We start from the raw sequence: 57,671 nt of genomic DNA, 5'->3' as shown, positions 1-57,671 counted from the left end.
TGCGTTCACACAACATCATTGGTCAATGTGCATTGATACAGCGTGATGCGTTTATTGCGGTAGGTGGATTGCGTTTTTATCCACACGCTGGGCTATATGATCTGTGTTTAAAACTAATTGATAAACACGGGGTAAATTGTATTGGTCATATTCCACACGTTATTTATCATCGTCACGACCGCCATCTATTATCATCACCGACAGCAATTGAGACTGGGACGATGAAAAAAGCGCTCGCCGCGCATTTAGACCGTCAACAACTCTCTGGCACCATTCATCAAACCGACGTTGCGGGTATTTTTTGGATTGATTATGCGCGGCCGCGGCGCATCGCATTTACTTTAATTATTTTAACCAATGGTGATGGCACCCAAGTCGCTGAAACGATTGATAATGTGCGTTCTATTGCTAATCATTTTACCGTTACCGTGCTTGATTTTCGACAACGCGCTGGCTCAATTTGGTCAGCATTACAACAGCGCAAACGCGATGTGTCAATTCAATTGGTGCGGGTGCAAGCTGGAAATCCTGTTGCTGCTGCATTAAATCAAGCAATTAACCACGCGACCACAGAATTCATTTGTATTACCCACGATGGCATTAGATTTCATACCCACCATGCGTTAAACATTCTGTGGGGATTATTAACGCGGACAGATGTTGCACTAGCAGCCCCCTGCATTCTTGATTCCAATAACACGATTGTACATGGCTATCCAATTGCGGGTTTTTGGCCGTTTGGTGCTATAGGTCAATTACACGCCGGCGAAACATTAGGGCAAGCGGGTTATTTACAGCGCAATTTATGTGTGCAAAATTGTGTCACCGTGACTGACCGTTTTTTTGTTTTGCGGCGCAGTGCATTTCATACAATTAAAGGATTTAATGAACAGCAATTTCCGAATGCGTGGTATTTACTCGATGCGGGATTGCGTCTCACGCAGGCGGGTTATAGAAATGTTTGGACTCCTCATGCAACCATCGTAGAAATCCATGAAGGGAGCTTTTATCAACAGCGCCGTACCACATTAAATGAAACCGAAGTTGCCAATGAAGTGGCACACTTATATGACCATTGGTTGAATGAACTGGCGCATGATCCTGGGTATAATCCGCAATTAACATTGCGTGAATTTTCTTGTACACCCGCATTACATTTGGTGCATCAGTGTGATCCAGTGATTTATAAAAATCGCCCGCGTGTATTAGGATTTCCTGGTGATTATGCTGGCAGTGGTCATTATCGGGTGATTGATCCATTGCAATTGCTGCATACGCATGGGCTGGTGTGCGCTACGCTTACCCCTGAACCTCGGGCGGCGCGTACACCAAATGTGGTTGAATTGGCACGTCTCGAACCCACCACAATCCTGTTACATAATGCACTCTATGACCAGCACCTCCATGCGCTTTCGTTGTATTCACGCTACAGTGAGGCATTACGGATACTGTCACTGGATGACCTCATCACCGACCTGCCCGCGTGGAATCCGTTTCGCCAGACCAATTATCCAGACATGGAACGCCGTTTGCATGAAGCACTGGTACACTGTGATCGGTTGCTGGTTAGCACCGAGGCGCTCGCTACTGCCTATGCTGCGTATCATGCTGATATTCTTATTATTCCAAATCGGCTACGGCGCTCGCGCTGGTGTCTTGACGGGAAATTAGTACATGATCCAGCGCTGTCAGCAAGTGAACGCAAGCCACGCATCGGTTGGGCGGGTGCGATGCAGCATGAGGCGGATTTAGCGTGGTTAGCGCCCGTCGTTGCCGAGCTAAGTGCCGATGTGGAATGGCATTTTTTGGGATTTTGCCCATCAGCCTTGCAGCCTTACGCAACCTCGGTGACGCCGATGGTTGACTTTGCTCAGTATCCGCATACACTGGCAGCATTGGCGCTGGATGTTGCAATTGCGCCACTGGTGTTGCATGATTTTAACCGTTGTAAAAGCGCACTACGCCTCCTCGAATTTGGGATTTTAGGCGTCCCCGTTGTGTGTACGGATATTGAACCATATCGCCACGCACCAGTTGAACGGTTGCCGAATGATCCGGCGCAGTGGTTGGCGGCATTGCGGGCGCGTATTTTTGATTTAACTACTACTCGTGCTGACGGTGCGCAATTAAAACGCTGGGTCGAAACCCATTGGTTATTAGATGATGATCTCGATATATGGATGACTAGTTTGACCAAATAACTGGTCTTATTTTAATGAAATATGAGGAATAAAATGTAATGAAAACGGGTCAAAAAACGGCGGCGAGTGCTATTTTAGGGCTTGCTTTTGGCGGGGTATCAACGCTCGCGTTGGCAAATGACGGGAATGCGGTAGTGCGTAATACGTTCGATGCGGTGAGTAATTTGGTCAATACCAATCCAACAGAGCGCATTGCAGTCGCACAAGATGATAACAGCGTATCAGCCAGTGGTCAGCCAGTGATAGAAATAGCTAATACAACGGGCAATGATAATACGAATAGTGTGGCTAGCACGGTTGTTGATGCTTATCAAGCGAATGAGGGGACGCAATTAGGAGATGATCTCGGCGCGATTATTGATAGTAGCGTGACTGATCCTGCCGCCGCTGCGCAAGCATTAGCAGCAATTACTCCCGATCAAGTTGTGGTGCAAAACAATGTCGCTATACAACAGGTCAATCTTGGATCAGGAATAGTCACCGATCACATGACAGACTCACGCGGTTCGGGTGCGACTGTAGAAACGGGATTTAAGAGCAGTTTATTATTCAAACAAGCAACTGGTGGTGGCGCGAGTGCCGATGAACAATTCGGCAAATTCAGTACTTTTATGAATATGAAATATGCCAATAATACCCAAGATGCCAATAATTATACGACGGGTTATGCGACAAAAGATTGGTATCTAACGCTGGGCGCTGATTATCGGTTGAGTCCCAATCTAATTACGGGTTTGCTTGCTAATATGAGTCAGGGTAGTACCGATTATAATCGTGATAAAGGCACGATGGATAGTAACGGTTGGGGAATTGGGAGTTATGGTACCTATTATTGGGATAATGGCGGTTTTGTTGAAGGAATTGTTGGCTATAATAATAACAACTATGATTTAAAACGCAAAATTGCTTATTCGCTTGCAGCGAATGATACGATGGTGACTGTGAATCAAATCGCCAAGTCTAGTCCGGATGCTAAAATATTTTACGCCAGCATTGGTGGCGGTTATGCGATTGATCGGCAGGCTTTTACCATGACACCAAAGTTAAGTTTTAATTATTTGAAAAATGCGGTGGATGATTATCAAGAGCGCATGTCAAACCCCGATGCGCCGGGTGGTAGTTTGGCAATGACTTATACCGATCAAACTTATACATCATTGACGTCTAAATTGGGCGTGATGGTGGCAAAGGCAATTAGTACTGGTACTGGTGTATTAGTGCCACAAATGAGTGTTGATTGGGTGCATGAATTCGATAATGACCAACAGCGTTTAGATGCCGCTTTATTAAACGATGTGAGTAATACGCCGTTACCAATTATGACTGCAAAGCCTGACCGTAATTATTTTGATCTCGGATTAGGGCTTTCAGGTCAATTCGCACAAGGCCGTTCTGGTTTTGTTGCTGTCAACACGTTATTGGGGTGTGAAGATACCGATAACTACACCATTACAGGCGGGTTCCGTATGGAATTTTAATATGATCACATGTTGAATGCGATGGCGCCTGTGATTGATAACGTATGACAACAGGCGCGTCAAATAATGTAAACTGCTTGAATACTAGCTCAATTCTTTTTAAGGAGAGTCAATATGACAACCGATACCGCCCATGTTCCCCATGAAGCAGATAAAATCATTTCTTTTCCAGAAGGGATTCCCGGATTTGAGGAATATAAGCAGTATGTTTTATTTCACAGTGAAGAACAGGACAGTAATCTGTATTGGTTGGAATCCGTAGAGGCGCCGGAGATTCAATTCACATTGGTTGATCCAACGGTGTATGGCGTGAATTACACACTTGATCTCACGGATGAGGAGGAGGCGTTATTGCAATCTGAAGACCCGAATGAAATTCAGGTGTTTTTGATGTTGTCTAAAAAGCGGGCGCCGGACGCCGATAGCGCGAGTATTAATGCGAATATCGCTGGGCCTATTTTAATTAACGTGCGTACCCGTTTAGGAATGCAAAAGATATTGGTGCGTTCTCATGTTGAGGTACATATCATTCAAGATTAAAACAGTCATTTAATCTCTTTGTAAAACTCAGGAGTTACGCAGTTGGGCGGTAATTGATTGATCATTCCCTTGCTTCAGTGTAGGAACACATTCTGCTTTGAAAAAATCAATTAGTTAAAATCTAAGCTGCGCAATTTCTGATGGCATGAAACCTACGGTTACTGAGTGCGGGGTTGTTAAGTGCTAATTAACTGATAATTAAAACAGGACTTTATCGTCATTCCCGCGTATGCTGGAATCCAGTAGCACCGCACTCTGGTTGGGAATGACGACTGTATTAAATCAAGGTTAAAAGCATTCCGGCGCTTTTATTTTGCACTCGTCATCATCTCTGGTGTCTGCATTTCCGGCATAGTACCAATTAAACCGGCGGGTAGGCGCGTCCACGCACTAATCAATGACATCAAGAGCGCTGCGAAATATGGCACCGATTGTACTAATAATACTGCTGCCCAAACGCGCACATCCAGCATAAATCCATCTTCACGCTGTAATACACTGAATGCCGCAAGCCAAAATGCCAATAAGAAAATCACTTCTTCACGCGCATCGGCAATTGCACGAATGAACGCGGGCGCAGCCGCTAATTTGGGTGTGCGGAAAAATGGTAATTTACCCGACCACATCCCAGCAAACATCGCCATTGAAATCGTATGAGACAGCGCCAACCCAGCTAATCCAGCGGCAATACTTTGCCGTAATGTGGCAATAACACGGCGGCGATATAAAAAGAAACTTTTGGCCATTTTGAAGACAAATAACACCAATGGCACGAGCGCAACGGTCATATAGGGCGGAGTAATAGTAGTGGGCGCCATCACCATTGCCACCGACCATCCTAATGCCGCAAAGTTAAATAATAAATTAAATCCATCGGCAAACCACGGCAGCCAACCGGCAACGAAATGATAGCGTTGTCCGGCAGTCAATTGCGTCTTTTTTAATCCAAGAAACTCATGCCGATGATGAGCAAGAATACGCACCGCACCATAGGCCCAACGGAAGCGTTGTTTTTTGAAATCAGCAAAGCTATCGGGAATTAACCCGCGGCCGTAAGTCTGTGGAATGTATAAGGCTTTATAACCGCGTTCAAATAACCGCAAGCCCAATTCGGCATCTTCGGTAATACACCATTCACCCCAGCCATCCACCGCTGCTAGGGTTTCACGGCGAATCATTGTCATAGTGCCATGTTGAATAATGGCATTGCGTTCATTGCGCGTAATCATGCCAATATGAAAGAAGCCGCGATATTCGGATAAACACATTGCTTTGAATGCGTTTTGATCGCCATCCCGATAATCTTGCGGCGCCTGTACAATTCCCACTTCGGGATCAGCAAAGGCGGGAACTAAATCGCGTAACCAACGTTGATGCACAATATAATCGGCATCAATAACCGCCACGACTTCTGCTTGCGGCGCGGTATGACGCAATGCAAAGTTTAATGCACCCGCTTTAAAACCGGCTAATGGCGCGACATGAAAAAAGCGGAATTTTTCACCCAATTGCGCACAATAGGCTTGCACGGGTTCCCAAACGGCGGGGTCTTTCGTATTATTATCAATGACCAATACCTCGAATTGCGGATAATCCAATGCCGCCAGCGCATCGAGTGTTTCAATTAATAAATCCGGCGGTTCATTATAGGCGGGAACATGAACTGATACGAACGGCAGTTCATTATCTTGTACATCACGGCGTGGGAATGGACGCCGCCATTGCCGCAACCATAATGCCTCAGCCCATTCGTGCGCTTCCGCAACTAATAAAACAATTACCCCAAATCCACCAACTAATAATAATACCCCAACCACAGCGGTGGCGGGCGTCATGTATTGGCGCGTGTAATCATAAATAATCCAGACGGCGGCAGTGGAAATGGCATACGTCATTAATGCCAAAAAGCCTTTGCCGGAGGATGAGAGAGTGGAGCTGTCCCGATACACTAATAATAATAAAATGACGCCAATTCCCACTGATAGCGCCGCTAATTCCTGCCAATGCGGAATGCGCACAATCGGTTGAGTAAAGGTGAATTTTTGCTCACGTTCCGCATTATAAATCCCCCAATAAGTTCCAATGGCACCTTCCACCTGCGCTTTCCATGGTTGGTCAAATGCCTCCATGACGTAATAAATCAAGCCGTTTTTTTCCGCTTCAGTTAAAAAGCGCCGTAAAAACCGCGTTTGATTCGCTTGTGATGCTTCTGCCGCTCGATAACTGCGTCCATTACTCGGCCAACCCACTTCACCAATGATGACTTGTTTATCGGGAAAAGCCGTTTTTATTTCATTATAGCGGCTCAACGCATACTCAACCGCTTTATCAACCGGCAGTCCTTCCCAATAGGGTAATAAATGAATCGTAATGAAATCAACGTGATTAGCTAATTCAGGATATTTCAACCAAACATGCCAGGGTTCAGCGGTGCTGACTGGAACGTGCGTCACTTCTCGAATACGATCTAAATACCCCATGAGGGTTTTAGCTGACGCATCCCGGCGCAGCAACGTTTCATTCCCAACCATCACGCGCACGACATTGCGATGCCCAGCGCGCAATACCGTCATTAAACGCTCTAATTCGGCGCGATTGGCTTTATCATCCGATCCAATCCACGCGCCTAATGTGACATTCAAATTATGCGCCCGCGCCAGACGTGGAATTTCAATTAACGTACTCTTGACTTCATAAGTACGCACCGCGTGCGCTTTGCCTTCTAATAATGCAAGGTCAGCATCTATTTCAGCAATGGTCGGATAATTATTTTTCGTGGGATCGTTATAAGCGCGCATCGGGGCAAATGAAAACCCTTGAATACGCGAAGGCCATGGTGGCTCATCAATCGGGCGATTGAGTAATCCCCACATCGCAATGGTTAATAACGCCATGATGAGCGGAATCAAGAAAGTAATGGATCGTTTCATAATGCGCTATTCCAACAAACCGATTAAAAACCCGAATTGTTAGCTGTGAAGATCGCCGCGCTGCTCATGGCTGAACAGTGAATTAAGCGGCGCGGTTAATTGCCCGTCGTGCGTGTAATAACGCCCATTCATCCTGCAATTGCACGGGTGCAAAGTGCATGATAGGTTGATACGCGGCCATCACCGCGTCCACCTGATGCGCAAGAATACCAGATAATACCAAATGACCGTTTTCATTGACCAATGCGCACAAGTGCGGCGCCAATTCAATTAACGGTTTGGCCAAAATATTGGCAATGACCACCGCCGCCGGTTCAATTGCTGATGCCATTGGCGATGTAATCAATAACCGCTCGGTCACGTTATTGACTGCCGCATTGGCCGCTGTCGCTTCTAATGCTTGCGGATCATGGTCAATCGCAATTGCCCGCGCCGCGCCTAATTGAATTGCCGCAATGGCTAAAATACCCGACCCACAGCCATAATCAATTACGGTTTCATTTAATAACTGCGCCTGCGCTAACCATTGCAAACATAATGCAGTGGTCGGATGATCGCCCGTGCCAAATGCCAAGCCCGGATCCAATTTGACCACCGCCGCGTCCGTCGGCAACGTCAGCGCCGCCAATTGCTCCTGCGCCCCGACCCACAGGCGGTCGGCAAAACACTGCGGCTGGCGGTGTTTGAGCCACGCCCGTTCCCAGGGTTGATCGGCAAGTGGTTGAATTGTCGGCACTTCTGTCAAGTAGCCAGCCAACAGTTGGGCGCTGTGCTGCGCCTGCGCCTGACCGACGGGGGTATTTTCAAACAGCGCCTGAATGCGCACCACCGCCCACAACGGCGTGGTGTCGAGCGCCGGTTCGAGGATCGGATCATCACCGCCATCTTGTAACGTCACGGCCGACGCGCCCGCCCGTTCCAATGCCGCCTCCAATTGCGGCGCGGCGGTGGGCGTGGTGGTCAGCGTGAGCGCGAGCCAAGACATGTTGAATGACCGCTAATGAAAAGTTGAATAAAATGCGGGAATAAACTGCCGCGCCTACATGCCCAGTTTCTTTTCCAAATAATGAATATTTGCCCCGCCGGCGTGGAAGACCGAATCGGTGACAATTTGGCGTTGCAATGGAATGTTGGTATGAATTCCTTCAATTACCGTTTCGCGCAACGCATTACACATCCGCGCCAATGCACAGTCACGATTTTCGCCGTGCGCAATTAACTTGCCGATCATTGAATCATAATACGGCGGCACGACATAACCCGAATAAATGTGCGTATCCATCCGAATACCCGGCCCACCCGGCGCGTGGAATTCGGTAATACGCCCGGGGCTGGGCATAAAGGTTTCGGGATGTTCGGCGTTAATTCGGCATTCAATGGCATGACCGCGCAGCACAATATCACTTTGTGAATAGCGCAGCCGCTCACCACTCGCCACAAGGATTTGTTCTTTAACAATATCAATGCCCGTGACCATTTCAGTGACCGGATGCTCGACCTGCACCCGCGTATTCATTTCAATAAAATAAAACTCGCCATCTTGATATAAAAACTCGAATGTACCGACGCCGCGATAGCCAATACGACTACAGGCTTCGGCGCAGCGTTCACCAATCCGGCGGCGCTGTTCTTCGGTAATGCCGGGCGCGGGGGATTCTTCCACCACCTTTTGATGCCGCCGTTGCATTGAACAATCGCGTTCACCCAAATGAATCGCGTTGCCGTAATTATCCGCCAGCAATTGAAACTCAACATGACGCGGGTTTTCTAAATACTTTTCCATATAGACGGTGTCATTGCCAAACGCGGCCGCTGCTTCCGCTTTGGTTAATGAAATCGCATTTAATAAACTGGCATCCGAATGCACCACGCGCATTCCACGCCCACCGCCACCGCCGGCCGCTTTAATAATCACCGGGTAGCCAATGCGGCGCGCTAACGTCAAGGTTTCTTGTGCATTATCATCCAATGGACCATCCGATCCCGGGACGCACGGCACCCCGGCCGTTTGCATTGCACGAATCGCGGAAACTTTATCGCCCATTAACCGAATAGTTTCAGGTTTTGGGCCAATAAAAACAAAGCCGCTGCGTTCAACGCGCTCGGCAAAGTCGGCATTTTCGGATAAAAACCCATAGCCCGGATGAATGGCAACGCTATCAGTCACTTCAGCCGCGCTAATTAATGACGGGATGTGCAAATAGCTGTCACGCGAGGGCGCGGGGCCAATGCACACCGTCTCGTCGGCTAATAAAACGTGTTTTAATTCACGGTCGGCATCGGAGTGAACGGCGACGGTTTTAATACCCAGCTCGCGGCAGGCGCGTTGAATACGCAGTGCAATTTCGCCGCGATTGGCAATGAGAATTTTTTCAATCATGCGATGACAAACAACGGTTGGTTATATTCAACGGGTTGACCATTTTCGACCAGAATGCGTTTCACTTTGCCCGCGTGTTCTGATTCGATTTGATTTAAGATTTTCATTGCCTCAATAATACAAAGCGTGTCGCCAACCTTGACTTCACTATTCTCTTCGACAAAGGCTTTACTGCCCGGTGATGGCGCTCGATAAAAGGTGCCGACCATTGGGGAGCGCACTAATTGACTGTCATCAAATTCATCCGCTGGGGTAGTGACCACCGCCGCGCTTGTATTTAATCCAGCGGCATTCACGGGTGGCGCGTTATTAAATGCAGCGGCGGCGGGCGGCTGCATGAAAAATGATGGCGGCGCTTGATTGTGACGACTAATGCGTACTGATTCTTCGCCCTCGTGAATTTCTATTTCAGTGACGTTGGATTCATCCAACAGTTCAATGAGTTTTTTAATTTTACGAATGTCCATGCGACGGCATTTCTCCTTGTTCAAGGCGACGTGGTAATTCTAATCCCAGCCGTTGGGCGGCGGCGATCAATGCTAAATCGTAGCCCCGCGCTCCGAATCCACTAATGACGCCGACGGCAATATCGGAGAAATAAGAGTGGGCGCGGAAGGGTTCGCGGGCGTAAATGTTGGATAAATGGATTTCAATAAATGGAATGGCCACCGCTAATAACGCATCGCGCAAGGCAATGCTGGTGTGGGTGAAGGCGGCGGGATTGAATAAGATGAATTCGACTTCGTCGGCCGGGGCGGTGTGAATGCGTTCAATCAATTGGTGTTCAGCATTGCTCTGCATGAATAATAAGCGAAAGCCGAGCGTAGTGGCGGCGGCAATGAGGCGCTGTTCAATATCATTTAAAGTTTCGCGCCCGTAATGAGTCGGTTCGCGGCTGCCGAGGAGATTCAAATTGGGGCCGTTTAAGCACAGGATGGCGGACATGTTTTTAATAAACGTTGGGCAATTAACAAAAAGGCGGTCAATTGAACTGTCGGGAATCGGCGGGTAACTGGCGCGAACGGTTGCCAAGTGTGGCGAACGGCGGCGTTGTTGCCCGGCGACTAGAGTAATGCAATTGGCGGCGTTTTACAAAATGTCTGCGGCGTTCAATTCCAACCGCGCCAGCCGATAGTGCAGCGAGGCGGGGGTCACACCGAGCGCGGCGGCGGCCTGTGCCAGATCGGCGTGGCACTCGCTCACCGTTTGCGTGAGGATGTGTCGTTCAATCGCGGCCAGCCGTTCGGCGAGTGACGCGGTGGTGTCAGACGGCGGGGGCGCGGCTGGCGGTGATGACGGTGGCGCGGGCGCAGTTGTAACTGACACGGGCGCAGTTGCCGCGGCCGCCTCAACCGTCACGGGCAGGCGCAGGTCGTCGGGCAGTAACTCGCTGCCGTCAGACAACGCAGTCGCCCGTTCCAAAATATTTTCCAACTCGCGCACGTTGCCGGGAAAATCGTAACTGCCCAGCCGCGTCAGCGCCGCCTCAGACAGCGTTGACACCGCGCCGCCGTTGGCATCGGCAATGCGCGCCAGCAGGTAACGAGTCAAGATTGGGATGTCGCTGCGGCGCTCGCGCAACGGCGGAATGGTTAAATCAATGACGTTAATGCGGTAATACAAATCTTGGCGAAACCGCCCGCGAGTCACTTCCGCCTCGAGGTGACGATGACTGGCGCTGATGACGCGCACATCAATTGGCAGCTCTTTTTCCGCCCCGACCGGCCGCACCGCTTTTTCCTGAATGGCCCGCAGTAATTTGACCTGCATCGGCAGCGGCAGATCGGCAATTTCGTCTAAAAATAACGTGCCGCCGTGCGCCGCTTGAAACAACCCCGCCTTGTCACTCACCGCGCCGGTAAAACTGCCTTTGCGGTGTCCAAACAACTCGCTCTCGACCAGCTCTGTTGGAATGGCGCCACAGTTGACCGGCACGAACGGCTGCTCGGCCCGCGGCCCGAGTTGGTGAATCAAGCGGGCGACCAACTCTTTGCCCGTGCCGCTTTCGCCGTTGATGTACACCGGCGCTTGATTACGCGCCAATTTGGCGATCAGGCCGCGTAAAGCGTCAATTTGCGGCGAATCACCGAGTAATTGCGCGCTGGTGGGCAGGTCAGCAACAGCGGCCGTGACGTGATTGGTTGGGCGCAGGCGCAGCGCGGCGGTGGTCAATTCGCGCAACACCCGCAGATCGAGCGGCTTGGCGACAAAATCAAACGCCCCGGCTTTCATCGCCGCAATCGCCGTGTCCATGTTGCCGTAAGCCGTGACCATCGCAATCGGCAGGTCGGGATAGAGTTCGGTGACATGGCGCACCAGCTCGGTACCGTCGCCGTCGGGCAGCCGCATGTCGGTTAAACACAGATCGAACGGCCGACTGGCTAGTTGAGCGCGGGCGGCGGCCAAGGTGGTCACACCATGCGCGGTGATGTCCATGCGCGCCAGCGTGATGCGCACCAGATCAAGCAGGTCGGCTTCATCATCAACGATCAGTGCATTTGCCCGAGTCATCTGCGCTGCTCTAGTTGTCTTGATTGGATTGAAATGTCAGGCGAAATTGAGCGCCCGCGTCGGGAACGGCAATATACTCCAACTCCATTCCATTCGCCTGCGCCAGTTCCCGCGCCGCGTACAGCCCCAAACCGGTGCCGCTGCTGGAGGTGGTGAAAAATGGATCAAACAGCGTGGCAAGATGCGCGGCGGCGATGCCAGGGCCGTTGTCAGTGACGGTCAACTGCACCGCGTCGCCGTCGGCAAGCCGCGTCACGCGCAATGTCACCTGCGCTTGGTGGTCAGCACGGCGGCCATGTTTAAAGGCATTATCACACAAGTTGCTGAGAATTTGGCGGAAATGGCGTGGATCCACCGCAACCATGACGCGATCTGGTGACAGTTCCAGGTGAACGCAGTCCTGTTGCGCGGCGGCGGTACAGGCGCGGTATTCGCTGCTAAACTCAGTCAGCCACCCGTTGAGGTCAAATACTTGCGGCTGTGACGGGTCACGGCGGGAGAGTTCCAACACGCTGGTGACGGTTTCATCAATGCGGCGGGCGTTGCGGCGGATGATGTCGAGTAAATGTAAATCATCGTCTACCAAGCCCGGCGCCTCGGCCAGCAGTTGACTGGCGTGGGTGACAGCCGAGAGCGGGTTGCGAATATTGTGGGCAATGCTGGCGGTTAAGCGCCCGAGGGAGGCGAGTTTGATGTTTTGGGCTTGGCGGATCAGTTCGCGCTGGTCGCGCAGAAAGAGTAAGACGCCGCTGCTGTGAAAATCGCGGAGTGAATGGGCGCTGATGTGCAATTCCTGTTCAGCCAGCAGCAATACAGTACGCTTGCGGCGGCTGGCATCGAGCGTGTGCTGTGCCAACCAGTCATCTAATGCTGGCGCAACGGCGGCGAGTTGTTCACCAATGCGCAGCTGCGGCTGGTTTAACAAGCGCCGTGCAGCGTGGTTTAACAGTAAGATGCCACGTTGCGCGTTGATGACCAGCACTCCCATCGTCATGTTTTGAATGATGTAATCGTTGAGTTTGGATAAATCGGCTAAATCCAATTGCCGGCGGGTGGCGAGGTATTCAGTGGCGCGCAGGCGGCGGGCGAGTACATGTGCCAGTAACGCGACGGCAAAGTAGGTCATGCCCAATAAGCCGGCTTGGGTGGAGGTGCCGGTGGTCGAGGTTGCGTACAATTCGGTGTACACCTGCTGGGCGATGACCGCGAGCGTGGCGAAGGCGGCGAAGAGTAGCGATAACCGCCCTTGCATGGTGAGAGCGCCGGCAGCGACGACCATCGCTAAAATCAACCCCAATCCGGTGCTGACGCCGCCACTCAAGTGCATGAGCAGGGTATAAAGCAAAATGTCGAGAAACACGGCGATTTCGATTTGATGCTCACGTTTGGGCCAGCGCAACATGAGGAATAATCCACCGATTAACACCGATTGCGCTTGTAATGCGAGTAATAACCGGGCGTGACGCGGGTCATTACTGGCGCTACTGGCTAACCAGGGCGCGTGATCGGGGTAGGAAAACATCAGAATTAAAATCAGAATTAAAATTAATCGGTAAGCAAATAACCAGGTGAGTGGATCGCGGGGAGCGACGGCGGCTAATTCGGGATCAGGTAATTTAGTCGGTGATTCGCGCATAATACTCATTTATCATTGTTGACTGATGCAGGTCTTAGTTCACCGCATCCCACACACGCAGCATATATCCAATTGAATTTATCACGATGCCATGCAAACATCTATTCACGATTCCCATTTTATTTTGCGCCGACTACATTCACTGTTCGGATTAATTCCAATTGGCGGATTTTTAGTCTTGCATATCTGGGAAAATGGTCAATCCCACCTGGGCGCTGAGTATTTTAATTATTATGTTGCCCAGCCGATCATGCACACCACTTACCTGTTAATCATTGAGATCGTGGTGATTGCCCTGCCATTATTATTTCACGCCGGTTATGGGTTAGTCATTATTGGTAGCGGCAGTGCTGAACCCTTTCGTTATCGCTACCGCCGCAATTGGTTATATTGGTTACAACGGGTATCGGGTGTGGCCATAGTCGCCTTTTTAGCCCTGCATATTGGATTAACTCGCGTGGCTGCCTGGCTTGATCCGGCCATTTATCAAGACTTATTCGGTTACATGCAGCAATCATTAACCCAACCCGTCACCTTGGTGGTGTATTTACTCGGATTATGGCTATCGGTTTTTCATCTATCTAATGGTTTAGCGACAGCCGCTATTGCATGGGGATTAACCACCAATGCCGCCGCACAGCGACGATTTGGCTATGTGTGTCTATTAATTGGTGTGATACTTGGCAGCCTGGGTACACACGCACTCATTGGATTTTTACCATGAATGAACGACGGCAAGTTATTGTCGTAGGCGGCGGCTTGGCAGGGCAATGGGCAAGCATCCGCATTGCCGAAGCTGGCCATCAAGTTCAACTGTTTTCATTATTTGAAACGCTGCGCTCTCATTCCGTCTGCGCCCAAGGTGGCATTAACGCTGCGCTGAATAATAAAGGCGAACATGACAACGTTGACCAACACTTTTTTGACACCATTACCAGCGGATGTTATTTAGCCAATCAACCGCCCGTCAAAGCCTTATGTGACACCGCCCCTGAATTGATTTATATCTTCGAGCGGATGGGCGTTGCTTTTTCACGCACCCCCGAAGGGTTAATTGATCAACGCCGTTTTGGTGGAATGCACCACCGCCGCACCTGTTTTGCCGGCGCCAGTACCGGACAACAATTGTTGTATAGCGTCGATCAACAGGTGCGGCGATTAGAAGCCGTTCAACAAATTATTAAATATGAATGGTGGGAATTTCTCGCCATTGTTAAAGACAGTGATGGTCGCTGCTGCGGTATTGTGGCAATGAACTTGCGCAGTTTAGAAGTGCGCGCATTTCGTGCCGATGCAGTGGTATTAGCCAGCGGCGGCATGGGTCAATTATACGCACCGAAAACCACTTGCTCAGTTAATTCTACTGGTGCCGCCGCCAGTCGGGTTTATCAACAAGGGGCGCGCATTGCCAATGCCGAGTTTTTTCAATTCCACCCGACCGCCATGTTGGGAACAGATAAAACGCGGTTAATGAGTGAAGCGGCGCGGGGTGAAGGTGGGCGAATTTGGGTACCACGTCAATTAAATGACCGGCGTGATCCGACTGCGATTCCCGAATCAGATCGGTTTTATTTCCTTGAAGAATGGTTTCCGCGTTATGGCAATAACGTGCCGCGTGATATTGCCTCACGGGCAATTTGGAAAGTCACCCGTGAATTAGAATTAGGTATTAACGGTGATGATCGGGTGTATTTAGATTTGACCCATTTAGACCCGACGTTTGCCGAATTGCGTTTAGGTGGATTACTGAACATTTACCGCAAATTCACCGGCCTTGATCCATTAACCACGCCAATGGAAATTTTCCCCGCTGCCCACTATGCAATGGGGGGATTATGGGTGGATTTTGACGCGAATGATAGAGGGCAATTATGCCCAGACAGCCCGCGTAATCATGCCACCAATATCCCCGGTCTCTATGCGTGTGGTGAATGTGATTATGCCTATCACGGTGCTAATCGGCTTGGCGCCAATTCATTATTATCAACGGCTTTTGCCGGGCGATTAACTGGCGATGCCGTCGCCGCCTATATTAACGGATTAGAACACAGCAGTGATGGGTTGAGTCCAGACGCCTATGATGCGGAAGTGCGTTATCAAAATCGCATCAATCATCATTTTATGCACGCCAATGGTGATTGCTCGCCCTACCGTATTCATGCCGATCTGGGTGAATTGATGACTAATAATGTTGGCGTCGTACGCGACAATGGCCCCTTGGATTCTGCCATTGGTCAACTGTATGAATTAGAACAGAGTTTTGCGCGGTTGAAATTGGGTGAAGTCACGCCCTGGGCAAATCAAAGTTTAGCCTATGCGCGGCAAGTGTTTGATATGGTTAAATTAGCGCAAGTCGTTGCATTTAGTGCGCGGGCGCGAGATGAATGTCGTGGAGCGCATTATAAACCGGCGTTTATCAATCAATTATCCGATGATATATTAACGCATCACGAAGCATACGAACTTGACCAAAAACACTGGCAAGAAAATAATGAACAATGGTTAAAAACGACCATTGCTGATTATCATCCAGAAGGACCGCGTATTCGCTATGATCCAATAGATACCTGTCTAATCAAGCCAGAACAACCGCGTGATTACCGCTGATATTTTTTATAGCGTGGATACATATTTAGGATGCGATCCTAGCATCACAATCCCTAAAACGCGGCTTTTTAATTGATGTGATTGAATGACTGACGAGTAACATGAGGCAATGACGACGCAGCCCCCAGACGTTGTACCAGAATCAGCCGATTTAATTTTGAATCGAGACCCACTATTGGCATTTGAACTCGGCAATGATGATTCGTTGCCGGCGTCAAGCATCGATCAGATTGATCTCAAGATTCGGCGTCAAGATGACCCGTTTTCTAAACCTTATTGGCAACAATTTCGTTTGCCCTGTCAAGGTAAGGAAACCATTACGGCGTTATTACGCAAATTGCGCAATCAACCTGTGACAATTGACGGTGAAACCGTTGATCCAGTGGCGTTCGATCATAATTGCATGGAAGAAGTGTGCGGCGCCTGTGCCATTTTAATTAACGGCAAACCGCGCATGGCGTGTTCGGCATTGATTGAAGAATTCAACGGCATGATTACGCTTGAACCCTTATCAAAGTTTCCTATTATTCGTGATTTAATTGTTGACCGTAGTCGCATGTTTGCGCACTTAAAACGGGTGAAGGCGTGGATTACATTAGATGGCACTTGGGAGACGCAGCAACCGCCATTGCGTATGTCACCGCATGACGTGGCGGTGAATTATTTGTATAGCCGCTGCATGTATTGTGGTTGCTGTATGGCAGCCTGTCCACAATATGATGAGAATCAAGAATTCGTGGGGCCGGCAACGCTGGCGCAGGTGCGTTTATTAAATCATCATCCGCTCGGGCAATATGAAAAAACCGAGCGCCTGCATCGTATTATGACAGTTGGTGGATTGAGTGATTGTGGCAATGCGCAGAATTGTGTGCGCGTCTGTCCAAAAGAAATTCCATTAACTACTGCAATTGGCGAATTAGGCCGGGCGGTGACTTGGCAATTATTCAAGGATTTGTTTGGGGATTAAAAATCTTCGTTTAATAGACTATTATAGTCATACCATTGTTGAACGTAGTTTTTTGAACGTCAGGAGTGACGCATTTGGATGATGAACTGTTGATTGTAGTAAATTCCATTTCTGGAGTGATGAGTAGATTTATTGTTTAATCAACGTTAAGCCAACATACAATGATTGCTAAATTGGTACTCTTTCTTCGTCATTCTCGCGGATGCGGAAATCCAGCCGCGCCGTATTCTAGTTTCCCGCTGTCGCGGGAGTGAGGATTTTGTTTGCGGATTCATTACCGCATTAAAATCAAATGATTTTGGATTAACTGTATTAGATTGTTTTGGGGTATTTTAAGCAGCATCATAACGCTGGCGCGTGGGAACGACGATACCGTTTAAAACAACTCTATTATTTGAACTGCGTAATCAATAATTAAATAACGCAGTTTTGCCCTGCAATGGCGTGGGCATCTTTCACCCGTAACAATCTTCTCAATTACCCCGCCCAAGTCAACGCTCCTGACAAAAATACAGTAGAAAACGGTGTCATTATTCAACCAGATTCACTGCATCCTTTGAGCTTGTCATTTCCAACACTATGAAAACTCTTGATTGAGTTGGCAAAGATTTTTCAGGTATTGTGCAAAACTAAGTAATTACAAGAAATCTACACGCTTGCCCCTTGGGGCAATTGTTTTCTTTGTTGTCTTCGCTATTCTTAGAATAAGTTGCTAAAAAAATTGTGCTTCTCGAATAAAGTAGTTAAGTGGTAGTTAATTTTTTATTAAAAAGTTTAACTAAAAAACAATTTAATTTAATTGCATCATTCTGAAAAACAGTTGGACGCGATTTGTTAGATAAATCTTTGTAGAACAATTGTCATGTAGTCAATCTAACATAAGATGATCATGCTTGATACTGTGATCAAATTATACTCAAGTAAATACCAGTTTTCGGCTATTTGAATAATTCAAACTAATCGTGATCCTGTCGAAGAATGCAGCATTCCTTGACTTAATCAGAACAGACTGTAGTTATTTTATATTTTATTCTAAACCCGAAAACTCGTTTAGAAAAAATATATTTGTGAGCAGTTATATTTAGCAAAACTGTGGCTCTATATCTGCAACAAGATTGTTGTCAATAATTTAACCTTTTAAAAGGAGTTTATCACTTGTCAGTCCTTAAATTTAAAAAAAGAGATGAAGAAGTAAATGCCGTCTCTTCAGTAAAAACTTACAAAAAATGGAAAATTTTAATTGTTGATGATGAAGTTGAAGTACATAATGTTACAAAAAGAGTATTAAAAAATTTTGACTTTGAAGAGAATGGTCTAGAGTTTATTAGCGCCTACAGCGGTAAGGAATGCCTAGAACAACTAAAGACACACACGGACATTGCAATTATATTGCTTGATGTAGTAATGGAGACTGATGACGCTGGTCTCAATACAGCTCGCGCAATTCGACAAGAACTAAACAATAAAATGGTTCGCATTGTATTGCGTACCGGACAGCCCGGCTCTGCACCAGAAACTGATGTCATCAAAAACTATGACATTAATGATTATAAAGAAAAAACCGAATTGACTACCCAAAAACTTTACACCACTGTTATGACGTCGTTACGTTCATTTCGTGACTTACAAACAATTCAACAAAACCGTATTGGATTAGAAAAAATCATTGAATCGTCACGCAATCTTCTTACCTTTAATTCTGCTAAACTTTTTTCTGAAGGGGTTTTGACGCAGATTCTTGCGATCCTAAAACGCAGCCCGAGTTCAGTTTTGTTTAATGCAGGGGATGCTTTTATTGCACATAAAGTGGCAGGTGGTTATCAATTAGTTGTTATGACGGGTTGCTATACTCAACAAACGTCCGAATCCATTCTAACCCCTGATGTTTGTCAATTACTAGATGAAACCCTGTTTTGCCGAGAAAATCTTTATAAACAAAATGTTTTTGTAGGTTATATGGAGACTAGTCAAGGTGAGCATTGCCTCATTTATTTGCCTGGCTGCGCAACGATTGATACTACTGACCGCAAATTATTAGATGTGTTCATGTCTAACATTACAGTCATGTATGAAAACTTGTTGCTCAATAGTGAAATCATTAATACGCAAAAAGAGATAATTGAACGTTTAGGAGAGGTCGTCGAATATCGTTCACATGATACGGCGCGTCATGTTTATCGTGTTGCACAAGTTTCTTATATCTTGGCACATGCTTTAGGATTCAATGAACAAGAATGTGAAATGATTAGGATGGCGTCTCCTATGCACGACGTGGGCAAGGTTTCTACACCTGATGCCATACTTCTCAAGTCTGGGAAGTTGACTGATGAAGAATTTGCAATTATTAAAGAACATGCCCAGATTGGTTATGAAATTATGGGTAAATCTGATCGGGAAATCTTCAAAACTGCCGCCATCATTGCCCATGAACACCATGAAAAATGGGATGGAACGGGCTATCCGCGTGGTCTTAAAGGTGATGAAATTCATTTGTACGGTCGCATCACTGCAATTGCAGATGTATTTGATGCACTTAGTCAGAAACGCGTTTATAAAGAGCCTTGGCCACTAGAACGCATCTTGGAGTTAATTAAAGAAGAAAAAGGTCGGCATTTTGATCCAAGGATTGTAGATTTATTTTTTGAAAATCTCGATGAAATTCTTGAGGCTATTAAAGAGCCATCATGATTTCCCGCCTTGTTTTTAAGGTCATTGTTATTATTACCGGAATTATCGTCATTTATGCGGCAGCGATTCTGCTGTTATTCATGCCGGAGATTGAAAAAAATACAATTCGGCTTGAAGAACATATTGGTATTTCTGAATTGTCTAAGATTTCTTTATTGGTGGATAATGCCGCTAGAGAAATGGAAGATTACAAAAAAACTTCTTTAGAAGTTCACAAAAAAGAGCTGATTAGCTTAACGGAAGTAGCCTTTAATCTTATTCGCCGCTTGCATGATGCTTCCCTGCCTGAAAATCTTAAAAAAGACCTTAGAGTTCGTACTCAAGACTTCAAAGCAATTTTGGAAAAACGCTATGCCAGTACTTTGATAAAGCAAGGTGAACAAGCTGCAAAAACAGATATATTGAAATACATTGATGATTATCGGTATGATAATGGAATTGGTTATTTCTTTGCTGCCAAGCAAGATACAACTATAGTGATGCACCCAGTTAACCACGATTTTATCGGAAAAAACTGTTTTGATCTTAAAGATCAAAACGGCGTTTATTTTGTTAAAGACTTAGTAAAACGTGTGCTTGACGGAAATGGTGAAGGCTATATTCAATATGTCTGGAATAATCCACTGACTAATCAGCCAGAAGATAAATTGACTTACGGTTTTTTATTTAAGCCAACTGGCTGGATTATTAGCACCGGCTTCTATTTGCCAAATATCGTGAGGCAGCAACAAAAAAAGGCAATTGATTATGTGAGAAGTCTTAGTTATGGCGATAACGATTACTTTTTTATCAGTGATTACAATAATGTCCTTATTTCTCATCCCTACCTTCAAGATATTAATTTTTCGAATATTAAAGACGTATATGGAAATTTCATCATCCCACCAATGGTGCAAGTTGCTAAAGAACAGGGTGGAGGTTTTGTTTCGTATTGGTGGAAAAAGAATAAGGACGATGAAACGGTTTATGAAAAACTAAGCTATGCGCGGCATTTTCCAGAATGGCAATGGGTGACAGGAACGGGTATCTATCTTGATAATATTCAACAGGAAATAGCGCAACGTAAACAACAATTAGTGCGCCAGCTACGTCAGACGCTTCAAGAAAAGAAAGTTGGTGAGAATGGTTATTTTTACATTCTGGACGCTAAGGCGAATGTAGTTTTTTATCCCGATGCGCTGGAAGGGAAAAACCTTACTGATTTTAGTAATCCAGACTACACCATGCAGATTTTTGCGGGCTTGATTGATGCCTATAAAAATGGCAGTGGTGTATTTTATTATAAATGGAATAGACCAGACGATAAAGGTAATTACATTTACGATAAAGTTGCTTGGGTTGACTACAATGCTTACTTTGGTTGGTATATTTGTGCCTCGGCTTATGTCAGTGAACTTAAAAAAACCTCTAGCAATTTGCGGCGCTTTATTTTAATCTCAACGCTGCTAGTGTTATTCGCTGTTATTATTTTTGCAACCTTCTTTTTTCATCGTTTATTACAGCCAATTTTTGAACTATCTGAAAAAGCCAAGCTGGTAAAGCATGGTAATTTTTCTATTCGTAACACGATAAAACGGCGTGATGAGATTGGAATGCTTGCGGAAACCTTCAACGACATGTTGGACACAATTGAAGAGAATATTCGAACATTAGATTTTAATGTCAGAGAAAAAACACATGATTTAGAAGAACAAAAAGAGGTTTTTGAAACGCTGTTTTATAAAACTACTGATGGAGTGGTTTTAATTGAAAATAACCGATTTATTGACTGTAATGATGCTTGCGTCCGTCTCCTTGAGTATGACAATAAAAGCCAAGTACTTAGTCTTCATCCGGCTGATATATCGCCGAAATTACAACCTGATGGTCGGGACTCTTATGAAAAAGCCTGTGAAATGATGCATATTTGCTTAACGGAAGGCTCACATCATTTTGAGTGGGTACATAAAACGGCTCATGCGGTTGAATTTTGGGCCGAGGTTGTTCTCACAAAAATTGTCATTCAAGGCAAAACAGTTATTCATGCAAATACTAGAAATATCACAGACCGAAAAAATCTGGAAAGGGGATTAAAAGAAAAAACTAGCGAACTAGAAACCTCTTTACGCGATCTGAGAGCGACTCAATCTAAATTGATTCAATCGGAAAAGATGGCTTCTTTAGGGGGATTGGTTGCGGGTGTGGCGCATGAAATTAACACGCCAGTTGGTATGGCGCTGACAGGCATTACCCATATTGATCAGGAAACCAAACATATTCGCCAAAAGTACAACGATGATGAGATGACGGAAGAAGATTTCTATTCTTTCTTGGAAGATTCCGATGATTTGAATCGCTCAATTATTATTAATTTGAATAAAGCTGCCGAGCTAATTAAAAGTTTTAAGCAGGTTGCAGTGGATCAGAGCAGCGAAGAACTAAGGACATTTAAACTCAAAGAGTATGTTGATGAAATTCTGATAAGTTTGCACAATCGTATTAAAAAAACTAAACTTTTGATTAATATTGACATTGATGAGCAGTTAGAACTCACTACAGTTCCGGGCGCAATTTCCCAAATTTTAACTAACTTTGTGATGAATTCGATTGTTCATGGCTATGACCTTCATCAAACCGGCACGATAACGATTCATGTTTATCTAGCCGATCATACATTGAATCTTATTTATAAAGATGACGGCAAAGGTATGGATGCGAACACTAAGGCACGAATGTTTGATCCATTCTTTACTACAAAACGTCATCTCGGGGGCAGTGGATTAGGAATGAATATTGTTTATAATTTAGTCACGCAAACTTTGAAAGGATCAATTGAATGCGAAAGTCAACTTGGCAAAGGTGTTGAATTTAAAGTTTTGCTGCCAATCAGTGATCATCTAGGCATTGTATAACGATTGACATATTTGCCGACTTCAAACAAGGATACTGGTATGGCTAAAAACGAGCGGTGCTGAGTTTGCAATTGTGCCAACTGCTATAGTTAAGCCAACATAAAATGATTGCTGAATGGCACTCACCTTTCATCGCTCCCGCGACTCCAGACCGGCGCCGTATTGCTAAATTCCCGCCGCCGCAGGAATGACGATTGAATTGATAGTGCGTGGCAATTTAATTAGTTGCGGTGGGGCAATTCTAATTGCTGTGGTCTATGCTCCACGTCAGCCGCCGGCACTGGTGCGGCCGTTTCATTCAACTGAATCATCTCACTCAATTTTGCGCTGGCAATTTCACCCAACCGCGCCAGCACATCAGTCGCCAAATCGGCAGTGAAACGATTGGCATCACGGCTGCCGATGGCTAATACACCATTCAAGCCATCCCCGCGTAATGGAATTAACGCGGCGGAATTCAATTGATCGCCTAAATCGCCAAATAACGTTTGATATTGTTCAGTGTCTAATGTGCCGCATAGGCAATGACCGAGTTGAATAAACTCTGAAAAAGAGCGCGTCATGGCATCAGAAGATAATACCGATAATTCGGCGGTGGGCGGCGGCGTATTCTTGCCATCACTCGCTAATGGAAATAATTTCACCACTACCGCTTCGGCATGAAATTCGCGCCGCAATTCAACCTCCAATACATCATAGACTTGGGTTAAATCACACGCTGTAATGAGGTGAACAGTTAATTGATGCAAGTGTTGATGCAGGCGTTCGTATTCTTGGGCGCGTTCAATTAAATCCCGCAACCGCTGGCGTTCCTGTTGCAATTGATCGCGCAATAATGTCAATTGCCGTTCGACCAATGACACCGTGCCTTGATCGCCATGTGGAATGCGCAGATTGGCAATCATGTCCGGATGCCGTTCAAATACATCCGGATTGCGTTCTAAATACCGCAATACCAGCCGCTCTTCTCGATCTGCCGTTGATCCGCGCACTGTGCGCTTCATAAAATAATCTCGCCGGTGAATACGCTGGTGGCTGGGCCTAACATGGTGACGGGTTCACCTTCGCCGAGCCAGTGGATGTGCAAGTCGCCGCCCGGCAAACTGACCGTGACGCTGTCGGCCAAATCGCCCCACAGTCGCCCGATCACCACTGCCGCGCAGGCGCCGCTGCCGCAGGCTTCGGTCTCGCCCACGCCGCGTTCCCACACGCGCAGGCGGATGTGGCGGGCGGAGATAACTTGCATGAATTCGACGTTGGTGCGCTGTGGGAAACGTGGGTCGCGCTCGATGCGCGGGCCGAGGCTGATGACCGGTGCAGTTTCGACGGCATCCACCATCAACACGGCGTGCGGGTTGCCGAGTGACACGACGCCGATGCGCAGTGCCGCGCAGCCGCTGCCCAAATCGTAGGCGGGGGCGCGGGAGTCGGCTAAAAATGGCACGGCGGCGGGTTCTAAACGCGGCTGCCCCATGTTGACGCGGATTAAACCGTCGTCTTGGCGGTGCAGTTCTAATAACCCAGCGCTGGTGGTGGCGCGAATCGCGGTTTTAGCCGTCAAGCCCTGTTCAAACACGAATTGCGCAAAACAGCGGGCGCCATTGCCGCATTGCGCGACTTCACTGCCGTCGGCGTTGAAAATGCGGTAATGAAAATCGCTGTCGGCGGCAATGGGCGGCTCGACTAATAACACTTGATCGCAGCCAATACCGCGCCGGCGGGAGGCCAGATGGTGGCTTAATGTGGGCGTCATGGTGACTGGCTGGCGCACGGCGTCAATCACGACAAAATCATTGCCTAATCCGTGCATTTTGGTGAACTTCAAACGCATAACGACTGATTATTTCCTAATTAAAACTTGAATTGCGCGGCGCGGGGTTGAGTGAATAGCGCGGTGCGGGGTTGATGAGAATGCTGTTATTTTGATCGTTCCCATGCTCCAGCGTGGGAACGCTCTTTTTTAATAAATCAATTACAAGCACGGCGTAAAATCTGGGTACGCAAACAACAGCGTCAGCGCATGTTGCACTCGCGCAGCATCCTCCGCCGATAATTGCCCCAACACGCCGCGTATCAGACGATGATCTAGTGTAAACAGTTTGAAGCGCACACATGACGGCGCGGGTAGCCCGGCGGCTTGAAGGTTGCCATATAGTATTCAATAAATTGTGCTTTGCTGAACATAGTTGAGGAATGCTCATCTACAGACAAGGACTTTGACAGTACAAAAATCCGTCGTTATCCTGAGACTGGGTGGCATGTATTTTATGGCGATAACCAAGCCCGTGCTGCCCAATACGCTCTTTAACAAGTTCGAGTATGCGGTTGCCAGCACGAGTTGCTGGCGTAAAACTTGAAACGCATCAAAGAGTGACGCGCTGCAAATGCTGTTGCAGCCTTGGTAGATACACCCCAGTCTGCGGACTGGCAGTTAAGCGTTGCTTAGTAATGCTTAAGAAAAATGTATCGGGAACGGCACCCGCACGACAGTCAACGCACTATAAATCACGATACGCCTCGGTATCGGCGTCGCTATTCCACTCACTTAGACCATCTTGGACAGCGCCCAAGTACGCTAAATCGAGTGGGTCAGCGCGGCGCACCCGCACTCCACCATCCGCTGTTGTTTCCCAAGTGATGAGATCACCGGGCTTGACTTGCAAAAAATCGCGGATGTCACGCGGAATCGTGATTTGTCCTTTAGCCGTCATTTTGCCAACAGCAGTTGTAGTCATGGTGCATTACCCAACAAATGATTCTTCTCAATTCCCGCTCCCAGCGGGGGAGGGTCAGGGCGGGGGCGCCGCCTAATCCAACACCCCCCACACCGCCAGATGGCGATCACTGACCACCTGCACCGACAAGCACTCGCCCAACCCGGCGGCGGTCAACTGCGCCACCACCTCGGCCGGTTCAAACGCCGCGCACAGCGACTGGCGAAAATCCCGCTGTAACACCGCTGGTGCATCGGCCGCGTAAGTTTTTACCAGCGCCTCCGCCCAACTTGGCTCAGGCGGGCGCATCAAATCCATCACGCACACAAAACTACCCAAGTGCGCCACCGCCCGAATGGTTTGCCACAGCGCCAGCGGTTCGGGTAAATGATGCAGCAGACTGTTGGAAACAATCAGATCGTAGCCCGCCGCCGGCACGGGCAGCGCTCCCGTGACCGCCAAGTTGGCTAAATCACTCAACGTCAACGGGACGCGGGCTTCAATCAAGCGCAACCGCTCGGCCAATTGCGGCGGTTGTTGCTGACACGCCACCGTCGCCTGCGCCAGCATCGCCGCTGATCCGTCCACCGCATCGCACTGCAAGGGCGGGTACTGCCGCAACAGGCGCAGCGGGATGTCGGCCGGTCCGCAGCCCAAATCCAATGCGCGGTAACTGACGCGGCTGGCGCTGAGGTGCGCTGGCCAGTGGCGCGTGACCAGTTCCACAAAGCGGCTGTTGGCATCACGGAAATCCGCTTGCGCGTAGGCGACGGCTTGATCGTCGTCCTCCATCAATTCAATTTCAGGGCGGCGTTTCATGGCAATAACAATTCATGGGCAAATAAATCGGCAATGGTTTCGCGGCGGCGGATCAGGTGAACCTGGTCGCCGTCCACCATCACTTCGGCCACCCGCGGGCGGCTGTTGTAATTGGAACTCATGCTAAACCCGTACGCACCGCTGCCGAGGATGGCTAATAAATCGCCCGCTTGTAACACGAATGCGCGATGTTTGCCGAGAAAATCACCCGATTCGCACACCGGCCCGACGATGTCATAACTGATCGGCTGACCACTGCGCGGCGTGACCGGCAAAATATCCTGCACGGCGTGGTAGAGCGCCGGCCGCAGCAAATCATTCATCGCCGCGTCCACGACGGCAAAATGATGCCCCGGCGTGGATTTGAGTAATTCAACGCGGGTTAATAACGCGCCGGCAGTGGCGACAATGGCGCGGCCGGGTTCTAACATCAGCTCCAAATCCCGCCCGCGTAACTGGTATTGCAGCGCCGCGACGTACTCGGCCGGCGTCGGCGGATGTTCGGTGGTGTAGCACACGCCCAACCCGCCGCCAAAATCCAAATGCCGCAGTGCAATCCCCGCCGCGCTCAGGCGATCTACCAGCAATAACACCCGCGTTAGTGCCGCAATAAAGGGCGTTAAATCCATCAGTTGCGAGCCGATGTGACAATCAATCCCGCACACGCTCAACTGCGGCAGGGCGGCGGCGTGGTGATACAACTGTTCAGCAGAGGCAATGTCAATGCCAAATTTGCTCTGCGCGAGGCCGGTGGCAATGTACGGGTGAGTGCCGGCGTCCACGTCGGGATTGACGCGCAGCGCGATTGGGGCGATTTTTCCGCAGCGGGCGGCAACGGCGGCTAACTGGTCGAGTTCGGCGGCGGATTCGACGTTAAAACAGCGAATGCCGACCTCGAGGGCGCGGCGCAGTTCGTCCTCGCGTTTGCCCACGCCGGAAAATACGATGCGTTGGGGATTGCCGCCGGCGGCCAATACCCGTTCCAATTCGCCCACTGACACGATGTCAAACCCGGCGCCGAGCCGCGCCAATAGATTGAGTACCGCTAAATTGGAATTGGCTTTGACGGCAAAACAAATTAAACGCGGTTGACCGGCCAGCGCGCTATCGAATGCCAACCATTGCTGTTCAATAGCGGCGCGGGAATAAACATAACACGGGGTGTCGAATTCGGCGGCAATCGCGGTTAATGCGACCTGTTCAACGTGGAGTTGGCCATTATGATAAGTGAAGGGTTCAGCGTGATTGCAATTCATGGTGCGGGCGTCACTGGTTTGGCGGGCGCTGGTGAATGGGTTGCGGGTGACGGCGGCGCGGGTAAATATAAATCACCCTTTTGACCGCAGGCACTGAGTCCGGTGGTGAATGTGACCAGCAGCATGGGTAAGGTCAATAAAAACAAGCGGTGGGTGTGCATAGTTTAAGGATCAATCGTTGTTAGACAGCGGCGCAATGTGGCAATGCAGTGGATGGTCATTGATGATTGAGTGGCAAAAATTCAATATGCCGCTCAAGTAGCGCCGCCATCCGGCACAGCCTGGCAAATAATTCAACTCGCGCCGTGCCGAATAACACGCCCGGCGCGGTATTAAACAACTCGCCCTATCCGTGACCAACGCGATTGTAACAGCTTTGGACGCGGTGCGGGTGGACAGGTTATGATTATGGGAATGCGCAACTTGACCGTCACTCAATGGATCATAATAATTGCCAGCGTTAATTTGCTATTGGCGTGGCCGCAACTTGACTTGATGATTACGCAATGGTTTTATCAACCTGGCAGTGGATTTATCATGCGCGGGCAATGGTGGGAGCGACTGCTGTATCATTCCATTGGCTACGTCATTGCCGGCGTGTTATTGAGTTTAATTGCGATTTGGTGGATCACCCGCCGCCATTTTCATTCCAGCCCATTCGCCCACGCCATTCACCGCAATTTACCCGGCTTGACCGGCCGCACTCTGTTATTACTCTTGGCGTTATTAGTGACGGTGCCGGGGTTAATTGTTAATCAAGGCTTGAAAGAACACTGCGGCCGCGCCCGCCCAATTGAAACCGTGCAATTTGGCGGAATGAAACGTTTTACGCCCGCGTTTATTCCATCTGATCAGAGCGGCGGTTCATTCAGCTCCGGTCACGCCGCTGCCGCATTTTATTTGATTGCGGTTGCAGCAGCATTACAGGCAACCCAGCGGCGGTGGTTAATACTTGCCACGCTTTATGCCAGCGCCATTGCACTATCACGCATTGCCAGCGGCAGTCATTTTTTGAGTGATGTGATTGTGTCGGGCGGATTGGTGTGGCTGGGCTGGCGATTATTGTTTTATCAATCATTGACCAAATAATTAACTGATCGTTGCCGCGCTTTAGCGTGGAAACGCACCACGAGTAACACCATCTAATGAAAGTTTCAATTGAACCAGATAATAATTGTTCCGCCGCTGAACCCGTTGCTTTGCAGGTATTAGGGATTGACATGGCGCCGGAGTTTCCGGACGGGTGTATTATTATTTTCGAGCAGAAAACTGAATACCAACCCGGCATGTATGTCATTGCCGAAGTGAATGGCGAGCGGTGGTTTCGGCAATACCAGCGCGATCATCAAGGTCAAGCGTGGCTGGTGGCATTAAATCCGATGTTTCCCGATATTCCATTGGCGGGATTGAATTGGAAAATATTGGGTGTGGTCACGCAGCGCAATATCAAACGTCAAGTGAAGCATTACAATTATTAAATGAAAAGGCGTTTAATTAACTTGCGGTTGCGTTTCCACACTGGCGCACGGGTAATAATCAAATTATTACGCCATTTTAAAGCGCCAGCAGCGATGCACCTGCGGGGTGCGGGCGAAATCACGCGGGATGGTCGAGCGCGTGATGTCCTCGGGTTGCCACTCCGCCAGCGCCGCCTGATCGAGCCGAAACCCGCGCCGATTGGTGGAAAAAATCAACTCCCCGCCCGCCGCCAGCAACGCCACCGCCGCTTGGATTACGTCAACATGATCGCGTTGCACGTCAAACGTCGTGGTCATGCGCTTTGACGTGGAAAAGGTCGGCGGGTCAAGAAAAATCAGGTCAAACTGCTGCCGCGCCCGCTGCGCCTCGGTCAACCACTCCAAACACTCGGCTTGAATCACGCGATGCTGCGGCGCGGCAAACCCGTTCAGTGCCAAATTCCGCCGCGCCCAATCGCAGTAAGTGTTTGATAAATCAACCGTTGTCGTGGACAGCGCCCCGCCGGCCGCCGCGTAACAACTCGCCGTTGCCGTGTACCCAAACAGGTTGAGAAACCGCCGCCCCGCCGCTCGATCACGCAACTGGCGCCGCGTGAGGCGGTGGTCAAGAAACAGCCCGGTATCCAAGTAATCGGTCAAGTTGACCAGCAATTGCAACCCGTCCTCCGCCACCGTCAGCCACTGCCCCGCCGCATCCTGCCGCTCGTACTGCGCCGTGCCGCGCTGCCGCTGGCGGATTTTGCACACCACCGCCGAGGCCGGCAGTTGCAATTCCTCCGCAATCACCGCCACCGCCTCGCGCAACCGCCGCCGCGCAATTGTCGGATCAATGCTGGCCGGCGCCGCGTATTCCTGCACCTGCGCAAAGTGCCGAGCGGGCGCGGTCGCCGTCGCCACGCTGGTGTAAATGTCAACGGCGACCGCGTACTCGGGCAAATCGGCATCGTAGAGGCGGTAACAACTGATCTGCTCGCGCTGCAACCAACTGGTTAGAGTGCGGCGATTTTTGCGCAGACGATTGGCGAACATTTCCGCGCCAGCACTGCGCTCGATCACGGGCAGCGGCCGCGGCTGGTGCGACATCACCAACGCGGGCGTGACGCTGAAATGCAGCAGGCGGCAGTCCAGTTGCCCGTTAAACAAGCGATGCTGGCGCGTCGCCCGCAAACCAATCTGCTTGCCCAACTCGGGATTGGCGGTCAACACGGCCGCGTGCCAACCGTCAAAGCGGTCGCGCAACAGTTGCCCGAGCTGTGCGTACAAATTCTCCAACTCGCCCTCGTCACCGCTCAACCGCTCGCCGTAGGGCGGGTTGACCACGACTAAACCCGTGTCGCCAGCGCGGCGCGGGCGACTGGCGCTGAGGTCGCGGCATTCAAAATGCACGTCACCGATCAAGTCAGCGCGGGCGAGATTGCCGAGCGCGGCGCGGATGGCGGACGGTTGCGCGTCGTACCCGGTGATCGAGCCGCCGTCACGTCGCCAGCGCGCTAATCCCGCCGCTCGGCGTTCGGCCGCTTCACTGACCAATGCTGCCCACGCGGCGGCGTCGTGACCGTGCCACGCGGTAAATCCCCACTGCTGGCGCTGTAACCCCGGGGCGATGTCGGCGGCGATCAGCGCAGCTTCAATCGGCAATGTCCCAGCGCCGCACATCGGATCAAATAACGCCGCGCCGTCGGCTGCGAGTTGCGCCCAACCTGCGCGTAACAGCACGGCGGCGGCGAGTGTTTCTTTCATCGAGGCGGCGCTGAGTTGTTCCCGATAGCCACGGCGGTGCAGCGAGTGGCCGGACAAATCGAGACTGAGCGTGACCTCGTCGCGGAACAGGTGCGCGTACAGGCGGATGTCCGGTTGCGATACGTCCACGCTCGGGCGTTCTCCGCTGCGGCGGCGGAATTGATCCACGATGGCGTCCTTGATTTTCAACGCGGCAAAGTGGCTGTGAGTCAGTTGCGATTGGGCGCAATCTACTTGCACGGCGAAGGTCTGCGCGGGGGAAAAATGTGCTGACCAATCAATGCTATCGGTGCCGGCGTACAGCGCCTCGGCATCGGTGGCGGTGAACTGTGCCAGCGGCAGCAGGACGCGATTGGCGACCCGCGACCACAGGCAAGCGCGGTAGGCGTCGGTCAAGTTGCCAGTCAGGTGCGCCCCCGCCCGCGTTTCGTGTGCCGTTTTAAGACCCAGTTCGCACAATTCACTGGTCAGCAATGCTTCGAGATGGCGGGCGGTGGTGACAAAGAATTTCATGTTAAATCAAGCTGTTGCAGCAGAATGTGAAATAAATCTTCAACAAGCGTTTTTAAAGAAATAGCTGACTTGTCAAAGGGTTACAAGAATTTGTCAAGTAAACTTGCAATATTAGCAAACACTGATATAATTATAATCATATCAACCACAGTGTTGTGTTACTCAGACAGGAGGCAGTTATGTTAGCCGGTTTAGCAGTTGTAGCGTTACTCGTCGGTAGCATCCAAACAACGGTGTTGCTTTCCACCACAGAGCAAGCGGACGCACAGGCGGTGTCCAGTTCAGCGCCGCAAACGGTGCAAAATACTGCACCAATCAATGTGTTAGATGAGAATTAAGCGCGGTTTTTATGATCGCATGATGCAGAAGAGTCTGCACCTGACCTGCGCACCAGCGCGGGATTTGTCACTTTGACAGCACTGTTGATTTAACGCAACAGTTGTTGCAGAAATAACCGACGGCAGCGGCATTCTAACCCGCTGACCGTCGGTTAATTTTTTCTCGTCCCCCAACACTGCTTTTTGAGCGGTCTCGTGCGTCAGCGTGGGAACGGAATCTTCCTGAAAAATCAACCCGTTAAATCCACACCGGCGTCACCTCTGTCGTTGTCTTCCCAATTTCCACGTCAACATTCACATCTGCCCAGGGCGGCGGAAGTTTAGCGTGCCGTCGTCTGGATTTGCGCATTCGTGGGCGACAGGTGCGGGTGCGTTGAGCGGCGCGGCTAATTGTCATTCCCGCGCAAGCGGGGATCCAGACTGCGACGATTGCTGTGCTGGATTCCCGCATTCGCGGGAATGACGAGGAGTGCGGGAATCCAGAATGACGAGGAGTGCAGTTTTTAATTGGCTGTTCATTCGCATTTAACAGCCGGCGGCGGGGAGCGGCGCCTTTTTGATGTTATTTAATTGCGCTAACAGCGGTTGATTGAGCGGTTTTGGGCGTCAGTGTGAGACTGCAGATTTTATGATGAAAATCAATCATTTAACGGTCGTAGCGGGCGTGAATACGGCGCAACATTGGATGGCGCGGCTCAGTTTTGGCATTTTTCAGCAATTACTTTTATTTCAATGGGTTACAGCACCGCAGGGGGGTGGGGTGTAAAAAATCCTGACACCATTCGCCAAAGCCCTGTTTTGTTCTATCTAGTTGAAATCACTGCTTTTTTAGTTTTAGCGGTGTCTGGTGTCTGTTAGAACACCACAAAAAGTGTAAAAAATCCTGACATGCAAAATTGAGCGGTAGTTGGCGGTTTTTTGTCAATAAATACTTTATTATTCAAGTAGTTAGGTATTAAACAACGCTACTTTGTGTCATAAAAAATGTCAGGTTTTTTTACACTCATTTGCCAAAAATAAAGTAACGCTTTTGCTTATCTGATTGATTTTTTAAGAGAATTAGTTTTTGGCATAGGATGTGCATTAAATTTGGCGTAACGGCCGAACAATCATTGAGCCGCTATTTTTTAGTGTGCCGTACAATGTGTATCAAGTTCATCACACAAAACACAGCATTTCCGACCGACACTGTAATGAAGCTTTTAGCAAAGTCTATTGCGTCTATCATTCACTGCCGCTTGGCAAACATGAAAACAAAACTTGCCACTGCTTTAATTGCATTGACCGCCAGTGGCTTTGCAGGATTAGGTGCAGCACGGCGGCGGTAATTGAAAGCCAGTTCATTCGCAGCGTAAATTACTTGCAACAACCCTAATAATTGACTAATCAAACCAACGGAAATTGATCATGACTATTAAACCAACCACGTTTTTAACCTCTGCACTGTTATTATCCAGTCAACTAGCATCAGCCGCCGCACTGGATTTTAATGATTTTTCTAATACCACAGGATTACAGTTGAATGGTGCCGCCACAGTAACAGGTGGGATATTACGCTTAACGCCTGCAACGAATAATCAAAGCGGGTCAGTGTTTTCTTCTGATCGGATCATGCTCGATGCTAATACTTCGTTTAGCAGCATGTTTCAATTTCGTATTACTAATTCTGGTGGAAACAGGGACACAGACGGAATAGGCGCAGACGGGTTAGTATTCGTAATGCAAACGATGTCCAATACCGCTGGTACTATTGGTGGTGGTATGGGTTATAAAGGATTATCGCCCAGTTTTGGTGTTGAATTCGACACATGGAACAATAGCGGTTGGGATGACAACAACGGCAATCATGTCGGCATAGATTTGAATGGCGACATCAATTCCGTTACACAAGTAGCTGTGCCGACCCGCATGAATAATGGCAATGTTTGGTCGGCATGGGTTGATTATAATAGCGTGTCGGATTCAATGGAAGTGCGCTTGATTGAAGGTACGGAAGAGGCGCGACCAGAGGTTGCGTTATTAAGCTATACAATCAGTTCAACAGCTTTACCGATTACCGAGAATGGTGCGTTTTTTGGTTTTACCGCCGGCACCGGTGGAGCTTATGGTGCGCATGAGATTTTGAATTGGAGCTTGGAAACTCATCAAGTCGCCGAACCCACCACCCTCGCCCTCCTCGGCATTGGTTTTGCGGGATTAGCTGCCACGCGGCGGCGGCAATTAAAAACCCGTTCAGTGGCGGCGTGATGTAATTAAAAGATGGGGTTGGATTGCCCGTTGAGTGGTGATCCAATCACCCCCGCATGTAACCCCAAATTGTTATCCATCACCGGAACACTTGGGGTTATTTTTCATTGCAGATGTGTTGCTGTTTTTTTGCACACCGCCGTTATGATGGATAAACACCTACGGCATTGAGTGGCCTTATTTAGTCTGTTGGTGTTAGATTGCTTGATTGATAAAACGCAGTGAAAATACCCAACGCAGACACCGCAATTGTTGACATCCGAAAACTCACAGACTACTGCCTGAGCCACACGCATCCTAGAGGTCAACATAAAGCAAAAGTCTTTTTATCTGCATTGGGACTCACAACCAACCATGCAAAAGAATTGCAGAATGTTTTATTACAAAAAGTGAGATGCGTAGATTGCAGCACCGGCACCGCTGATGAATATGGTGCGCGTTACAGTGTTGATTTTATGTATGTTAGAGAAAATAAAAAAGCAATGGTAAGAAGTACATGGATCATTAAAACCGGCGAAAAGACGCCCCGCTTAACATCCTGTTTTGTCTTATGAGATCAATTGCATGTCAAATACCATTAAAACATTAGATGTCGTTGCATTACTGCGCGCCATGCCCGAAGCACAACTCGTCCAGGGACAAGTCGGCACTGTCGTTGAGGTACTGAGTGAATCCGCGTGTGAAGTTGAATTTTGCGGCGATGATGGCAACGTTTATGCGACACTCGCCATTAAAAACCAAGATTTAATGGTCTTGCATTATTCACACATTCAAGCTGCCTAAAATCATTATGGCAATTCAATCGGCCCGACGCGGCGGCGGCAATTAAAAACCCGTTTATTGGCGGCGTGAGTGAATTAAACGCAGGGGTTGGGTTGCGGTCACTCAGCGGCTGCAACCTGTATTGAACCCCCGGTCAACAGCAATGATGACTGAATGATTGGGGGTTATTTATAACTCGTTTGAAGCACATCGTGCCAAAGAAAATTAGAGAATTAAAATCGCTATTGTATAAAGCAGGTTGTGACCTTGAGCAAGGCAAAGGCAGCCATACGAAGTGGTCGCATCCTTTATTGACTGATAAACTGATTCTGTCAGGTGCAGATGGTGCGGACGCAAAACCTTATCAAGAACGTGCCGTTTATCATTATCTTAATCACATCACTAAACAACAATGAATAGTCACTACAGCGTTCTCATTCAATGGTCGGATGAAGATGACTGCTATATCGCCGCTCTCCCTGAGTTTGGCCCCTACGCGCTAACACATGGAGATAGCTATGAAGAAGCGTTTCATAACGGACAAGCGGTATTAGCATTACTGATGGAATCCACCGCACCATTACCACCACCAAATGTTTTTCATGCTGCTATTGAAACTATCGCGTGATATTAATTGACAGTCCAGCATTGGCACCTTCGGATTAAACACAGCGCGGCGGCAATTAAAAACCCGTTCAGGGGCGGTGTGATTGAATTATTAAATGCAGTGGTTGGGTTGCCGGTTGAATAGCAATCCAACCTTTTCTGAATCCTCGACAGGATAAAACGCATGAAATATTCCGTTGTATTAGAACAATCAGAAGAAGGCATCGCCGTTTTTGTCCCCGGACTACCGGGCTGTCATTCGCAGGGCGCAACTGAGGCAGAAGCATTAGCAAACATCGTGGATGCAATTATCGAATATCTTGCCGTGATTAACGAATTAACACGCGGTAAAACTGTGCGTGACATTGAAATCGCAGCGTGAATTATGCCGACCTATTCGGGCGTCAATCACCTTGCCGCAGTTAAAGCATTAGAAAAAGCTGGTTTTTGGATTGCCAGATAAGGCAAACATATTGTGATGACGAATGGCCACCGAATCATTACTGTGCCGCGTCATAATCCAGTTAACGCAATCACCATGGCGAAAATCATCCATGATGCGGGCCTTGAGTTTGAACAATTTAAGCGCCTGTTATGATTAAAAAATATTTGCCCTGCACTCGCCACCTTCGCCTTCCTCAGCATTGGTATTTTCGGATTAAATACAGCGCATTGGCAATTAAAGCCCCGTTTATTGGCGGCGTGAGTGAATTAACCGCAATGGTTAGGTTGCGGTCAATCAGCGGCCGCAACTCGTATTGAAAACCCTAATTATTGGTTAATAGAGCGACTTGGATTTTATGTTTAATTTTGCAGAAGTTATGCCGTCAAAGCGTCAATTTTTGATTGATCGTTCCCACGCTGGGACATGGGAACGCTTAAATCACAACCAATGATTAATGCACCGACGTTTGCAAAAACTCAATAATGCTCGTGTGCCATTTGATTTGCCGCACTGGCGTACCGTCCTGATGCTTTTTACCCGTGTCAAGATAAACACCAAACTGCTGCCCTAATGGGGTTAATTCATAATAAAGCTATGTTGATTGTTTCCATGTTTCAGCGTGGGCACAATTAAAAAGTTTCAAAGCACGATCATCAAACCATTCGCCACGCAAGCGATAAACATCAGCATCGGCATGTAGCGCCCGCTCATCTGCAAATCTATTTTCAGCTTTACGATAGGCGACTAACTCAAGTGTGCTGCTATTACCGGTTTGGAGTTGACGCAAGCGTTGTTGTGGGTTGCGTGATATTCCCAGTTTTACATGACCGGTTTCACGTTCACGAATGGCATAAACGTACATATCCGGCAAGTCATCCGGCACTTCAAAGTTATTTAATGCTTTGAGTATCGCTTTACTGTCTAACACCTGTTCAAGTATTTGCTTTTTTATTGCGTTAAACTTTGCATTGCGGCAGCGCATGATCAGCGCGTAGAGACCAGATTCATTGATTACCGTCATATTTTGAGCGCCGCGAGAAGTCTGCATTGAACACGGCCTCTTTTCATCATCATCCAACTTACCGACAGCGTCACGATGATTACTAATACTAAGTATTAAACAAACATCCGCCGCGACAAACCAGGGTTCACCGTCGCGCATAATGACGCGCACTTCGCGTTGAATTGATTCTGATTCGGGAAAAAAGAACGGAATGATTTGATTAGACACGATGTGTCTCCTTCTAGTTTCTCAATTAAAAAGCCAAAGTTGGCACCGGGGCTTGAGACCGCTAGAAGACGGCGGGCTTATTTAGATATATCGCCGCACCCCGGCATAAATCGGGCGCAATAAAAACGCGCAAAAATAAAAAGACCGCATGTCTGACGGGACGGCATCCGCTTCTAGGTGTGTCTCAAGCACCAATCAATACGTTAAACCCATTTAATGATACTTGTCAATCATTCCCCCCGCTTTTTTTCACTCCCGCCCGCGCTGACATGACAAAATAGCAGTCCGCGTTCATAATAGCGCCTACTCCAATCAATTCCAGCGCGACTAATACCATGACTCCCGACGAATTCATTATTAAATGGCAGCGCGCCACCTTAAAAGAGCGGGCGGCAGCGCAAGAACATTTTTGCGATCTGTGTCAATTATTAAATGAATTAACACCGGCGGCGGCTGATCCAACCGGCGCGGTTTATTGTTTTAAACATGGCACGATTAAAACCACCGGCGGTCAAGGCTGGGCGGATGTGTGGAAAAGTGGTCATTTCGGCTGGGAATATAAAAGCGCGGGTAAAAACTTAGATCAGGCATTAAAAAGATTGCAATTTTACGCACCGGCGTTGAATCATCCGCCGCTATTGATTGTCTCCGATATGGAGCAAATCATTATTCACACCGCCTTTACTGGCACGGTGCCGGATCAATACACGCTGACATTAAATGACCTGCGCGATCCGTCCAAGTTGCAGTTATTAAAATGGGCGTTTTCTGATCCCGAAAAATTGCGGCCAATTGATACAACTGCGGCATTAACTGAAAGAGCGGCGCGTCAATTCAGTGAATGGGCGGCGGCGTTGCGTCAGCGCGGCCATGATTCGGCCGCGGTGGCGCATTTTAGTCAGCAATTATTATTCTGTTTATTTGCGCAAGATATTGGATTATTGCCGAATCAGTTATTCACGCGGTTATTAGAAAATGGCTTGAAATATCCCGCGCAAGTTGAACAGATGTTGACCAATTTATTAGATACGATGGCGACGGGTGGGTTATTCGGATCAGAAGCAATTGATTGGTTTAATGGCGGGTTATTTGCCGAGGTGCAGCCGTTGCCATTAGAAACGGCAGATTTGAAAACGCTGCATTCATTCACTAAATTGAATTGGTCTGCGATTGAACCGAGCATTTTCGGGACGTTATTCGAGCGCGGGCTTGATCCAAAACAGCGGGCGCAATTGGGTGCGCATTACACCGATCCCAATTCAATTATGCGATTGGTGGCGCCGGTGGTGTTAATGCCATTGCGTAAAGAATGGCAGAGCGTACAAAAAGAAATGCTGCAATTAAAAACGGCAGCAGACGCGGCGAAATCGCCCACTGTGCGTGATAAACAATTGACTAAATTGCGGGCGCTTTTGACTGGAATGTTGGAGCGGTTAAATCAATTTCACGTCTTGGATCCGGCCTGCGGCGCGGGTAATTTTCTATTCTTAGCATTAAAAGGGTTAAAAGATTTAGAGCATGAAATTATTTTAGCGGGTGAACAATTCGGGTTAATGCGCGCCTCTCCAACCGTCAGTCCGCATAATGTGTTGGGGATTGAAAAGAATCATTACGCGGCGGAATTGGCGCGGGTGACGGTGTGGATTGGTGAGATTCAGTGGATGCTGCAACATGGGTTTTCATTATCAAAAAATCCGATTTTAAAACCAATTAACAGTATTGAACAGCGCGATGCGGTGGTGAATGCAGATGGCAGCGAACCTGACTGGCCAACCGCCGATGTCATTATTGGTAATCCGCCGTTTTTAGGCGGCAGTAAAAAGCGCGGGTTATTAGGGGATGATTATTTCACGGCATTAGAAACCATTTACGCCGGACGTGTTCCCGCTGGTGCTGATTTGGTGTGTTATTGGTTTGAAAAAGCACGAGCGCAAATAGAAACTGGCAAAGCGCGGGCGGCAGGATTGGTTGCCACGCAAGCAATTCGTAATAATAGCAACCGTAGTGTTTTAGAACGCATCCTGCAACAAACAAGAATTTTTCATGCCTGGTCTAATGAACGATGGACTAATGATGGTGCAAATGTGCATGTTGCTTTTATTTGCTTTGGTCAATCTAAATTGCCAACCGTATTAAATGGACAAGTGGTTAATAGGATTTATGCCGATTTAACTGGACAAGCCGCCGGTGATTTAAATTGTGATGTTACCAATGCTCAACCATTACCTGAAAATGTCGCCACCTGTTTTGAGGGAATTAAAAAATACGGTGCATTTGATATTGACGGTACACTTGCACGGCAGTGGTTGACGACACCCAATCCCGCCGGACATCATAATCAAGATGTCATTAAACAGTGGCGTAATGCCCAAGACATGATGGGGCGCGGTCAAGATCAATGGATTATTGATTTTGGCGTGAATAGATCAGAACAAGAAGCCGCTTGCTATGAACTCCCTTTTGAATATGTGCAATTACATGTTCGCACTATACGCGCTCAACAAAGCAATGAACGCCTCCGCCGATTATGGTGGTTACATGAAAGACCACGCACCGATATGCGCCGTGCATTAAATACATTACCGCGCTACATTGCCACGCCCCGTGTTGCCAAACATCGCATATTTATTTGGTGTGAATCTGGTATAATACCCGACACACGGTTATTAGTAATTGCACGCGCTGATGATGTGAATTTTGGCGTTTTAACATCACGGATTCATCATATTTGGTCATTGGCAACCTGTGCGTGGCATGGCGGTCAAGGTGCAACTTATAATGCAAATACTTGCTTTGCAACCTTTCCCTTTCCAATTGGCTTAACCCCCGCCGACACTGCCAACCATGCAATTGAAACTTTGAATAGCGGCGCTATTATTCCTAGCGTTGCAATTGAATACCGCGCTCATGCAATTGTGATTGCCAAAGCCGCACACCAATTAAATCAACTGCGTGATCATTGGTTAAATCCGCCCGACTGGATTGATCGCGTACCAGAAGTCGTGGCTGGTTATCCCGACCGCATCATTGCCAAACCCGAATACGCCGCGCAATTAAAACAGCGCGCCCTAACCAATTTGTACAATCAACAACCAGCGTGGTTAGTTAATGCACATCAGCAATTAGATCAAGCAGTGGCGGCCGCGTATGGTTGGCCAACGGAATTGACTGATGCCGAGATTTTACAGCGGCTATTGCAATTAAACCAAGCGCGGGTAGAATAATTTCCTGCTGAATTTCATAGATAAATTTATTGAAAGTGTACAAAAAATCATGCACCACCGATTAAAAACACTTGTTGGATGCACTGTATGACAGTATTCGCCGCCATCGCAATATTCATTGGTGCCGGCAGCGGCGCACTCCTCCGTTGGCTATTGGGTAGTTTATTCAATCCACTATTCCCAACCTTGCCACTCGGCACATTAGCGGCCAATTTACTCGGCGGCTTTTTAATTGGCGTGATATTAGCGTGGAGCGCCCGCCACCCGGGTTTACCACCCGAAATTCGCCTCTTTTTAATTACCGGATTTTTAGGCGGATTAACCACCTTCTCCACTTTTTCCGCCGAGGTCGTCAATTTATTATCGCGGCGCGAATGGCTATGGGGCATCATTGCCATCAACGCCCATTTAATTGGTTCATTAACCCTCACCGCCGCTGGGTTAGGTATTGCCCACTGGCTCATGTTACGCGGCGGACTCAATACGCCGATTCATTAACAATCAATTACAATTGATGACAGTCAGGTCAGCAATCATGCACGGATGTTTTCTCAAGTTTTATGTCGCAGAAAATCGCATTCATCATCACAAACTGACTTACGAATGGTTATTAGAAGAGGCCGAAGCATTCGGATTACACGGCGGCTCCGCATTTCGCGCCCTCGCGGGATTTGGGCGGCACGGGCGCTTACACGAAGAGCATTTTTTTGAATTAGCAGGCGATCTAGCAGTTGAAGTTGGCTTTGTCGTGACCGAAGATGAAGCCGACCGTTTTTTAGCGCATTTAGCCAAAGAATCACTCGATTTGTTTTATATTCGCGTACCGGTTGAAGCGGGCTTTACTTTATCTGTTACACAGCATTTATAATCACCGCATTAATTGACATGCTTCACACCGCCGTGTACCGTGTTCATTCAATTCATTTATTCAACGCATTGATTTAACATGACTTCATCATCATTCACCACCGCCTCGCCATCCCGCCGTTATTTACCCTGGTATTTGACTACCGCTATTGTTTTTAGCTGCGGACTCATTCTGACTGTGGCTGGACTGCGACTGTGGTATTTTCCCACACCCGCACCGTCCGCTGCCGCCGCGCACCGCTGGTCGGTTGACACCCTCACCACCCTGCACGGCAGCGCCCGCCCGCGTGGTCAGCGGTTACAGGTCACATTTGATGCCGACGGGCGGGCTGTGGTGAATTTACCACTAACAGCGCGCACTGCTGGGCAATACAGTTTCATTGTGGTACGCGGGCAACATCTGCACCGCCTGAGTGGCGCCGTGTTACTGTGGCAAACGCAACACACTCCGGATTCATTATTTCTCAACGCGCCACCAACGTTTGGCGCACTGCACGAGGCCACGCTGCCGCTCAACGGCTGGTCGTCGCTGTGGCTACCGTTACATGATCTCCCAGAATGGTCGGATCAGGTCGCTCGGCTGGCGCTCGGTTTGCAGGGCGCGCCCGGGCAACGCATTGAAATTGAACAGATTAATCTGCTACCGCTGACCCTGACCAACCTGCTACGTTACACAGTCGCGCAGTGGACAAGTTATCAACCCTGGGCGCAGCCGGCGATCAACGCGGTGCCGGGTCTGACCGCACTGCCCGCGCCGCGCCTGCGCCTGCCGCTGGTGATCGCAGTGGTGATGAGCAGCGCGGCGCTGTATCTGCTGCTGGTGCTGGCACAGCGGCGTTGGGTAAATGCGACACTCCAGTGGGACTGGCGCGTTATTGCAACACTGGTGTTAATTGGTTGGGGCAGTTTGGATGTGCCCTGGCAATGGCAATTGCAGCGCCAGCAATTAGAAACGCAAGCGTTATTTGCCGGTTATGATAATGAACAACGGCGGTATCGCGCTGAAGATGGGTGGTTATATGAGTTGATGGTGCAAATCAAACAGCAAATAGCGCAATTATCACCGCCGCCCAGCGCAATTGATCCTGCCGCGTCACTCGCTCCGCGGATTTTAATTGCCAGCAGTGATGATTATATTGGAATGCGCACCGCGTATCATTTATTACCGTATCGCGTGGCGTGGCAGCGCGGGTCACAAGAATTACCCGCCGCTTCATTGATTCAACGCGGGGATGTCGTGGTCGTGATTCAATCGCAACAGGTGAATTATCAACCCGCGCAGCAGCAATTAACTTGGCTATTCAATTCCCAGCCGCAGCAGATCGCCGTTGACGTGCTGTTTAATCACCAGTTGGGCAGCGTATTTCGGGTGCGTTAATTAAAAATCACCCGTCATATTCACCAGCATCAGAGCGGTTTTTAATTGATGTTTACTCACGCCTATTCCCCAGATGATCCCCGCCAATGGTGCGTTTCAGCGGATGATCTCATTGCCCTGCGCACGCAGGTTGTGACTGGGTTTAATCACGGCCGTTATGATTCACCATTCGCTGGATTGCACCGCACCCACCGACGCGGGCGCGGTATGGATTACCGCGAAGCGCGGCATTATCAAGCGGGTGATGATTTGCGCAACATGGATTGGCGCATCACCGCCCGCACCGGCCGCCCGCACGTCAAGGTATTTGATGAAGAGCGCGAGCGCCCGGTGATGGTGGTGGTGGACTGCGGCGCCGGCATGTTTTTTGCCAGTCGCGGCGCTTTCAAAATGGTGTTAGCCGCCCGCCTTGCCGCGTTATTTGGTTGGTCAGCGATTGCGCACGGGGATCGGATTGGCGCGGCGCTGTTGTCTGACCCGCCGCTGGAATTGCCGCCACGCGGTGGGCGCAGTGGACAAATGCGCCTGATCCGAGCGTTGGTCGCGGCGGGCGAGCCGACAATTGGTTTGCACAATCCGCCCAATCCTGCCGCGCTGCCGCAAGCACTGGCGCGGCTGCTGCGCGTTGCCCGCCCGGGGAGTCAGGTGATCTTGCTGTCGGATTTTCACCACTTGACCGCCGACGTCGGGCAAACCTTGCAGCGGCTGGCGCGGCATACCGACCTGCGCGCCGTGCAACTGATTGATCCGCTTGAATTAAAACCGCCGCCGCCGGGACAGTACGCCATTCGTACCGCTGCCGGCGGTGGCATCATTGATACGCACAGTCGCGTCGCTCGCCAGCGTTACGTTGCGCAATTACAACAGGCGCAGGCGCGGCTGGAAACGTTGATGGCGCAAAGTGGTGTGGCGCTGGTGCGGGTGTTGACCAGTGACGATGCCGTGTCGGCATTTGCCCAACTGGCGCGAGCCACGCCGCGTCGCCCACTGTTGCATGTCAACAACTTGTCGTAACCCTGTTGTTTATTGGTCATCTTTAATGAACAATGACTACTCCGCTGAACCTGATTTCCGCGTAACTACCATGTGTTTCAATCACGCCACTTTGCTCAACTCACCCTATTCCTGCGCCGCCCTGATCGCCATTAGCTTGACGGTGACGGGCTGTGCGACCACCCCCGAGCGTCAGGATGATGCGACCCCGCCGGCGCCATTCACCGATGCCGCGCCACCCGCCGCCGCCAAACGCCTACCCACATCGGTTGCCAAACCAGGGGAAAATTATGCCGGGCAATGGATTGCGGGGGTGTTGCCGATCACCGTTCCGCCCAACGCCCCGACCTGTCACCAGTGGGGGGCGCAGTTATTTCAACGCCTGACTAATGAATTGGCGGCGGCAAATACGTTTGCATTCGTCATGCCATTGGAAAGTCGCGCCCGACCGAATGAAGCGGATGTGTTATTGGATTTGCAGTTAATGACTGCGACAACCACGCCGTATTTGCAATTGAATGCGATTAATAAAGCCACGCAGCGAGTGGAATTGCAACGGCGTTATCCATTGCAGCGGGCAAATGATCCGTGCACGGCAACTGATACGCATTCGTTATTGGCGTTTAGTCAGGCAATTAAAGGAGATTTGCGGCGTAAGTTTAATCGTCCGCTGGCGTATTAGCGGCGGGATTGATGCGCGTTGTATAATTGATGCCGCCGCTGGCCCCGCCCGTTTAATCGGGGCGTGATTTATACCTGATTTAACAACGGCGGCTTTTGTGTGGCATTGCGAAATGCTGTCTAAAAATAGCGTTGAATTGCACTTACTCTTCGTCATTCCTGCTTATACGCGAATTCAGCGACGGCGCATTCTGATTCCCGCTATCGCAGAAATGACGATATTAATTGCCGTATTGAAATCAAATTATCTTGGATTGACATAGTCTCGACTGTTTTCACTTGTGTTGTTTTGTGAATAACAAAAATACTTTGCAAGAGTAAACAGCGTGACCACCATACGAATACCGTTCTGGATTGAGCGCCCCCACGTTTCCACATGGGAACGGTCACTACACGTTGTTTTATTAAACTCCCGCCGCCAATTCCGCCGCCTTACCTAAATAATTCGCGGGTGTTAATAACAACAATTCGGCTTTCACCGCGTCGGGCAATGCCAATTGATTAATAAAACTGGCCAGATCATCACTGGTCAAGCGCCGCCCACGAGTCAAGGTTTTTAATTTCTCATACGGCTGCTCAATGCCATACCGCCGCATCACCGTTTGAATGGCTTCGGCTAATACTTCCCAATTCCCATTCAATTCAGCCGCCAAACGCTCTTCATCCGCATCTAATCGCGCCATGCCGCGTTGAATGGATTGCAACGCTAATAACGTGTGTGCCATACCGACGCCTAAATTGCGCAAAACGGTTGAATCAGTTAAATCACGTTGCCAACGCGAGATTGGCAATTTTGCCGATAAATGCGCAAATAACGCATTGGCCACGCCTAAATTGCCCTCGGCATTTTCAAAATCAATCGGATTGATTTTATGCGGCATGGTGGACGAGCCAACTTCATTCGCCACTACCTTTTGTTTGAAATAACCGAGCGCAATATAACTCCAAATGTCGCGGCAATAATCAATTAAAATGGTATTAAACCGCGCAATGGCGTCAAATAATTCTGCCATGTAATCGTGCGGTTCAATTTGCGTGGTGTAGCCATTCCATGTTAATCCCAAGCGCGTCACAAATGTTTTTGATAACTCCGGCCAATTGATTTCAGGATATGCAATACAATGCGCATTGTAATTGCCAACTGCACCATTGAACTTGCCTAATAACTGCACATTGGCAATGACCGTGCGTTGCCGCCGCAAGCGTTGCACGACATTGGCTAATTCTTTACCAACCGTCGTTGGCGTGGCCGGTTGACCGTGCGTATGCGCTAATAACGGTAATTCAGCGTAGCGATGCGCGGCGGTGCGAATGGTATTAATGACCGCGTCCATTGCAGGTAATAAAACCGTCTCGCGGGCGGTGCGCAGCATTAACCCGTGCGCTAAATTGTTAATATCTTCAGACGTGCAAGCGAAATGCACAAACTCCGCAATTGCCGCCAATTCCGGCTGCTCAACCAATCGCTCTTTAATGAAATACTCCACCGCTTTAACATCGTGATTAGTGGTGGACTCGATGTCTTTAATGCGCTGCGCATTGGCGAGTGAAAAATCAATTGCAATTTGTTCTAAATATTCCCACGCGGCAGCGGATAATGGCGGGACTTCGGCAATTTCGGGCGTCGCGGCTAATAATTGCAACCAGCGTACCTCGACTAAGACGCGCTGGTGCATTAACCCGTATTCACTAAAGATCGCCCGCAATTCAGCGGTTTTATTGGCATAACGCCCGTCAATCGGTGAAATTGCCGTTAATGCTGATAATTCCAACACTGGTGTTTTCATTAATTGCTCTCCATGGCCAAGCGGCGCACCACATACGGCAATATCCCGCCGTGTTGGTAATACTCCCATTCGTTTGGCGTATCAATGCGCACTTGCGTATTGAACTGAATCATCGCCCCCGTTGGCGTGGTTGCGCTGATTAACAACTGCCGCGTATCAGCAGTGAGATCGGGAATTGAAAACAATTCTTCACCGGTTAAACCTAATTGCGCGGCGCTATCGCCCGCCATGAATTGCAATGGCAAAATACCCATGCAGACTAAATTGGTGCGGTGAATCCGTTCATAACTTTCGGCAATGACAGCGCGGACGCCGAGTAATTGCGGGCCTTTCGCCGCCCAATCGCGTGATGAACCGGAGCCGTATTCTTTACCGGCAATAATAATGACCGGCACCTGTTCTAATTGATAGCGCATGGCCGCATCATAAATGGTCAATAATTCACCGCTGGGTTGATGACGAGTGACGCCGCCCTCGGTACCGGGTGCTAATTGATTGCGCAAACGGATATTGGCAAAGGTGCCGCGCATCATTATCTCGTGATTACCGCGCCGCGCTCCGTAAGAATTAAACTCACTCGGTTGGACGCCGCGTTTTAATAGATAACGTCCGGCCGGGCTGTCACGTTTGATATTACCCGCCGGTGAAATATGATCGGTCGTGACTGAATCACCTAATACCGCTAAACAGCGGGCGTTGTGAATTGAAGTTAATGGCGCGGGCGTCAATGTCAATTGCTTAAAATACGGCGGCTGTTGAATATAAGTGGAATTGACATCCCACGCGAATTGTTGCCCCGTCGGCGCGGCTAATTGCTGCCAGCGTTGCTCGCCACGAAACACATCCGCATAACTGGCAATAAAATCGGCACGACTTAAATGCGCGGTCATTGCCTGTTGAATGGCGGTTTCATTCGGCCAAATATCACGCAAATACACCGGCTGCCCCGTTTTATCATTCCCAAGCGGCTCGTTAATTAAATCAATGTCTATTCGCCCGGCAATCGCATAAGCGACTACGAGCGGCGGCGACGCTAAATAATTCAAGCGCACTTCGGCATGAACCCGCCCTTCAAAATTGCGATTGCCCGATAATACGGCCGCGACGGTTAATTGCCCGTCGTTAATTGCGTTTGATACCGCCGTATTTAATGGACCGCTATTGCCAATGCAGGTGGTGCAGCCGTAGCCGACGACGTGAAATCCTAACGTTTCCAATGGGTTAAGTAATCCCGCCGCAGCCAATGCGCGGGTGGCGACTTGCGAGCCGGGCGCGAGTGACGTTTTCACCCACGCCGGCACCATTAAACCGCGAGCGACGGCGTTGTGTGCTAATAAACCGGCAGCAAATAATACACTTGGATTCGACGTATTAGTGCAGGAGGTAATTGCGGCAATGACTAATGCACCGTCGCGTAATTCAATTGATTGCCCGTCAATGGCGATGCTGACGGGTGTGCCGGCGCAGCCGCGCTCGCGGTGCATCGCGGCAAGTGCTTGATTGACATTGGTTTTTAAGTCAACCAACGCGACGCGATCTTGCGGGCGTTTCGGGCCGGCGAGGCTCGGCACGACGCTGCCCAAATCGAACGTGAAGCCTTCGCTGTACACGGCGGGCGCGGCGTGGCTGCCACCAAACCAGTTTTGGGCGCGGGCGTACTGCTCGACCAGCGCGATTTGCGATTCGGGGCGGCCGCTCAGGCGTAAAAACGCGATTGTGACGGCATCGAGCGGGAAAATGCCGCAAGTTGCGCCGTATTCTGGCGCCATGTTGGCGATGGTGGTGCGCTCGCCCATCGGCAAATTGGCGACGGCGGGGCCGTAAAACTCGACTAATTTGCCGACGACGCCGTGCTGGCGTAGCCGTTCAACTAGTGTTAATACCAAATCGGTCGCGGTGGTGCCGGGTGATAATTGCCCAGTTAATTCAACACCGACCACTTTGGGAATTAACATTGAGATCGGTTGACCTAATAACGCGGCCTCCGCTTCAATTCCACCGACGCCCCAGCCTAATACACCTAATCCATTAATCATGGTGGTGTGTGAATCAGTGCCAACCACCGTGTCGGGATACGCGATTAATTGCCCATCATTTGATTGCGCGAATACCACGCGGGCGAGATGTTCAACATTGATTTGATGAATAATGCCATTACCCGGCGGCACGACTTGGAAATTAGCGAATGCACTCTGCCCCCATTTGAGGAATTGATAGCGCTCTTGATTACGGGCGAATTCACATTCAGTATTGCGGGCGGCGGCATTCACATCACCGGCATAATCCACTTGGATTGAATGATCTATGACTAATTCGGCGGGTGATAATGGGTTAATACGCGCTGGATCACCACCCAATTGACGCAACGCATCGCGCATTGCCGCTAAATCCACGACCGCCGGCACACCAGTGAAATCCTGCATTAACACTCGCGCTGGGCGGAATTGAATTTCGCGGTCAGGTTCGGCGGTTGCATCCCAATTGAGTAGCGCCTCAATGTCAGCGCGGCGAACAGTGACGCCGTCTTCGCAACGCAATAGATTTTCTAATAAGATTTGTAATGCAAATGGCAAGCGCGCCGCACCGGGTAAATCAGCAAGGCGGTGAATGGTGTAATGTTGATCGGCGACGGTGAGGGTGGCGCGGGTATTAAAACTGTTGAGCATAGGGGTTCCTGAAATCAATTAACACAGGGTCGTGGTGAGCGGGTTATAATAGCAAATTGGGCGGGCGATGTGAAGCAACGCATCATGCTGACAACTTTAACAGGCGAATGAACAATGCACAATGCCATTCAACAGTATCAACGCAAACTAGATGATTTATACCGCGTGGCGGGTGCCGATAATGAAGGCAGCTTACGCAAAGCATTTGAACAATTATTAGAAACGCTCGGGCATGAACAGCAGCTTATTTTAGTGAACGAATACGAAATCAAAACTGCGGCGGGCAATACGATTCGCGTGGACGGTGCGCTGGTGGATCGTATTCGTTTGGTGCATGGTTATTGGGAAGCGAAAGATGCAAAAGATGATTTGGATAAAGAAATTACCGCTAAATTTGCGAAAGGTTATCCCCGAGATAATATCATTTTTGAGGATACGCGCACGGCGGTATTATTTCAAAATGGGCTGGCCGTCATGCGCTGTCCGACGGATGATGGCAAACGATTAGAGCAGTTATTAACCAAGTTTTTTAATTATGAACTGCCCGCTGTCGCCGATTTTCGCCAAGCACGGCAGCAGTTTATGATTGAATTGCCGGGCGTGGCGGCGGCGCTGCGTGAATTATTAGCGCAGGCATATCAGGAATTAGATTTATTCCGGCAACAGGCAGATTCATTTCTCAAAACCTGTCGCCGTTCAATTGGTGCGCAAGTGACGGCAAGCGATGTGGATGAAATGCTCATTCAGCATTTATTAACCGATCAAATCTTCGCGGCAGTATTCACCAATGCCATTTTTCATCGGGAAAATCATTTAGCACAGGCACTGGTTAAATTAGAAAATACCTTTTTACGCGGCGATACCCGCCAGCAGTTATTAAAACGGTTAGAGCCGTATTTTGCCGCCATTCGACGCACGGCCGCCAATGCAATTACCTCCTATGAAAAACAGGAATTTCTTAAACAAGTTTATGAGGATTTTTACACCGCTTATAATCCAAAACAGGCGGATAAATTGGGGATTGTTTATACGCCGCGTGAGGTGGTGCGGTTTATTATTGAGGGTTGCGATTGGTTGGCGCAGCAGCATTTTAATAAAAGTTTAGCCGATCCTGAATTGGATATTCTCGATCCGTGCATGGGCACCGGCACGTTTGTTATTGATTTAATTGATTATTTGCGCGGGGATAAACAGGCATTAAAACGCAAATTTGCGGGTGAAATTCACGCCAATGAAATTGCGATTTTGCCCTATTACATTGGCTGTTTGAACATTGAACAAACCTATTATGAAGCGACCGATCAATGGTGCGAATTCACCGGCGCGTGTTTTGTCAATACGTTGGCAAATTGGCAAATGGGTTTAATTCAACATGGTGAGGTGAATGATTTGCTCGGCAGTATTACGGAAGAAAATCACCGCCGCACGATGACGCAAAAGCAGCGGGTGATTCCGGTCATCATGGGTAATCCACCGTATAATGCCAATCAAAAAAATGCGAATGATAATAATCAAAATATGATTGAAAAAACGGCGGATGCACGAATTAAAGAAACGTATTTAGCGGCGAGTACCGCGCAAAAAACTAAATTGTATGATCCATTCGTGCGCTTTTTGCGCTGGGCGTCGGATCGAATTGGGGAATATGGAATTGTTGCGTTTATTAGCAATTCGTCTTTTATTAGCGCTCGCAGTTTCGACGGTTTCCGTCAAGTAGTGGCGCAGGAATTTCAGGAAATATGGGTTATTGATTTGAAAGGAAATGCGCGCACTAGCGGCGAATTAAGGCGGTGTGAAGGGGGCAACGTTTTTGATGATAAAATTCGTGTTGGTGTGGCAATTTATTTTTGTGTACGTCAAAAAAATCCTGATTTACATCAATCATGTCGTATTCACTATCTAGCGGTTGCTGATTATTACAGTGCATTAGGAAAACGCCGCTGGCTGAATCAACATTCATTACGCACATTAGAGCGTGCCGGTGAATTTCGGCGAATTAAACCGACGGCAAAAGGTGAATGGTTGAATCAGCCGACCGCCGATTGGAGTCATTGGATAGCGGTGGCGAGTAAAGACGGGAAAGCGGGGAAATCGGACGAGGTGATTTTTCAGTTGTTTTCATTTGGAGTGGCAACTAATCGAGATGAATGGGTGTACGGATTAAGTGAGGAAACTGTTGCGCAAAAAGTGCAGTATTTGATTCGCTATTACGAAGCGAAACGATCAGACGTAAATGCACATGATGGCGGTATCAAATGGACTCGCGCATTAAAAAATGCCTTAGTTAGCGATGTGCCGTGTCGTTACGATCCGTCTTATTTGAGCAGTGCATTGTATCGTCCTTTTGTTAAACGTGTTTTGTATTTTAATGCACAACTAAACGAAATGCTTTACAAACAACAAAACATATTCCCGCTGCAAACAGCCAATTTGGCTATTGCAATTAATGGTGTCACGAATAGTACGCGGTTTGAAACTATTGGCATTCGATATTTGCCAGATTTGCATTATTGTGGGGATACGATAACGCTCCCATTGTGGACGTATTTATCTGATGGCACCCAACACGACAACATCACCGATTGGTCATTAAATCATTTTCAACAGCATTATCACGACGCCACTATTAATAAGCGGGCAATTTTTGATTATGTCTATGCCGTGTTGCACGACCCGCGTTATCGGCAACAATTCGCGCTTAATTTGAAAAGTGAATTCCCGCGTATTCCAACCCATCCCGAGTTTTGGGCATGGTCGCGCATTGGTGGTGAATTGGTGCAATTGCACACCGAATTTGAAACGGTGCCGCCGTGGCCATTAAAGCGAATTGAGTATGACAGCAAAACTGCGCCTAAATGTCGGTTAAAAGCGAATAAAACTGATGGCACGATTGAAATTGATAGCGCGACAGTTTTAACCGACATTCCCGCCAGCGCGTGGGATTATCAACTCGGCACTCGTTCGGCATTGGAATGGGTATTAGATCAATACAAGGAACGGACGCCCAAAGACTCGACCATTCGGGAACAGTTTAATACTTATCAATTCGCTGATTATAAAGAACAGGTGATCGAGTTATTGGCGCGAGTGTGCCGGGTGAGCGTGGCGACGGTGAATGCGATGGAGCAATTAACACAGTTGACGTGGTAAGATGACAATGCGGCACGTTGGGATCAATTGATTGAGTTATTTGCGCAACGCAACTGTCGCACTTGTCAGTTAAAATAAATCGGATCAATGTTGACAAAATAGACCAGCGGCGGGTTATCCCATCATGCACCCAGATTCTAATCTCACCGCACTACCAGTCGGGACACGTCTTAATGAATTTATCATTCGAGAGTTACTCGGGCGGGGTGGCGTTGGTATTGTGTATGCTGCCGAACATGCCATGCTCAATGAGTTATTTGTTATTAAAGAATATCTACCCTGGGATTTAGCATACCGCGATGCCGGTGATCGGGTATGTCCATTCCCGGGCATGGAACAACGCTTTGATTATTTACGCGGTAAGTTTTTAGAAGAAGGGCGGATGTTAATAGACATGGCGCGGCCGCGGGGACATCCTAATCTTGTCGAAGTGACTGCCGCATTTCGGGAAAATGACACCGTTTATTTATGTATGCGCTTTGAACGCGCCCGGACACTCGCTGATCTTTTATTAAAAAAACCCAAGCTAAATGAAGCGCGTATTCGTGCTTGGTTATTCCCGTTATTAGACGGCCTCGCCCATGCACACTCGCGCAATATTTGGCATCGTGATATTAAACCATCCAACATCTTAATTCGGGATGCCGATCACAGCCCCGTGTTAATTGATTTCGGCGCCGCACATTGGGATCGGCCGAATAAAACTGTCACCGTCATTGCGCAATACACGCCCGATTTTGCCGCGCCGGAGCAATTAATTGGTGGTGAAAAGGGACCGTGGACTGATATTTATTCAATGGCCGCGACCTGGTTTTTTGCACTGACCGGCAGCCCGCCCTTATCTAATGAACTATCCAGTAAATGGTATTTGCCGTATAGCGATCAATTCAGTTTATTATTTTTGAAAGCGCTCCATGCGGCGCTTAAAACCGACCCGCATGATCGCCCGCAAACGGTTAATGCGTGGCGGGCGTTATTTACCCGCCCAGCGCCGGCGGTAGTGCAGTCCCCATCATCTGATGTCGCCACCGCTGCGCCGCCCCGCCCGCCCGTGATCGTGGTATCAATGCAACAGCAATCGTCGGTGTGGGGTATGGATACGCAAGCCTTGACGCTGGCGAACACAGGTTTGGAAGACCTGTATTTTGTGGCGGCAGATGAGGATGACGCCGAGGACAGTCCGCCGCCGGCCGCGCCACCAACGGTCACACCGCCGTTATTTGATAACGACAGCGCGGCGGGCCACTGGGTGAAAATTGCCATCGGACTGGTCAGCGCCAGCATTATCATCGCGCTCGCCCTTGTCGCGTGGCTACAATTCGCCTGACCCGCCCCGCTCGGTGCCAACTTGACAGGTGCCAACTAAAGTGTCCACTTTGTTACAAGTGTGGTCACAGATACCACAGGTGTAAATTAGACTTGACATACTAATCAGTCAGGCTAAACTGACACTTAAGTTGCAGTGTCGGCATTTGCCGGACTGTGTTGTGACCTGATATTCAAGCACGACTAAGGATTATACCGCGTGACTGCTGCCGTCACTCTCAACACCCTCGCGGTCGTCATCACCGAACCGCAACAACTGTGCCTCGAGTCACTTGACTTGACGCCACCGGGTGCGGCCGATTGCGTGGTGGACATTCACTGGAGCGGCATCAGCACCGGCACCGAGCGGTTACTTTGGACAGGAAAAATGCCGAACTTCCCCGGCATGGGCTATCCATTAGTGCCGGGCTACGAATCGGTCGGGCGGGTGGTCAGCGCCGGTGATGACAGCGGCTGCCACATCGGCGACCTGGTGTTTGTCCCGGGTGCGCGGTGTTACGGTGAAACGGTGCGCGGTTTATTTGGTGGTGCGGCGGCGCGAGTCGTAGTCCCCGGCGCCCGCTTGCTGACCATTCCGCCGCAGTTGGGTGAGCAGGCGGTGTTACTTGCACTGGCTGCAACGGCTTACCACGCCATCGCGGCCGCATTGCCAGTCACCCCCGATTTGATCGTCGGTCATGGCGTCCTCGGGCGCTTGTTAGCCCGCATTGCCGTTGCGCTCGGTGGGTCGCCAGTGGTTTGGGAACGCAACCCGCAACGCCGCGACGGTGTGCAGGGTTATAGTGTGATTGATCCAGCGGTGGACACGCGCCACGATTATCGCGCCATTTACGATGTCAGTGGTGACAGCAGCCTGCTCGACGACCTGATTGCCCACCTTGCCCCGGGCGGTGAAATAATCCTCGCTGGTTTTTACGAAGCGCCGCTGTCATTCAATTTTCCACCAGCGTTTATGCGCGAGTTGCGCTTGCGGGTGGCGGCAGAATTCCGCGATCCCGATTTGAATGCTGTGAAAAAACTCCTCGCCGCCGGCAAACTTTCATTAGATGGTTTGATTACCCACCGCTATCCCGCCAGTGCCGCCGCTGAGGCATATCACACCGCGTTTACCGATCCCAGTTGTCTCAAACTGGTGTTGGATTGGAGCGCCGAACATGACTAATGCCGCCGTGACACCCCGCAAAGCCACTGAAATTATTGCCATTTACGGCAAGGGCGGGATTGGCAAAAGTTTTACGCTCGCCAATCTGTCCTATCGCATGGCCGAGTTGGGCAAAAAGGTGTTGCTGATCGGCTGCGATCCCAAAAGCGACACGGCGACGTTGCTGTTTGGCGGGAAAAATTGCCCAACCCTGATTGATACCTCGGCGCGCAAAAAGCAGGCGGGGGAGGCTCTGACCATCGGCGATGTGTGTTTCAAACGCGACGGCGTGTTTGCGATGGAATTGGGCGGCCCCGAAGTCGGGCGCGGCTGCGGTGGACGCGGCATTATTCACGGCTTTGAATTGCTGGCCGGCCTCGGATTTCACGACTGGGATTTTGATTACGTTCTGCTCGACTTTTTGGGTGACGTGGTCTGCGGCGGCTTCGGTCTGCCGATTGCGCGGGATATGTGCCACAAGGTGCTGTTAATTGGTGCGAACGACCTGCAATCGCTGTACGTCGCCAATAACGTCTGCGCGGCGGTGGAATATTTCCGCAATCTCGGTGGTCACGTCGGCGTGGCGGGCATGATTATCAATAAAGATGACGGCACGGGTGAGGCGCAAGCGTTTGCCGCGCAGGTGGGCATTCCAGTGCTGGCAACCATTCCGCACGATGACGACATTCGGCGTAAAAGCGCGGCGTATCAGATTATCGGGAGTCAAGCGAGCCAGTGGGGCGGGTTGTTTGCTGATTTGGCCGCTAACGTGGCGACGGCATCACCGTTACATCCGCAACCGTTGACGCACGAGGCGCTGCTGGGGTTGTTTGCCGGCGATGTCGTCGGGCGGGATGTGGTGCTAGAGCCGGCCACGGCTGCTGATATGTGCAGTCAAACATTGGTGGCGCGCCCGACGCTTGAGGTGGTGTATGACGACGCCTAGTCGCCCGCCACTGCAATTGGATGTGAAACAAGCCGGCTCGCACGACCGGCCGCAAACCATGTGTCCGGCGTTCGGTGCGTTGCGCATCGGGTTGAGAATGCGGCGGATCGCATCGGTGCTGTGCGGATCAGGGTGCTGCGCTTACGGTTTGACCTTCACGACGCATTTTTACGGCGCACGGCGCAGCGTGGGTTACGTTCCCTTTGATTCCGAAACGCTCGTCACCGGCAAGATTTTTGAGGACGTGCGCGGCGCAGTGGAGCAACTGGCTGATCCGGCGCGGTATGACGCGATTGTGGTCATCAATTTATGTGTGCCGACGGCGGCGGGCGTTCCGCTGCGGTTGTTGCCAACCCAGATTAACGGCGTGCGCATCATCACGTTGGACATTCCCGGCTTTGGTGTCCCGACGCACGCGGAAGCGAAAGATTTATTAACCAGCGTCATGTTGCGCTATGCGCGGGGTGAGGCGGAACGCGGGCCAGTGCAAGCGCCACGCGGTGGGCGGAATCAGTTGCCGACGGTGACGTTGCTGGGTGAATTATTCCCGGTGGATCCGGTGGGCATCAATCAGTTACTCAGTCCGCTGGGATTGGCGGCGGGGCCGGTGGCGCCGGTGCGCGAGTGGCGGGAATTGTATGCCGCATTGGATTGCGCCGCCGTGGCCGCGTTGCATCCGCAGTACGCCAAAACGGCGGGTGAATTTGAATTGGCCGGGCGGGCGATTATTCCCTCGGCACCGGTTGGCTGCGATGGCACGGCGGCGTGGCTAGAGGCAGTTGGCCGGACGTGTGGCAGTACCGCCGCGCAAATTGACGCGGCCAAACAGGCGGTGTTGCCGGCGATTGCGGGTGTGTTTGCGAAAATGCCGATCCGTGGCACCATCACCGTTTCCGGTTACGAAGGGTCAGAATTGTTGGTGGCGCGGCTGTTGATCGAGAGCGGCGCGACGGTGCCGTATGTCGGGACGGCGTGTGCGCAAACGCGCTGGTCAGCGCCAGATCACGAGTGGTTGGTGGCGCGGGGCGTGACGGTGCAGTTTGCGGCGACGTTGGAACAGGACAAGGCGGCAGTGGATCAGGTCAAGCCCGATTTGGCGATTGGCACAACGCCGCTGGTGCAACATGCCAAAGAGTTGTGCATTCCGGCGCTGTATTTCACCAATTTGATTTCGGCACGTCCGCTGTTTGGCGTGGCTGGCGCAGGGTCATTGGCGCAGGTGATTAACACTGCGCTGGGCAGTCGCCAGCGGTTTGAAAAAATGCACACGTTTTTTGCGGGCGTCGGCACGGGCGCGACGGCGGGCGGTTGGATTCGGCCACCGCGGTCGGTGACTGCGACGCTGCAAGGTGCGCATCCGTGCTGATGCTCGATCTCGACCGCGCTGGTGGTTATTGGGGGGCGGTGTATGCCTTCACAGCGGTTAAAGGGTTGCAGGTCATTATTGACGGCCCCGTCGGGTGCGAAAATTTGCCGGTGACGGCGGTACTGCATTACACCGACGCGCTGCCGCCGCATGAGTTGCCAGTGGTTGTGACCGGGTTGGGTGAGGAAGAATTGGGGCAGCATGGCACTGAGAACGCGATGAAACGCGCCTTTGCCACGCTGGACCCGAGCCAGCCGGCGGTGGTGGTGACGGGTTCAATTGCCGAAATGATTGGCGGGGGCGTGACGCCGGCGGGGACAAATATTCACCGTTTTTTGCCGCGCACCATTGACGAGGATCAGTGGCAAAGTGCGAATCGGGCGCTTTGCTGGCTGTGGGAGCAGTGGGGCAGCAAGCGGTCAAAGGCGGCGGCAACGGTTGAATCACGGCCGCAAGTCAATCTGATCGGTGCAATGTACGGCACGTTCAACATGTGGTCGGATGTGGCCGAGATGCAGCGGTTAATTGAAGGAATCGGCGCGGAAGTGAACCTGATTTTCCCGCTCGGGACGCACTTGGATGAGATCCCGCGTTTGGCTGATGCGCAAGTCAACGTGTGTTTGTACCGCGAATTTGGGCGGGCGTTGTGTGAAATGCTGGATAAGCCGTATTTGCAAGCGCCGATTGGGTTGCACAGTACGACGCAGTTTTTGCGGACGTTAGGCGAGTTGCTCGGTTTAGACCCCGAGCCGTTTATCACCCGTGAAAAACACACGACCGTCAAGCCGTTATGGGATTTGTGGCGCTCGGTGACGCAGGATTTTTTCGGCACCGCCAGTTTCGCCATCGTGGCGACCGAGACTTACGCACGCGGTGTGCGGCATTTTTTAGAGCAGGAACTCGGGATGCCGTGCCAGTTTGCCATCGCTCGGCAGGCGGGTGTGAAAATGGATAACGCCGCCGTGCGCGAGGCGGTGCAGACCAAAACGCCGCTGATTCTGTTTGGTAGTTACAACGAGCGCATGTATTTGGCCGAGTGCGGCGGGCGGGCGACCTATATCCCCGCGTCACTGCCGGGGCCGCTGGTACGGCGGCACTTGGGAACGCCGTTTATGGGCTTTGCGGGCGCGACGTTTTTGGTGCAGGAAGTGTGCAACGCCTTGTTTGA

50 protein-coding genes (2 of these 50 cut by a window edge) are annotated in these 57,671 nt (G+C 49.8%); 31 read left to right on the top strand and 19 right to left on the bottom strand.

The window, feature by feature from the left end; genetic code table 11:
• The 3 genes from HUK38_RS03400 to fliW all read left to right on the top strand — a co-directional run.
• Window positions 1-2,201 carry the end of a glycosyltransferase gene (locus HUK38_RS03400; RefSeq protein WP_182582480.1) on the top strand. It extends 2,704 nt beyond the left edge of the window, so 2,201 of the gene's 4,905 nt are visible here — the last part of the coding sequence; its start codon lies beyond the left edge, outside the window; its stop codon occupies window positions 2,199-2,201.
• 38 nt (window positions 2,202-2,239) lie between these two features.
• Entirely contained in the window at window positions 2,240-3,679 is a 1,440-nt protein-coding gene (locus HUK38_RS03395; protein ID WP_182582477.1) for an autotransporter outer membrane beta-barrel domain-containing protein, read from the top strand.
• Window positions 3,680-3,793: 114 nt separating this feature from the next.
• Complete coding sequence (fliW, locus tag HUK38_RS03390; RefSeq protein WP_182582476.1) at window positions 3,794-4,219, top strand: flagellar assembly protein FliW; 426 nt, start codon at window positions 3,794-3,796, stop codon at window positions 4,217-4,219.
• A 308-nt stretch (window positions 4,220-4,527) separates the two neighbouring features.
• Here the strand turns inward: fliW and HUK38_RS03385 are convergent, their stop codons facing one another.
• From HUK38_RS03385 to HUK38_RS03355, 7 genes are all read right to left on the bottom strand, one after another.
• Complete coding sequence (locus HUK38_RS03385; protein ID WP_182582474.1) at window positions 4,528-7,149, bottom strand: glycosyltransferase; 2,622 nt, start codon at window positions 7,147-7,149, stop codon at window positions 4,528-4,530.
• 82 nt (window positions 7,150-7,231) lie between these two features.
• Window positions 7,232-8,134, bottom strand: coding sequence for a 50S ribosomal protein L11 methyltransferase (gene prmA / locus HUK38_RS03380; protein ID WP_182582473.1), 903 nt, complete (start codon window positions 8,132-8,134; stop codon window positions 7,232-7,234).
• A gap of 54 nt (window positions 8,135-8,188) precedes the next feature.
• On the bottom strand, window positions 8,189-9,529 hold the full coding sequence (gene accC, locus HUK38_RS03375) for an acetyl-CoA carboxylase biotin carboxylase subunit (RefSeq protein ID WP_182582471.1): 1,341 nt from the start codon (window positions 9,527-9,529) through the stop codon (window positions 8,189-8,191).
• Entirely contained in the window at window positions 9,526-9,996 is a 471-nt protein-coding gene (accB, locus tag HUK38_RS03370; RefSeq protein ID WP_182582469.1) for an acetyl-CoA carboxylase biotin carboxyl carrier protein, read from the bottom strand. Before accB ends, accC begins: the two co-directional genes overlap by 4 nt.
• On the bottom strand, window positions 9,983-10,474 hold the full coding sequence (gene aroQ / locus HUK38_RS03365) for a type II 3-dehydroquinate dehydratase (protein WP_182582530.1): 492 nt from the start codon (window positions 10,472-10,474) through the stop codon (window positions 9,983-9,985). The genes accB and aroQ overlap by 14 nt, the downstream gene beginning before the upstream one ends.
• A 144-nt stretch (window positions 10,475-10,618) precedes the next feature.
• Window positions 10,619-12,040: a sigma-54-dependent transcriptional regulator gene (locus HUK38_RS03360; protein WP_182582468.1), complete on the bottom strand. Its 1,422-nt coding sequence runs from the start codon at window positions 12,038-12,040 to the stop codon at window positions 10,619-10,621.
• Between the two features lie 10 nt (window positions 12,041-12,050).
• A complete protein-coding gene (locus HUK38_RS03355) occupies window positions 12,051-13,676 on the bottom strand; it encodes a sensor histidine kinase (RefSeq protein WP_238787423.1) in 1,626 nt (541 codons plus the stop codon).
• A gap of 91 nt (window positions 13,677-13,767) precedes the next feature.
• Here HUK38_RS03355 and HUK38_RS03350 point away from each other — a divergent pair, with 91 nt between their 5' ends.
• The 5 genes from HUK38_RS03350 to HUK38_RS03330 all read left to right on the top strand — a co-directional run bounded on the left by HUK38_RS03350 (window position 13,768) and on the right by HUK38_RS03330 (window position 22,829).
• Window positions 13,768-14,400 (top strand): succinate dehydrogenase/fumarate reductase transmembrane subunit, encoded by a 633-nt coding sequence (locus tag HUK38_RS03350; protein ID WP_182582464.1) that lies wholly within the window; start codon window positions 13,768-13,770, stop codon window positions 14,398-14,400.
• Window positions 14,397-16,283 carry a succinate dehydrogenase (quinone) flavoprotein subunit gene (gene sdhA, locus HUK38_RS03345; RefSeq protein ID WP_182582462.1) on the top strand — a complete coding sequence of 629 codons (1,887 nt, stop codon included), beginning with the start codon at window positions 14,397-14,399 and terminating at the stop codon, window positions 16,281-16,283. Before HUK38_RS03350 ends, sdhA begins: the two co-directional genes overlap by 4 nt.
• A 109-nt stretch (window positions 16,284-16,392) precedes the next feature.
• The gene (gene sdhB, locus HUK38_RS03340; RefSeq protein ID WP_182582460.1) at window positions 16,393-17,250 is read left to right on the top strand and encodes a succinate dehydrogenase iron-sulfur subunit; all 858 of its coding nucleotides are present in this window, start codon (window positions 16,393-16,395) and stop codon (window positions 17,248-17,250) included.
• Window positions 17,251-18,405: 1,155 nt separating this feature from the next.
• Window positions 18,406-19,938 (top strand): response regulator, encoded by a 1,533-nt coding sequence (locus tag HUK38_RS03335; protein WP_182582458.1) that lies wholly within the window; start codon window positions 18,406-18,408, stop codon window positions 19,936-19,938.
• Complete coding sequence (locus HUK38_RS03330) at window positions 19,935-22,829, top strand: cache domain-containing protein (protein ID WP_182582456.1); 2,895 nt, start codon at window positions 19,935-19,937, stop codon at window positions 22,827-22,829. The genes HUK38_RS03335 and HUK38_RS03330 overlap by 4 nt, the downstream gene beginning before the upstream one ends.
• Before the next feature lie 221 nt (window positions 22,830-23,050).
• Here HUK38_RS03330 and HUK38_RS03325 read toward each other — a convergent pair whose 3' ends face one another.
• From HUK38_RS03325 to HUK38_RS15345, 7 genes are all read right to left on the bottom strand, one after another.
• Window positions 23,051-23,833, bottom strand: coding sequence for a DUF484 family protein (locus HUK38_RS03325; protein WP_182582454.1), 783 nt, complete (start codon window positions 23,831-23,833; stop codon window positions 23,051-23,053).
• Window positions 23,830-24,660 carry a diaminopimelate epimerase gene (gene dapF, locus HUK38_RS03320; RefSeq protein ID WP_182582452.1) on the bottom strand — a complete coding sequence of 277 codons (831 nt, stop codon included), beginning with the start codon at window positions 24,658-24,660 and terminating at the stop codon, window positions 23,830-23,832. The genes HUK38_RS03325 and dapF overlap by 4 nt, the downstream gene beginning before the upstream one ends.
• Window positions 24,661-25,327: 667 nt before the next feature.
• Window positions 25,328-25,564 (bottom strand): AbrB/MazE/SpoVT family DNA-binding domain-containing protein, encoded by a 237-nt coding sequence (locus tag HUK38_RS03315; protein WP_182582450.1) that lies wholly within the window; start codon window positions 25,562-25,564, stop codon window positions 25,328-25,330.
• Between the two features lie 72 nt (window positions 25,565-25,636).
• A complete protein-coding gene (locus HUK38_RS03310) occupies window positions 25,637-26,362 on the bottom strand; it encodes a class I SAM-dependent methyltransferase (protein ID WP_182582448.1) in 726 nt (241 codons plus the stop codon).
• Window positions 26,359-27,618, bottom strand: a complete 1,260-nt coding sequence (lysA, locus tag HUK38_RS03305) for a diaminopimelate decarboxylase (protein ID WP_182582446.1) — start codon at window positions 27,616-27,618, stop codon at window positions 26,359-26,361. The genes HUK38_RS03310 and lysA overlap by 4 nt, the downstream gene beginning before the upstream one ends.
• Window positions 27,615-27,779 (bottom strand): LPS translocon maturation chaperone LptM, encoded by a 165-nt coding sequence (gene lptM / locus HUK38_RS03300; protein WP_182582444.1) that lies wholly within the window; start codon window positions 27,777-27,779, stop codon window positions 27,615-27,617. Before lptM ends, lysA begins: the two co-directional genes overlap by 4 nt.
• Before the next feature lie 56 nt (window positions 27,780-27,835).
• On the bottom strand, window positions 27,836-27,958 hold the full coding sequence (locus tag HUK38_RS15345; protein WP_275284999.1) for a hypothetical protein: 123 nt from the start codon (window positions 27,956-27,958) through the stop codon (window positions 27,836-27,838).
• 74 nt (window positions 27,959-28,032) lie between these two features.
• On the opposite strand from HUK38_RS15345, the gene HUK38_RS03295 reads away from it, so the two are divergent.
• Both HUK38_RS03295 and HUK38_RS03290 read left to right on the top strand, forming a co-directional pair.
• Window positions 28,033-28,707 carry a phosphatase PAP2 family protein gene (locus tag HUK38_RS03295; RefSeq protein ID WP_182582442.1) on the top strand — a complete coding sequence of 225 codons (675 nt, stop codon included), beginning with the start codon at window positions 28,033-28,035 and terminating at the stop codon, window positions 28,705-28,707.
• A gap of 56 nt (window positions 28,708-28,763) precedes the next feature.
• Entirely contained in the window at window positions 28,764-29,096 is a 333-nt protein-coding gene (locus HUK38_RS03290) for a S24 family peptidase (RefSeq protein ID WP_182582440.1), read from the top strand.
• Between the two features lie 66 nt (window positions 29,097-29,162).
• Here HUK38_RS03290 and rlmKL read toward each other — a convergent pair whose 3' ends face one another.
• Window positions 29,163-31,349, bottom strand: coding sequence for a bifunctional 23S rRNA (guanine(2069)-N(7))-methyltransferase RlmK/23S rRNA (guanine(2445)-N(2))-methyltransferase RlmL (rlmKL, locus tag HUK38_RS03285; protein WP_182582438.1), 2,187 nt, complete (start codon window positions 31,347-31,349; stop codon window positions 29,163-29,165).
• 179 nt (window positions 31,350-31,528) lie between these two features.
• Between rlmKL and HUK38_RS03280 the strand changes: the two genes are divergently transcribed.
• A complete protein-coding gene (locus tag HUK38_RS03280) occupies window positions 31,529-31,687 on the top strand; it encodes a hypothetical protein (protein ID WP_182582436.1) in 159 nt (52 codons plus the stop codon).
• A gap of 238 nt (window positions 31,688-31,925) precedes the next feature.
• Here the strand turns inward: HUK38_RS03280 and HUK38_RS03275 are convergent, their stop codons facing one another.
• Window positions 31,926-32,084 (bottom strand): hypothetical protein, encoded by a 159-nt coding sequence (locus tag HUK38_RS03275; RefSeq protein WP_182582434.1) that lies wholly within the window; start codon window positions 32,082-32,084, stop codon window positions 31,926-31,928.
• 231 nt (window positions 32,085-32,315) lie between these two features.
• Here HUK38_RS03275 and HUK38_RS15030 point away from each other — a divergent pair, with 231 nt between their 5' ends.
• The 8 genes from HUK38_RS15030 to HUK38_RS03245 all read left to right on the top strand — a co-directional run bounded on the left by HUK38_RS15030 (window position 32,316) and on the right by HUK38_RS03245 (window position 35,684).
• The gene (locus HUK38_RS15030; protein WP_182726408.1) at window positions 32,316-32,453 is read left to right on the top strand and encodes a hypothetical protein; all 138 of its coding nucleotides are present in this window, start codon (window positions 32,316-32,318) and stop codon (window positions 32,451-32,453) included.
• 427 nt (window positions 32,454-32,880) lie between these two features.
• Window positions 32,881-33,015 carry a hypothetical protein gene (locus HUK38_RS15340; RefSeq protein WP_275284998.1) on the top strand — a complete coding sequence of 45 codons (135 nt, stop codon included), beginning with the start codon at window positions 32,881-32,883 and terminating at the stop codon, window positions 33,013-33,015.
• A gap of 79 nt (window positions 33,016-33,094) precedes the next feature.
• Window positions 33,095-33,934: a lectin-like domain-containing protein gene (locus tag HUK38_RS03270; RefSeq protein ID WP_182582432.1), complete on the top strand. Its 840-nt coding sequence runs from the start codon at window positions 33,095-33,097 to the stop codon at window positions 33,932-33,934.
• Window positions 33,935-34,155: 221 nt separating this feature from the next.
• On the top strand, window positions 34,156-34,488 hold the full coding sequence (locus HUK38_RS03265; protein ID WP_182582430.1) for a DUF6883 domain-containing protein: 333 nt from the start codon (window positions 34,156-34,158) through the stop codon (window positions 34,486-34,488).
• A 10-nt stretch (window positions 34,489-34,498) separates the two neighbouring features.
• Window positions 34,499-34,717 carry a DUF4926 domain-containing protein gene (locus HUK38_RS03260; protein WP_182582429.1) on the top strand — a complete coding sequence of 73 codons (219 nt, stop codon included), beginning with the start codon at window positions 34,499-34,501 and terminating at the stop codon, window positions 34,715-34,717.
• A 191-nt stretch (window positions 34,718-34,908) separates the two neighbouring features.
• Complete coding sequence (locus HUK38_RS03255) at window positions 34,909-35,112, top strand: type II toxin-antitoxin system HicA family toxin (RefSeq protein ID WP_182582428.1); 204 nt, start codon at window positions 34,909-34,911, stop codon at window positions 35,110-35,112.
• Entirely contained in the window at window positions 35,109-35,324 is a 216-nt protein-coding gene (locus HUK38_RS03250; protein ID WP_182582427.1) for a type II toxin-antitoxin system HicB family antitoxin, read from the top strand. The genes HUK38_RS03255 and HUK38_RS03250 overlap by 4 nt, the downstream gene beginning before the upstream one ends.
• Window positions 35,325-35,486: 162 nt before the next feature.
• The gene (locus tag HUK38_RS03245) at window positions 35,487-35,684 is read left to right on the top strand and encodes a type II toxin-antitoxin system HicB family antitoxin (RefSeq protein ID WP_182582426.1); all 198 of its coding nucleotides are present in this window, start codon (window positions 35,487-35,489) and stop codon (window positions 35,682-35,684) included.
• A gap of 655 nt (window positions 35,685-36,339) precedes the next feature.
• Here HUK38_RS03245 and HUK38_RS15495 read toward each other — a convergent pair.
• Complete coding sequence (locus tag HUK38_RS15495; protein WP_182582425.1) at window positions 36,340-36,978, bottom strand: BRO family protein; 639 nt, start codon at window positions 36,976-36,978, stop codon at window positions 36,340-36,342.
• Between the two features lie 335 nt (window positions 36,979-37,313).
• On the opposite strand from HUK38_RS15495, the gene HUK38_RS03235 reads away from it, so the two are divergent.
• From HUK38_RS03235 to HUK38_RS03210, 6 genes are all read left to right on the top strand, one after another.
• A complete protein-coding gene (locus tag HUK38_RS03235) occupies window positions 37,314-40,202 on the top strand; it encodes a class I SAM-dependent DNA methyltransferase (protein WP_182582424.1) in 2,889 nt (962 codons plus the stop codon).
• An 87-nt stretch (window positions 40,203-40,289) separates the two neighbouring features.
• Entirely contained in the window at window positions 40,290-40,700 is a 411-nt protein-coding gene (crcB, locus tag HUK38_RS03230) for a fluoride efflux transporter CrcB (protein ID WP_182582423.1), read from the top strand.
• Between the two features lie 16 nt (window positions 40,701-40,716).
• Complete coding sequence (locus HUK38_RS03225; RefSeq protein WP_238787421.1) at window positions 40,717-41,070, top strand: DUF190 domain-containing protein; 354 nt, start codon at window positions 40,717-40,719, stop codon at window positions 41,068-41,070.
• A 78-nt stretch (window positions 41,071-41,148) separates the two neighbouring features.
• Window positions 41,149-42,447 carry a hypothetical protein gene (locus HUK38_RS03220; protein WP_182582421.1) on the top strand — a complete coding sequence of 433 codons (1,299 nt, stop codon included), beginning with the start codon at window positions 41,149-41,151 and terminating at the stop codon, window positions 42,445-42,447.
• Window positions 42,448-42,495: 48 nt separating this feature from the next.
• The gene (locus tag HUK38_RS03215) at window positions 42,496-43,461 is read left to right on the top strand and encodes a DUF58 domain-containing protein (RefSeq protein ID WP_182582420.1); all 966 of its coding nucleotides are present in this window, start codon (window positions 42,496-42,498) and stop codon (window positions 43,459-43,461) included.
• A 25-nt stretch (window positions 43,462-43,486) separates the two neighbouring features.
• A complete protein-coding gene (locus HUK38_RS03210; protein WP_182582419.1) occupies window positions 43,487-44,122 on the top strand; it encodes a hypothetical protein in 636 nt (211 codons plus the stop codon).
• Between the two features lie 403 nt (window positions 44,123-44,525).
• Here HUK38_RS03210 and purB read toward each other — a convergent pair whose 3' ends face one another.
• Complete coding sequence (purB, locus tag HUK38_RS03205; RefSeq protein ID WP_202985508.1) at window positions 44,526-45,908, bottom strand: adenylosuccinate lyase; 1,383 nt, start codon at window positions 45,906-45,908, stop codon at window positions 44,526-44,528.
• Complete coding sequence (gene acnA / locus HUK38_RS03200) at window positions 45,908-48,574, bottom strand: aconitate hydratase AcnA (protein WP_182582418.1); 2,667 nt, start codon at window positions 48,572-48,574, stop codon at window positions 45,908-45,910. Before acnA ends, purB begins: the two co-directional genes overlap by 1 nt.
• A 114-nt stretch (window positions 48,575-48,688) precedes the next feature.
• Between acnA and HUK38_RS03195 the strand changes: the two genes are divergently transcribed.
• From HUK38_RS03195 to bchZ, 6 genes are all read left to right on the top strand, one after another.
• Window positions 48,689-51,724, top strand: coding sequence for a type ISP restriction/modification enzyme (locus HUK38_RS03195; protein ID WP_182582417.1), 3,036 nt, complete (start codon window positions 48,689-48,691; stop codon window positions 51,722-51,724).
• A 124-nt stretch (window positions 51,725-51,848) separates the two neighbouring features.
• Entirely contained in the window at window positions 51,849-53,051 is a 1,203-nt protein-coding gene (locus tag HUK38_RS03190; protein WP_182582416.1) for a serine/threonine protein kinase, read from the top strand.
• Window positions 53,052-53,249: 198 nt separating this feature from the next.
• Window positions 53,250-54,212: a chlorophyll synthesis pathway protein BchC gene (gene bchC / locus HUK38_RS03185; protein WP_182582415.1), complete on the top strand. Its 963-nt coding sequence runs from the start codon at window positions 53,250-53,252 to the stop codon at window positions 54,210-54,212.
• Entirely contained in the window at window positions 54,205-55,137 is a 933-nt protein-coding gene (locus tag HUK38_RS03180; protein WP_182582414.1) for a chlorophyllide a reductase iron protein subunit X, read from the top strand. Before bchC ends, HUK38_RS03180 begins: the two co-directional genes overlap by 8 nt.
• Window positions 55,124-56,503 (top strand): chlorophyllide a reductase subunit Y, encoded by a 1,380-nt coding sequence (bchY, locus tag HUK38_RS03175; protein ID WP_182582413.1) that lies wholly within the window; start codon window positions 55,124-55,126, stop codon window positions 56,501-56,503. Before HUK38_RS03180 ends, bchY begins: the two co-directional genes overlap by 14 nt.
• Window positions 56,497-57,671 carry the 5' portion of a chlorophyllide a reductase subunit Z gene (gene bchZ / locus HUK38_RS03170; RefSeq protein ID WP_182582412.1) on the top strand. It continues 265 nt past the right edge of the window, so only the first 1,175 of its 1,440 coding nucleotides appear in the window; it begins with the start codon at window positions 56,497-56,499; its stop codon lies beyond the right edge, outside the window. The genes bchY and bchZ overlap by 7 nt, the downstream gene beginning before the upstream one ends.

The organism is Thiospirillum jenense, from assembly GCF_014145225.1.
In the GTDB taxonomy this organism is placed as follows: domain Bacteria; phylum Pseudomonadota; class Gammaproteobacteria; order Chromatiales; family Chromatiaceae; genus Thiospirillum; species Thiospirillum jenense.
The sequence above is the reverse complement of the archived record's forward strand: the minus strand, read 5'-3'. Positions and strand labels throughout refer to the sequence as shown.

Bases quoted from the DNA above. Each gene is read 5' to 3' on its own strand.
- crcB (WP_182582423.1), top strand. From the start codon at position 40,290: ATGACAGTATTCGCCGCCATCGCAATATTCATTGGTGCCGGCAGCGGC.
- HUK38_RS03330 (WP_182582456.1), top strand. From the start codon at position 19,935: ATGATTTCCCGCCTTGTTTTTAAGGTCATTGTTATTATTACCGGAATT.
- HUK38_RS03190 (WP_182582416.1), top strand. From the start codon at position 51,849: ATGCACCCAGATTCTAATCTCACCGCACTACCAGTCGGGACACGTCTT.
- HUK38_RS15340 (WP_275284998.1), top strand. From the start codon at position 32,881: ATGAAGCTTTTAGCAAAGTCTATTGCGTCTATCATTCACTGCCGCTTG.
- HUK38_RS03210 (WP_182582419.1), top strand. From the start codon at position 43,487: ATGAACAATGACTACTCCGCTGAACCTGATTTCCGCGTAACTACCATG.
- HUK38_RS03360 (WP_182582468.1), bottom strand. From the start codon at position 12,040: ATGACTCGGGCAAATGCACTGATCGTTGATGATGAAGCCGACCTGCTT.
- HUK38_RS03395 (WP_182582477.1), top strand. From the start codon at position 2,240: ATGAAAACGGGTCAAAAAACGGCGGCGAGTGCTATTTTAGGGCTTGCT.
- purB (WP_202985508.1), bottom strand. From the start codon at position 45,908: ATGAAAACACCAGTGTTGGAATTATCAGCATTAACGGCAATTTCACCG.
- rlmKL (WP_182582438.1), bottom strand. From the start codon at position 31,349: ATGAAATTCTTTGTCACCACCGCCCGCCATCTCGAAGCATTGCTGACC.
- HUK38_RS03310 (WP_182582448.1), bottom strand. From the start codon at position 26,362: ATGAAACGCCGCCCTGAAATTGAATTGATGGAGGACGACGATCAAGCC.
- HUK38_RS03235 (WP_182582424.1), top strand. From the start codon at position 37,314: ATGACTCCCGACGAATTCATTATTAAATGGCAGCGCGCCACCTTAAAA.
- HUK38_RS03275 (WP_182582434.1), bottom strand. From the start codon at position 32,084: ATGACAATTAGCCGCGCCGCTCAACGCACCCGCACCTGTCGCCCACGA.
- HUK38_RS03350 (WP_182582464.1), top strand. From the start codon at position 13,768: ATGCAAACATCTATTCACGATTCCCATTTTATTTTGCGCCGACTACAT.
- sdhA (WP_182582462.1), top strand. From the start codon at position 14,397: ATGAATGAACGACGGCAAGTTATTGTCGTAGGCGGCGGCTTGGCAGGG.
- HUK38_RS03180 (WP_182582414.1), top strand. From the start codon at position 54,205: ATGACTAATGCCGCCGTGACACCCCGCAAAGCCACTGAAATTATTGCC.
- acnA (WP_182582418.1), bottom strand. From the start codon at position 48,574: ATGCTCAACAGTTTTAATACCCGCGCCACCCTCACCGTCGCCGATCAA.
- HUK38_RS03260 (WP_182582429.1), top strand. From the start codon at position 34,499: ATGTCAAATACCATTAAAACATTAGATGTCGTTGCATTACTGCGCGCC.
- dapF (WP_182582452.1), bottom strand. From the start codon at position 24,660: ATGCGTTTGAAGTTCACCAAAATGCACGGATTAGGCAATGATTTTGTC.
- accB (WP_182582469.1), bottom strand. From the start codon at position 9,996: ATGGACATTCGTAAAATTAAAAAACTCATTGAACTGTTGGATGAATCC.
- bchY (WP_182582413.1), top strand. From the start codon at position 55,124: ATGACGACGCCTAGTCGCCCGCCACTGCAATTGGATGTGAAACAAGCC.
- sdhB (WP_182582460.1), top strand. From the start codon at position 16,393: ATGACGACGCAGCCCCCAGACGTTGTACCAGAATCAGCCGATTTAATT.
- HUK38_RS03290 (WP_182582440.1), top strand. From the start codon at position 28,764: ATGAAAGTTTCAATTGAACCAGATAATAATTGTTCCGCCGCTGAACCC.
- HUK38_RS03215 (WP_182582420.1), top strand. From the start codon at position 42,496: ATGTTTACTCACGCCTATTCCCCAGATGATCCCCGCCAATGGTGCGTT.
- HUK38_RS03250 (WP_182582427.1), top strand. From the start codon at position 35,109: ATGAATAGTCACTACAGCGTTCTCATTCAATGGTCGGATGAAGATGAC.
- HUK38_RS03315 (WP_182582450.1), bottom strand. From the start codon at position 25,564: ATGACTACAACTGCTGTTGGCAAAATGACGGCTAAAGGACAAATCACG.
- HUK38_RS03325 (WP_182582454.1), bottom strand. From the start codon at position 23,833: ATGAAGCGCACAGTGCGCGGATCAACGGCAGATCGAGAAGAGCGGCTG.
- lptM (WP_182582444.1), bottom strand. From the start codon at position 27,779: ATGCACACCCACCGCTTGTTTTTATTGACCTTACCCATGCTGCTGGTC.
- HUK38_RS03270 (WP_182582432.1), top strand. From the start codon at position 33,095: ATGACTATTAAACCAACCACGTTTTTAACCTCTGCACTGTTATTATCC.
- HUK38_RS03220 (WP_182582421.1), top strand. From the start codon at position 41,149: ATGACTTCATCATCATTCACCACCGCCTCGCCATCCCGCCGTTATTTA.
- HUK38_RS03385 (WP_182582474.1), bottom strand. From the start codon at position 7,149: ATGAAACGATCCATTACTTTCTTGATTCCGCTCATCATGGCGTTATTA.
- HUK38_RS03295 (WP_182582442.1), top strand. From the start codon at position 28,033: ATGCGCAACTTGACCGTCACTCAATGGATCATAATAATTGCCAGCGTT.
- HUK38_RS03195 (WP_182582417.1), top strand. From the start codon at position 48,689: ATGCACAATGCCATTCAACAGTATCAACGCAAACTAGATGATTTATAC.
- aroQ (WP_182582530.1), bottom strand. From the start codon at position 10,474: ATGTCCGCCATCCTGTGCTTAAACGGCCCCAATTTGAATCTCCTCGGC.
- HUK38_RS03225 (WP_238787421.1), top strand. From the start codon at position 40,717: ATGACAGTCAGGTCAGCAATCATGCACGGATGTTTTCTCAAGTTTTAT.
- prmA (WP_182582473.1), bottom strand. From the start codon at position 8,134: ATGTCTTGGCTCGCGCTCACGCTGACCACCACGCCCACCGCCGCGCCG.
- HUK38_RS03280 (WP_182582436.1), top strand. From the start codon at position 31,529: ATGTTAGCCGGTTTAGCAGTTGTAGCGTTACTCGTCGGTAGCATCCAA.
- HUK38_RS03245 (WP_182582426.1), top strand. From the start codon at position 35,487: ATGAAATATTCCGTTGTATTAGAACAATCAGAAGAAGGCATCGCCGTT.
- lysA (WP_182582446.1), bottom strand. From the start codon at position 27,618: ATGAATTGCAATCACGCTGAACCCTTCACTTATCATAATGGCCAACTC.
- accC (WP_182582471.1), bottom strand. From the start codon at position 9,529: ATGATTGAAAAAATTCTCATTGCCAATCGCGGCGAAATTGCACTGCGT.
- HUK38_RS15030 (WP_182726408.1), top strand. From the start codon at position 32,316: ATGATGAAAATCAATCATTTAACGGTCGTAGCGGGCGTGAATACGGCG.
- HUK38_RS03355 (WP_238787423.1), bottom strand. From the start codon at position 13,676: ATGCGCGAATCACCGACTAAATTACCTGATCCCGAATTAGCCGCCGTC.
- fliW (WP_182582476.1), top strand. From the start codon at position 3,794: ATGACAACCGATACCGCCCATGTTCCCCATGAAGCAGATAAAATCATT.